This is a genomic window from Brachybacterium sp., from assembly GCF_036379615.1.
Classification (GTDB): domain Bacteria; phylum Actinomycetota; class Actinomycetes; order Actinomycetales; family Dermabacteraceae; genus Brachybacterium.
Genome location: NZ_DASVGJ010000040.1, coordinates 1 through 57,671, shown reverse-complemented (window position 1 = coordinate 57,671; position 57,671 = coordinate 1). Strand labels below are relative to the sequence as shown.

The window sequence follows — 57,671 nt, the reverse complement described above, 5'->3', positions numbered from 1 at the left end:
TCGCCGTCCACACCGCGGTTGACGAGCTCCTCGCGGAGAGCCTCGGTGATCGCGAACACCTGAGTGGCGCCTTTGGCAGCATCGGCTTCCATACGCGCGATGTACTTGTACATGTTGCTCTTTGCCCACTCGGGGTTCCTCGAGCCGCGCGTGACCTCCCACAGTCCACGCACCTCGTAGATCGAAGGAATGCCGAGCTTCCGGGCGGTCTTGACAGCAGTCAGACCGTTCCAGTGATTCGATGCTGCGTGGATGATCGCGGGCCGGTGCTCATTCGCAAGCTCCGTGAGCGCACCGGAGTACCGCTCCGTGTAGTGGAACAGCGGATTCTTCTTCTCGATGTCGCGGCCCTTGAGAAGGCGACGGTAGTCGACGTTGCCAACCACCTCGTGCATCGGGACATCAGGGAGGTCAGCCTTCCCCGGCATGTCATACGGGTACCCGAGGCGCGTGATCCCGTCTACGTCCCATCCGATGCGGTTTAGCTCTGAAAGCAGGCCATGGGTGCGGGTCGCATAGCCGGCCGAGTTATGCGGCAGCGAGTTGTGCAGCAGGTAGAACACGTGGTCCTGCTTCGCCTCGTACGCCGGAGTCTGACGCACTTTCGGGAACGGGAATCCCGTCTTGCCCAGCTGGTAGTTGCTGACCGCATTGCGCTGCACATCATTCTGGAGGCGCTTCGCCCAAGCATCGTCCGGCTTCAGCGCGCGATAGCGCTCCAGGTATTCGACCAGCTGCTTCTGCTTGCCCGCAGAGCGAGCGCGGCGAATCGCTCTGCGCAGGGCGTTGAGCGGAACGGCCTTGCTGTCGGCTTCCTTCAGCAGACCGACTGCGACTCCGCGATTACCGCGTGCAAGAGCAACAGTGATGTGTCCGCGGGTCAGATCGTTTTGGCCGAGGCCGAGGTTCGATCCTATTGCGGCGATCGCCTCTTCCGAGACGGATTTCTCCAGGTAGGACTGGTTGATCTGTACGATCGCACGGCTGACGGGATCCCCTGCAGCTCCGACGACGTCAAGAACAGGGGAGAGTCGGTGCGGAATCGCGTAATCGAGTGCCGCACGCTGCTCCGCCGGATGGGCTGCGATGTCTGCCGAGAGCCGGCCGAATGCCCACGTGCTCCGGTCTACGGGAAGATCGAGCTCACGTACGAGTTCGAGGTACAGCTCAAGCGCGTCGACCTGCGCACCGTTTTGGGCGAGAGACAGAGCGAGCACCTCTTCGGCCGTGCTGCCGCGCGAGATGCGAACGAGGAATCGCGCGTACTCGAGCAGTACTGCGGGAGCGAAACCCGCGGCAGCGACGGCTTCGCGGAAGCGGGGGAGCACTTTCTCTGCCTGAGTGGCGCCCTGGTTGAACTGGCGTAGGTCCGTAAGTATGGCTTCGACAGCGTCGGCATGCTCGCGCTGTGCTGCCTGGGAGCGGTCGTCGGAGGACCGACTGCCCCGGAACCACCCCCTCCCGGTTCCTGTGCTGCCCTGCGTCATCGCCAGAGCCCCTTGGTGTCGATGACGATCTTTTCCTGCAGCAGTTCGCGGTCGATCTCCTTGAAAGGATCGTGATCAACCATCAGCAGGACGATGTCGGCGCGATTCAGTGCGTCGTTCAGCTCAGCGAGCTCGACGTTCTTACGCTCGGCGAGCTCGCTGGGCAGCTCGTCGACGTTGGGCTCTACGACGAGCACGGTGCCGTCGGTGAGCTTCTCGGCAAGGGCGCCGGCGATGTTGCGGCTGGGCGACTCGCGCAGGTCGTCGATGTTGGCCTTGAACGCGATGCCCAGCGCCGCGATCGTCGGGTTCTTGAACTTGTCGGCCTTCTCGAGAACCTTCTGGATCACAAGTTCCGGCTTCGAATCGTTGACCTCGCGCGCGGTGCGGATCAGGTTCGAGAACTCGCGGTCCGCGGAGACGATGAACCACGGGTCCACTGCAATGCAGTGGCCGCCCACGCCGGGGCCGGGCTGCAGGATGTTCACACGCGGGTGATGGTTGGCGAGCTCGATCAGCTCCCAGACATCGATGCCCTGGCGATCCGCGATGATCGAGAGTTCATTCGCGAAGGCGATGTTGACGTCGCGGAAGGCGTTCTCGGTGAGCTTGGCCATCTCCGCGGTTTTCGCGTCCGTGAGCAGCAGCTCGCCCTTGCAGAAGCTCGCGTATAGGTCGCGGTTCAGCTCGGACGCCTCGGGGGTGGTGCCACCGATGATGCGGTCGTTCTCCACCATCTCGATCATGATCCGGCCGGGCAGTACGCGTTCCGGAGCGTGGGAGAAGTAGACGGAGTTCGGGAGGTTCGGCTCGTCGGTGAACTCGGGACGTGCATCGAGGATGACCTTCGCCATCTGCTCGGTCGCGCCGGGGGGAGCGGTGGACTCCAGCACGATCAGCTCGCCGCCCTTGAGCTTGGGAGCGATGCCGCGTGCCGCGGCCTCGATGTAGGAGAGGTCCGCGTCGTGGTCACCCTTGAACGGGGTGGGGACCGAGACGATGTAGGCATCGGCCTCGGGAGCCTCGAGCTGTGCGCTGAGCTTGCCCTGAGCTACCACGCCGGCCAGCACGGACTCGAGTCCGTCCTCGACGAAGGGAACCTTGCCTGCATTGATAGCGTCGACGCTCGACTGTTTGACGTCGACCCCGATCACGGTCTTTCCGGCCTGTGCAAGGACGGCTGCGGTGGGCAGGCCGATGTAGCCGAGGCCGATGACTCCGACCGTGTCGAGGGGGACGTTCGGACTCATCGATCGCTCCTGTGGGGTGGGGGAGGGGTAGGGATTCCTTGGCCAGAGTATCTGCTGGGGACTTGCTGGGCGCCGAGAGTGTCGCCAGTTGTCGTGCGCGTAACGTGACTATCAGGTAACAACTGGCTCGTCGGCGGAGAGGTCACCGGCCCGCGTCGGAGGGGTCACCTTGCGGCGCCGGCTCCAGCGTGAGGAGCGTGACCGATCCGGGATCGCTCGAGACCTCGAGCGAATGGTCGGTTTGCAGCGGAGCGCCGGCGAGATCACCGGAGATCTCTGCGGGCTCGGTCAGCCGGCTCTCGTGTGACTCGAGCGACTCGCCTGTGAGGGCAGTGCCGCCGGACAGTTCCCATGACTCGGGCGCGCTGCCCGGCAGACGTGTGGGGGCGCTGATCGTCACGGGCGCAGTCTCGGTGGTAGCGGGATCGCGCATGTCCACCAGGGTCAGAGCGAGGGAGCCGTCCTCGGCGAGGACGCCGTGGACCATCACCGTCCCGTCACCGCTGACACTGGGGGAGAGGACCTGCCCGTCCGGCATCCAGCCCAGCAGCATGAGGGCGAGGTAGCTGGTGCGGCCGGAGACGATCTCGCCGGGGTCCTCGAGCGGACCGGTGGCGCAGAGCGCGCTCATGGGTGCTCCGCCCTGGCAGGCGCGCAGCGTCGCGTGAAAGGCGGTGCGCTCCACGCCCAGCTCCATCAGTGTCATTACGTAATCGACGGTCCACAGCGCCTGGGCGTGGGTGCGCGAGGTGTCGTTGGTGCCGGGGCACGAGGTAGGTCCTGTCTCCTCCATCCACAAGGGGAGGTCGTGCTCCTCAGCGATCTCCGACCCCATCCCCACGATGTGGTGAGCGCGCTCGCGGATCTTCGGCGACGTGAGGTCCTCGATCGTCGGATTGGCGATCGATGAGTCAGGGCCCTCGCAGTCCCACAGCGGATACCAGTGCATCGTTAATGCTCGCTGATTCGGGATTTCCGACTCGGCGAACGCCCTCCACCACGATGCGTCATACGCGCCAGGGCCCGCGACCGGTAGGCCGGGCGCGGCCTCTTCGAGGGCGGCCGAGTACTCGTGCACGGCGTCTTGGTACGGCTCCGGCCCCCAGTCCTCACCCCTCACTGCGAGCTGTGGCTGGTTCGGGTGGTAGTAGCCGTTGGGCTCGTTGCCGATCGCGACGGCGATCAGTCGGTCGCCGAAGGCATCCTGGGCGTGGGCCGCCATGTCGGCGGCGCGAGACGCGTCGTTGTGCCCGAGATCGAGGACGAGAGTGACCTGGGCATCGACATCCTCCGCCACGGCGGCCACGCGTTCGAGATCCGCCGGGGTGACGGTGACCTCGGCCCAGTCGGGCGCGGGTTCGCTGGAGGAGGTCCACCACATGTGCCGGTCCACGCCGTTGCCGCCGAATCGCAGCACCGGTAGGTCCAGTTCCTGGAGTGTGAGGGTGAGGTTCGAGGTCTCGGAGTCCCAGATCGGGTTCGCGAGCTCCCGGGCGTCGAAGCTGAGGCCGATGGTGCCGCCGGTCTCGAGTGCGTCCTTCTCCAGCTCCAGGCTGACGCTCACCGGATCGCCGGTGGCGTCTGAGAGCGGCGTCAGCTCGAGCGGTCCAGGGTCAGGAACGTATCCGGGAAGCTGAGTCGACTCCCACGGTGGCGGCGGAGGCGGCGTGGTGGGTGTTGGACTGGCACTGCCCTCGGGATTCGCCGTGGGCTCTGTGCTCGGGACCAAGGGGCGCAGTGCCAGGGCGCCGATCACCAGGACCAGCACAACGGTCAAAGCAGCGGCTCCGAGCAGCAGCCAGCGACGTTGGGTCACGGGGTCGGTCTCCTCATCGGGGTGGTCACTTCTTCATGGCTCTCGGCCCAGGCAGTTCGGCGTCCGGGGTGGGGTTCCGAGCGGTCACACTTCGATGTGGGCGTCGTTGCGCCCGAACCAGGCCACATCCGCGCTCGCCAGCAGCTCCCGATCGCTCGCCGACCACGCGTGCCCGCCCGTCTCGCCGTGGCGCATCTGGGTGAAGTTGAAACGGTCAGCGGAGTAGATCCTTCTACCGGCCCCGACCGCGGCCTCCAGGAAGGCGGAGTCCTCCCCGCGGTTCACGTCCTCGAAGGGGTGGGCGCGGAACACCTCGCGCCCGCCCGTGATCGTCGGTCCCATCACCCGATCGGTGTAACGATGCTCCATCCACGGGAAGCGCAGCAGCGTCGCGTCTGTACCTGCCAGGTACATGTAATGGGCGTGCTTGCCGACCACGTCCGCCCCAGAGAACTGCCGGGCCCGCAGCAGATCGTGCAGGTAGAACTCGCCGTAGAGATCGTCGTCATCCATCTTGGCGCACACCGTGCCGTCAGCTCGCTCCACGGCGGCGTTCAAGCAGGCACCGAGGCTCCAACTGGTGGGCGCCTCGAGGACGACCACGTTCTCGATGCCGAGCTCCCGTGCCCGCTCGGCAGTCGCGGCCGGCGCTTCGAAGCCGTGGGTGATCAGCAGCAGCTGTCGCTCAGTGCCGGCCTGGCGCGCCACCTGATCCACGACGTGCTCCAGCTGCTGGGGGCGGTTTGTCGCCGCGAGCACGCTCACCGCGGGCAGGGCGCTCCCACCCACCGGGCCGGCGGAGCCGGCTTTGGCTTCGAGGTCGACCGATTCGAGAACCTGCCGGGCGCGGTGGGCGTAGGTGTGCTCATGCCAGATCCGGCGCTGGGCCAGATGCACGGTCCGATCCCGCAGCTCCGAAGAGCGCACCAGCGCCCGCACCACGTGTGCCGCATCCTCGCGGGACGTCACCTGCGGAACTTCCTCAGCGGTGAAGAACTCGCCGATCGCCGGCGACGGCGCCGAGACCACCGGGGTGCCGGACGCCGTGATCTCGAAGATCCTGCGCGCGCACATCGACGGGCTCGTCACCACGGAGTTGACGTTGAGGAACACCTTGTACGCCTTGTACGCGGTGAGCATCCGGTCGTAGGAGAGCGAACCCACCACCCGATCAGCCAGCTCGCCGGGGAACTGGTAGCGCTCGTCATCCCCCAGGAACCGCGAGAAGATCTCCAGGCCCTTCTCCATCCGGCCCGAGGCATCCAGCGCACCGCCAAGCAGCATGTCCATCTGCTCGCGCCGCTCGGGGAACTTGTGCGCGAAGTACATGCCCGCGAACGCCACGTCCCGCTCCTGATGCCCGTGCTTCGGGCGGATCGGGTTGTGCACCGCGGACTGCGCCGCGAAGGGCAGCACCTCCACACGGTTGTGCCCCAGCTCCTCGCGGTAGCGCGGGAGCAGCGTGATATCGGTGGTGAACACCTGATCGAAAAGCTTCGCCGTGTCGAGGAAGTCCTCGAAGTGGGGCGGATCCTCCTTGTTCCAGAACACTGAGGGGATGCCGTGCTCCCGGCAGTGCGCAACCAGCTCCCGCAACGGTTCGCTGGGCGCCTTCGAACCCGTCAGCTGGTACTGCCAGGCGTCCTTGTTCCCATGCCATGCCGACTCCACCAACAGCAGATCCACCGGGGTCTCCGCGAGCTGCTCACGCCAGGCCGAGGGCGTGACCGCCACCGTCTCGAACTCATAGGACCAGGCGAGCATCGAGAAGTCGTCCAGGATCACCGCCACCCGCAGCCCCGGGATGTGCGGTGCTCGCTCAGGAGTCTTCGTGGGTGGGAAGGAGAGCCGGCCCTCGCCGTCGAACGAGCCGATCCCGTCCCCGATGCCGAAGGACGCGGTGCGTCGTCGACGCTGCCAGGTGCGCAGCTGCGAGAAGCCGCCGGTGCGCAGATGCCACAGACCGGTGCGAAGGGTCTGCAGCGGGGAGGACGGGGACTGCACGGGCATCGGCACCTCCGAGAGCGGGTCAGGTCCCGGCCATCCTATGAGGGAGCGTCCCCGCACGAGCGGGCGGATCAGCGCCGTTGCGTTTCCCACCACAATCGGGTCGGGCCGCCGTGCTCAGGGGAGACGCTGAGTATTGTGTGCGGAACGTTCCGCTTCGACGGCGCCCGCTCATTGGCCGCTATCGGGCGAGACCCGCACCTTCCGGAGGACACCAGTGACCGCTCAGCCCGTCGACCCCGCGCACCCGGTGCGCGTGACCGTCTACGGCAGCTGTGTCGCGCGCGACACCATGGACCTCGCTGGCCCCGAGGAGCTCGAGGTCGTCGCTTACATCGCACGCCAGTCCCTGCTCTCCGCAGACCACGACGCCTCCCCGCGCTTCCCCGCTGACGTAGAGGTCGGTTCCGAGTTCCAGCGGCGGATGATGGTCGGGGACTTCGCAGGAAATCTCGAGGAGCGCCTCCGCGAGGTCGGCGAGGAGACCGACGTGCTGCTGTGGGACCTCGCCGACGAGCGCCACGGTGTGCACCTGTTCGAGGACGGCAGCATCGTCACCCGCAGCATCGACATCGTGCGCCAGCCCGAGGTGCTCTCGGTGGTCGAAGGTGCCCGCCACATCCCCTTCGGTGAGGACGAGCACTTCGACCTGTGGGCCTCACGGGCGGAGAGGCTGCGTGAGCTGCTCACGGAGCTGGAGCTCTTCGAGAAGACGATCGTGCTGCGTGTGCCGTGGGCGCTGGTCACCACCGACGGGAAATCCACCCCCTGGAGCATGGGCACCAACGCGCGGGAGGCTAACGCCACCTACCACCGCTACTACGAGCACCTGGCCGATCTCGGGTTCCGCATCCTCGAGCTCCAACCGCTGGGCGTTCTCGCCGATCCCGAGCATCGCTGGGGCCTCGCGCCCTTCCACTACACGCAGGACGTCTACGAGGAGATCGTGCAGCGGGTTCTCAACTCTCTGCGCAGCGACAGCACCGACCAGCTGATCTGAGCCCCCTTGCTCCCGAGGGCGATCCGGGCCGTTCCATTGCCGGCCACCAAGACGCCGCCCGCACCGCGGGCGAGGTGTGCGACGCCCTGGGGGCGGACTCGACGGATCCCGACCACATCGACCTCTACCGCCACCACCGGGTGCTCTCGCTCGAACTCGTCGAGGAGCTGCCCGAGGACCCGTGCGGGCAGACGGTGCGGATGAGCGCGAGCGTGCACAACGAGGGACCGGCGCCAGTGGTCGTGCACCGGTCGAACTCGTCGCTGGTCGGGGTGGGCGGCTGAGGCAGAGGGGTGCCGGTCGTATATCGACGGGGTGCCGCCTCCCGGCTCACTCGTCGGTGCTCACGCCCTCCGAGCGCTCTGCATCCTCGCCCATCTCGTCGATGTACGCGGCGAAGATCTCGGAGCGAAGCTCCTCGACGCGCTTCTTCAGCGTCCTGCGATCCTTCCGCGTGGCGCCCGGCGCCGTGAGCAGCTGAGCCGCCATCTCGCAGCTGTCCAGTCGCTTCGCCCAGGCCCTCGCCTGGCGTTCCTCGTCGGCATCGTCCGCTGACTGAGCGAGGTAGTCGACCTGCTCGCGCAGCACCGCGACCGTGGTGAGCACGCCGTCGGGCTTGTCATTGGAGGCCTTCTGCAGCTTCGCCGCCTGCTCCTTGACGCCTTCCCAGACCTCTGGGTGGGAGGACAGCCATCGTGCACCGGCCGCCAGCAGGGGGAGCGCCCACTTCGCGGCGTTCAGCGCGGCGCTGGACTTCGACGCCCTCGGCTCCAGCATCTTTCCGGCCATGAGGCAGCTCCTTCCGAGCACGGTCCATGGGTGGTTCGTGGACGGTGTCAGCACGATATCGGACCCGCGTGAGCGCGCAGCAGCGCCCCGGGTGGAGAATGCCTTGGCGTCGGCGCGATTCCTGCACGCGGCGGGAAAGTGGGACGTCAGAACGGGGAGGCGAGAGAACAGCGAACGAGGTGAACCTCGCCGGCATCTGGTTCGGACGGCAAACATCGCACGATTCCAAAGGTGCGAATCTGTCATTTCGTCAAAATCCTCCCGACACGGACAATCTGGACGACATATTCCGACGGCGGTCCGAAATCTGTTCTTTGTAGATACTCTCGGTGGGGACAATGATTTTCGAGCTATGGCAGCTCGTGACATCGACCGGGGGGTCCTTTATGTCCACGTCCACCACCACTCCGCAGCGCGGCCGGAAGATCCGTGCCCTTCTCGCCGGCGGGCTCGTGCTCGGCGTCGGTGCCGCCGTCACGCTCGCCGCGTGGACCGATGAGGAATGGGCGATCGGCAACTTCGGCGCCGGCACCTTCAACATCGAGGGCAGCATCAACGGCACCGACTTCACCGACCACGCCTCCGAGGCCGGCGCGGCTGTCCTCCCCTTCGAGATCGCCGCGGAGAACCTCAGCCCCGGCGACTCGGTCGCAGCGCCGTTCGTGGTGCGCACCGATGCGGCCACCACCTACGGCGCCACCGTCGAGCTGACCGCCGCGGCCGGGGAGGGCACCATCGCCCCGGACCTCACCTACGGGATCACCCAGGTGGGCGCGACGGGCGAATGCACCGAGGGCGCGACCGGCACCCCGATCGTCCCGGCCGGCACCGGTGTCGACGCGATCACCGGTGCGGCCCCGTTCACCCTCGAGGCCGGGGCAGCGGACACCGCCGGGGCTCCGGTCGTCCTCTGCTTCGAGGTCACTGCCGGCGACACCCTCCAGCAGGGTGACACCGGCTCCGCGACCTGGGAGTTCACAGCCACCTCCGTCGAGTGATCCGCCGACCGCGCACGAGCGCACCGCCGACGACCCCACCGCGCGATCCCGTGCGGCGACGTCGGCGGTGGCGGCAGGCCCGGGCTCTGCTCGCCGGAGGGATCGCCTTCGGCATCGGAGCCTCGGCCACCGTGGCGGCCTGGAACGATACCGAGACCGGCACCGGCGAGTTCCGTGCCGGCGAGTTCCAGCTCGAGGCCAATATCGACGGCACCTGGAACGCCACCCGGCAGATGACCTTCACCTCCGGGGCGATGTTCCCCGGCGCGGTCACCTACGCGCCGGTGCGACTGCGTACCACCCCGAACACCACCGTTCCCGGCGACATGACCGTCACCGGCACCGGCCGCACCAGCGGCAGCGGTGCCATCGCGGATCACCTCGAGTACCGCGCCGTGATCCAGCCGGTCACCGGCGCCACCCCTCCGACCTGCGGTGCTGGCGCGTTCACCACCTCCGCCCCCTACGCCTTCGGCAGCTCCAGCAGCTGGCAGGCGATGACCGCCGGTGTGGTCTCCCCGGTCGCGCGCCGGCTGGACGCGGCCCAGGGCAGCACACTTCAGTACTGCTTCGAGGTGCGCCTGCGCAGCAATGCCCCGAACTCTGCCCAGGGCACCCGGGCCGGCTACACCTGGACCTGGGACGCCACGTCCGTCACTCCGGGATGAGCCCCATGGACACCACCACGAGCACTGCCTCGAACGCCGCCACGGACTCGTCCCCGAGCCCTGCTCCCCGTCGTCGTACCCTGGCCGTCGTGGGCGATCACCTGCTCACAATGCTCGCCGTCGCGGGGGCGCTGTGCATCGCACTGGTGATACTCAGCTGGTTCTTCAGCATCTCGATCATGATGTTCCGCACCGGGTCCATGAGCCCGACGATCACCGCCGGCTCCATCGCCTTCGTGCGCGAGATCCCCGCGACCGAGATGGAGGAGGGGGACGTGGTCACCGTCGACCGCGGCGAGGGCGTGCTGCCGGTGACCCACCGGGTCGTGGACATCGACGAGGTGGACGAGGCCACGGGCGAGGTCACCTTCACGATGCGCGGCGATGCGAACGACGTCGACGACCCCGATCCCTACACCGCCACCGAGGTGAGACGGGTGATGGTCTCCGTGCCCGGCGCCGCGCGCGTGGTCCAGTGGTTCGGGGACCCGTACGTGCTCGGCGGGCTCACCCTCGGCGCCACGACCCTGGTGATCTGGGCGTTCTGGCCGCGCGAGCAGGAGTCCGACGAGTCCGAAGGCGCCTCCGTCGCGCACGCGGCCGGAATCCCGCTGCTCGCGATCCTGGTGCTGGCTGCTCCCGGCGTGGAGCATCCCGAGACCGCACTGATCACCGGTGAGCACCTGCGGATGCGGACCACCGGAGACCCCGCGCAGATGCGGAACCTCACCCCTGGTGAGGCGGTGACCTGGGAGGTCGGGGTCTGGGCCGAGGCGCCCGAGCCCGGGGAGATCCGCCTGGGGATCACCGGCCGCGGCGAGCTGGCCCGGATCGATGACGCCTTGCGCGTCTCCGTGCGCAGCTGCCCCGAACCATGGGCCGCGGACCGCTGCCCGAGCGGTGCCGTCGAGCTGCTCGGCGCGACCAGCCTGGACCGCATCGCGGAGGTCGAGCCCACCCATCTGCTCACCACTATGGACGCCGACGAGCAGCGGTGGCTCCGCATCGAGGTGGTCCTCGACAACGCCGGGGGCACGGTCCCCGCCGGCGCCGAGGGGGACGTGCTCGTGCAGGCCGTCGGCGCCGGCGAGGAGATTATGGCGAACCCCGATGCGCCGGGCGGTGACGGCCCGGGATCCGCCGACGGATCCCGGGGTGGTGAGGGGCCAAGCGGCGATCAGCAGGGCGGCGCGCCGAACGGTGGCGACCGAGGTGCCGGCGACCTGGCCCGCACCGGTGCCTCCGGGGTGGTGACCCTGCTGAGTGCCGGGCTCCTGGCCGTCGTGCTTGGCCTCGCTCTGCGGGGCACCCGGGGTCGAGGGGAGCGATGAGGACCATGACCCGTCAGGTCTCGAGGAGAACTAGTGCTCCACGATGGTGGGTGCGCCTGCGTGCGATGCTCGCCGCGGCCGTGGTCCTCGGGGTCACTGCGCCGACCAGCCTCGCCCTGTGGAGCGATCAGGAGCAGGGCAGCGGCTCGTTCAGCGCCATGGTGGTGCCCGCCCCGACCCTCACCCGCGCCTGTACGTACTACCCCGGAGTGCTGGGCGTCGGTTCCCAGGTGCGCATCTACTGGGCCCTTCCGGCGGGCTACACCCTCAACGACATCCAGGTCCGCGCCTCGACCAGCGGACTCGGATCAGTGCTCGCCCCGCTGACCGGATTCAGCGTAAGCGGCAACACACAGGTCCAAGGCGACGGCACCTACCGCACCGACGTCCCCACGAACCTGCTGGGCGGACTGCTCGGCCTCGGCACCGAGCTCGAGATCGCCTTGGTCCTCGCCCCTCAAGGGGTGGGCGGCTGGCAGTCCCGCCCCGCCTCCGTGGCGAGCAACGCCGGACTCATCGCCGGGCTCGGCGGGAACTGCCGGAACCTCAGCTGAGCGCGGCGCCTCGGCAGCGCACACGGGCGACGCCGAAGAAGGAACACCGAAGCGGCTGATCCCAGAACACCGGCAGGTGCCGACGCTCACGTCCGTCGTGCGTCGTGACACCGGTTGGGGAGCCTCTGTCGGAAAACTGGAAAACTTATTGACGCCGACGCGCCGGTATGTTCTCGCGGAAGCACTCCGAGGCGATGCGCGAAATCTACGTGTGACCCCAGGTGACGCCAGGATTCGTAAGTTACTGAGGGGTCAATCGGGCAATCGGGAAGATTGCCTAAAATCGCGTCGACGGTTCATAACTTTATGGATACGAACCCGATCTTTCGAGAGATTCCCTGTCCTAATTATCGGCTGCCTGAAACGCTGGTTGAGCCACTGCTGTGGCGCACGCCCCCCCCCCGCGCAGGCCCTTCCCCTCAGCACGCCCGTGCGGATCCTCTCACCCCTATAGATGGAGCGAATGTGGAACGTCTGCAGACACCACCGCCCTCGACGAGACGGCGCGGATCACCCTTACTCAAGGGTGTCGTAGCGTCGGTCGCGACGGCGAGCCTCACCCTTCTCGGCCTCCCCGCGGTGAGTGCCGCGGAGTCCGACCAGTCCGAAGCCCTCGGGCGCGTGATCAACACCGACGTGCTGGGTCTGGACCTGGCTGATGTCGGCATCAGCCAGTCCGGCTTCCCGAGTGATGCGGGCCCGAACAGCGATCCGCTGAACCTCGGCCTCATCGACAGCTCGGTGGGCCTCGACCTCGGCACCACCACCCTTCCGCTGATCGGCGACGAGAACAACGTCGGTCTGCTGCACCTCGGTGAGCTCGGCGCGGTGTCGAGCTACGCGTCCTCGCCGGACGCGCTGGCCTCGACGGCGAGTGCCGGCGCGGTGGGCGATGGTGGTGCCCTTGACCTCGACGGGATCCAGAACGGCACGTACGGCAGTGCCCGTGTCGATCTGACCACCCTCCTTTCGCAGGCGGGTGTGGACGGCCTGACGGACGAGATCGTCGACGAGCTCTCGCTCGAGCTCGGAGCCCTCGGCTCCACTGCGACCGAGGAAGCCGGAGACGTCTCCTCGGAGTACGTGCTTGCCGACGGGCAGCTCACGATCAGCTCGCCGCTGGTGGGCACTCTCTCCGGGGAGCTCGATACGGCGCTGACCGACGTGGGCACCGGGCTGAACGACGCCGTGGGCACCGACGGCGCACTCGGTTCGGTCGCCAACCTCGTTGACCTCGACGTGAACCTCGGCCTCGTTGGGGTCGAGGCCGGCGGCGGCACCATCGGCATCACCGGTCTCGATGCCGCGCTTGACGAAGCCAGCAACTCGCTGCTCACTGAGCCGCTCGTGGACGAGAACGAGCTCGTCTCGATCGACCTCACCGACGGAACGATCACCGTCGACCTCCAGAAGCTCGGCGGCGCCGACGGCCTCAACGGCCTGCCCGCCAACACCGAGCTGCTGGACTCGGCGACCATCGGCCTCATCACCGGGGCCGTCACCGAGGCTCTCGGCACCCTCTCCACCCGGGCTGGTGACGTGCTCGTGGAGGACGTCCTGAACACCGTCGGCCTCACCATCGAGCTGCCGGCCACCGTCTCCACCTTGGGACTTCCCGCCGCGAACGTCGACATCGTCGTGGAGACCACGATCGGTCAGCTCGCCGGCACCGCCGAGGGCGAGCCGACGATCGATGTCGAGGGCAACCTGCTCGGGATCATCCCGATCGGTACCCTGATCAGCGGGCTCACGACGCCCATTCAGAACCTGCTGATCACGCCCCTCCAGGGCGTCGTCGGCGGCGTGGTGGACACCGCGACCACGGGGCTGACGGAAGCGCTCGACGCGGTCGTCCAGCCCGTGCTCGACACGCTGTCCCCGATCCTGTCCGATGTGCTCACGCAGGTCGTCTCCGTGACGATCAACGAGCAGCCGTCCCCGGGCTACCTCGGTGACGAGTCCTTCACCGTCAACGCCCTGAGCCTCGAGCTGCTGCCGAACCTGGCGGCCGTGAACGTCGACCTCGCATCCTCCACGGTCCGCGCTGCGGACCAGGTCGAAGAGCCGACCCTCGCTGCTGATCCCGGCAGCGTTCAGGCTGGCGGCACCACCACCGTGACCGGTGAGAACTACCCGCCGAACACGGACATCGAGGTCCAGCTGACCGACGTCGACGGCGCTCCCGTCGGCGACCCCGTCGTCGTCACCTCCGACGACACCGGTGCGTTCACCACCGATCTCACCGTGCCCGAGGGCACCGTGGATGGCGACTACACCGTGGTCGGTACCGCGACGAGTGGAGAGACTGCGCAGGATGACCTTCTGGTCCTCCCGGAGAACACCGAGGTGAACACGGCTGAGAACACCGAGGTCAACACTGAGGTGAACACGGCTGAGAACACCGAGGTCAACACTGAGGTGAACACGGCTGACAACGAGGCTGAGAACACTGAGGTCAACACTGAGGTGAACACGGCTGAGAACACTGACGTCAACACTGAGGTGAACACGGCCGACAACGAGGCTGAGAACACTGAGGTCAACACCGAGGTGAACACGGCTGAGAACACTGACGTCAACACCGAGGTGAACACGGCTGACAATGAGTCTGAGAACACTGACGTCAACACTGAGGTGAACACGGCTGACAACTCGGCTGAGAACACTGACGTCAACACTGATGTGAACACGGCTGACAATGAGGCTGAGAACACTGACGTGAACACGGCCGACAACTCGGCTGAGAACACTGACGTCAACACTGAGGTGAACACGGCCGACAACACTGAGGTCAACGAGGCTGAGAACACCGAGGTCAACACCTCGGACAACACTGAGGTGAACGAGGCGGAGAACACCGCTGACAACACTGAGGTCAACTCGGCTGAGAACACTGAGGTGAACACGGCTGATAACGCGGCTGAGAACACTGAGGTGAACACGGCTGATAACGCGGCTGACAACACCGAGGTCAACGCGGCTGAGAACACCGCCGTCAACACCGGGGAGAACACGGCTGACAACACCGGCGACAACACGGCAGACAACACCGCCGTCGCGGAGATCACTCTGACTCCGACGTCCGCAGTTCAGGGCGTCGATGACGTTCTGGTACTCGGCAACGGGTACACCCCCGACGCAACGGCGACGGTCTACCTGAAGCCGGTCGATGGTGACGTGCTCGTTTCTGCTTCGTCGATCGAGGAACTCGTGACGACCCTTGCGGCCGTCGCGGTGCCGGGCGAGAACATCGGAACCACCGAGGTGGATGAGAACGGTGAGCTCGCCTTCCGCGTGAACTCGTCCGAGCTCGACCTCGGCGACTACATGGTCACCGTGATCGACGACGTCGACCCTGCACTCGGGGACTCCGAGCCCTTCACCGTGGTGCCCGCCGGGGGGTCTGCAGACAACACAGCAGACAACACCGAGGCGAACACGGAGGTCAACACTGAGGCGAATACCGAGGTGAACACGGCGGAGAACACCGAGGCCAACGCTGAGGTGAACACTGCTGAGAACACTGAGGTGAACACGGCGGAGAACACTGAGGCCAACGCTGAGGTGAACACTGCTGAGAACACTGAGGTGAACACGGCGGAGAACACCGAGGCCAACGCCGAGGTCAACACGGCCGAGAACACCGCGGACAACACCTCCGACAACGCGGCAGAGGAGCCCGTCCTCGCGGCGGATCCCTCCACCGTCGAGGACGGCGAGACCACCACGGTGACCGGTGAGGGCTTCCCGCCGAGCACCGAGGTGGACGTGCAGCTGGTGGACTCCGACGGCAACCCCGTCGGTGACCCGGTGACCGTCACGACCGACGAGGACGGCGCATTCACCACCGACCTCACCGTTCCCGAGGGCACCGATGCCGGTGACTACACGGTCGAGGCAGCTGCCGAGGGCGGGGAGACCGCCACGGCGGACCTCACCGTCACCAACGCCGACGACAACGGGGGAGACGCGACGACCGACCCGGCCGTCACCGTCGACCCCGGAACCGTCGCACCGGGCGATACCACCACCGTGACCGGCGAGGGTTTCCCGCCGAACACCGAGGTGGAGGTCGAGCTCGTGGATTCGGACGGCAATCCCGTGGGCGACCCGGTCACCGTGGTCACCGATGAGAACGGTGACTTCTCGGTGGAGGCCACCATCCTCGAGGGCACCCCGGCCGGCGAGTACACCGTCGTGGCCACCGCCGAGACCGGAGAGACCGCCTCTGCGGACCTCACCGTGACCGGCGGCGACGACGGCAACGGTGCGGACAACGCCGGTGACAACACTGCTGCCAACACCGGCGACAGTGCCGGTGACAACACCGGTGCCAACACCGGTGCCAACACCGGTGCCAACACCGGTGGCAGCGCCGGCGGCGGCGGATGGGTCAGCAACGGCTCCTCCGGCTCCACCGGGGGCAGCAGCTCCGGCTCGGGCGGCTACCTCGCCCAGACCGGCGCTGCAGGCACCGCGGCGATGGTGGGGCTCGCAGCCCTGCTGCTCATCGGCGGCGCCGCCGGAGTGATGATCTCCCGTCGCTCCATGTCCTGAGTGATCAGGGCCTTCCTCTGATGGCCGTCGGGCCGGCACCACGGTGTCGGCCCGGCGGCCATCGGCCCTGCTCGCTCCCGCTCCTCCTCTGCACCACCCCTCAGAACGGATTCCTCCCATGGCCCCGTCCCGCATCCGCCGACTGCCCGCCGTGGTCCTCGCGACCGTCGGCCTCCTCGCCGCCGGGCACATCGGTGCGACCCTCGTCTACACCGGCCCCGACACCCCCGTGAAGAGCGCCCTGCAGCCGGGACTGAACCGCTACTTCCTGGGTCCGCTGGACCAGGGCTGGAACCTCTTCGCCCCAGGCCCCTACTCGCAGGACGAGTACATGCTCGTCAGGGCCTGCATCAGCGACATCGACACCTGCGCGGGAGGCGACTCGGCCGGCGCCGAGTTCACGCCGTGGCGCAACGTGACCGCCGAGGAGCTCGAAGCTGCGGAGTACAACATCTTCGCCAACCGAGAGACCCGCCAATCCAAGGTGGTCCACGGCCGCCTCTGGCCCGTCGCCAATCGCCTGAGCGACGAGCAGCAGGCGATGGCCGCCGGCAACCACATCGACGGCGAGCCCGTCTTCGGAGTGGACCTCTACGCCCCCGAGGCGAGCGACACCTTCAGTCCCTCGCAGCTGAATGATCTGCGCACCTACCAGCGGCTCGAGGACACCGCCGTCGGCCTGGCCACCCTGTTGCTGCAGGAGGAGCACGGTGACGCGGTCACCCTGGTCGAGGTGAGGATGCTGCGCGAAGCCGTCCCCTCCTTCGAGCAGCGGCACGACCCGCCGCCGGAGCGCTCGCAGCAGTGGACCACCATCGGCTGGCGCCCCGCCGCCGAGTTCGACGACGACGTGAAGGCGGCCTGGTCATGAACACCGATGCCCCCATCCGCTCCTGGGTGAAGGCGCAGCGGACCCTGCCCGGCCGGACTCTGGATCGCGTGGTCACCTGGTTCATCGCCGACCGCCACTCCGACTACGGCATCGCCGTCATGCGCATCGCCTCCGGCAGCTTCCTGCTGGGCTGGCTGCTGCTGAACCTGCCCGTCGCCTCACGCATCTGGGGCCCCGACTCGCAGTACTGGCAGCCCTACCGCGAGATCCTCGGCTACAACGCCCCGTTCAACGCCCTCCAGCAGGCAGGGCCCGGCCTGTTCTGGCTCTGGTACGTCATCACGATCGCCCTGGTGGTCGCATTCACCCTCGGCTGGCGCACCCGCTTCGTCACGCCGCTGCTGTTCATCGCGTACACCACGCTGAACGGGCAGAACACGCCGATCTCCGACGGCGGCAACTACTTCATCCGGATCATGCTGATCTACCTGATCCTGATGGACGTCTCGCGACGCTGGTCGCTGGATGCCCGGCGCCGCGCCCGCGCCGAGAAGCCCGAGACCCAGACCGGCTCCGTGCTGCACAACATCGGCCTGTGCCTGGTGATCGCCCAGATCTGCATCGTGTACCTCGAAGCCGGGCTGTACAAGGTCCAAGGCAGTCTGTGGCAGAACGGCACAGCGGTCTACTACCCGCTCCAGTCCGTCGCCTACGGTCCGTTCCCGCAGCTCGCGGACCTTCTCACCTACTTCGCGCTGCCCGTCGTGATCGCGACCTACGTGACCGTGCTCGCCCAGATCGCGTTCCCGTTCCTGCTGTTCCACCGCATCACGCGGCGCATCGGCCTGATCCTCCTGCTCGGCATGCACGTCAGCATCGCCGTGATCATGGGGCTGCCGTTCTTCTCCGGGATCATGGCCTCTGCCGATGCCGTACTCGTCTCCGGCGCGACCTGGATCGCGATCGTCGCCTGGCTTCGCACGGCACTGACCGAGAACCGTGTGGCGCGCGGCGTCACCAGAAGATTCCGTGCGGCGCGGCATGGGACGGATGGCACCGATCGAGCGCAGAACGCCGAGAACACCGAAGGAACGATGGAACACGATGAGGTTCCCGTGAGAGCCTGAGCGGCACCGGAACCCCGTGTCAGGATCGTCGGAACCTCCTGGCAGATTCGTCCCGGCAGGCTCTCATCGTCGATCTATACCCTGTCGCTGGTGGTACGGGATCGACAAGGGGAGAGACGAATGGCGACCGCACTGGTGATCGAGGACGACGATGACATCCGTCGGTTGCTCGAGGTGGTGCTCACGCAGGCCGGATACTCCGTCGCCGCGACGGACACCGGGACGAGCGGGCTCGAGCTCCTCGACGCGCAGGTGCCCGATCTGCTGCTGGTGGACGTCGGGCTGCCCGACATCGAGGGGTACGAGGTGGTGCGTCGAGCGCGCGACCGCGTCGAGGGGCACATCGTCATGCTCAGCGCCAGGTCGCAGGAGGCGGACGTCCAGCTCGGGATTGAGGCCGGTGCGGACGAGTACCTCACCAAGCCCTTCCGGCCCCGTCAGCTGCGCGAGCGGCTGATGGAGATCGTGACGCGTACGGTCAGGCGCGAGGGACGGTGACCATCCGGAGCTCGGTGAGCGCCGTGTCGACCTGGTGCGGGGTCTGCAGCAGCGAGCGACGCACCGAGACCTCCTGGCGCAGCAGGCCCACCGTGTCCTGACCGATCGCGGTGACCACTGGCAGCTGAGCACGGCATGCTTCGAGATCTCCGCGCGCCAGCGCCAGCTCGAGGTCCGCAGCGGCCTGCTCGAGCCGTGCCGCGCCCACCATCGCCGAAGAGACCCGCACACTGCCGATCGCATCGCGGACGGCGGTCCTCTCCTCGGCGGCGATCGCCCGTTCCAGGCGCGAAGAGCGGGTGGGCCACATGACCGCCCACGCGGCCACGAAGTCGATACCCAGGTCCGAGCGGCCTTCAAGGTCGGCGGTCAGCTCCTCGAGCTGCTCCAGACGCATCAGCGGAAGCGCCTCCAGCGCCGCAGGCAGCGGCACCGGGATCAGGTGACGCCCGTCGGCGTTGCGGCGGGTCTTCGCCCACGCGGTGCGGCCGGTGACCGCGCGCCACGTGGCGCGCAGGTAGTACACGTAGGTGAGGTAGACGTACACCAGGTTCGCGAGCCCCAGCCCCACCGCGCCGAACAGGGAGACCTCGCCACCGGTGGCCCTCCGATAGACGAGCCCCCACGCCGCATAGGGCAGCACCAGGAAGAACAGTCCTGCCAGCACGAGTGTGAGCCAGGTCGAGGCGGACCAGAACCCACTGCGTTCCTCGAGCGCACCGAGGATCAGCAGCAGTGGGACCAGCACCAGGTTCAGCATCACCACCAGCGGCTGCAGCATGAAGTAGTGGATCTCCACCAGGCCGGCGGTGCGGAGATGGCCGCTGCGTCGCAACCCTGGCAGGGCGGAGGCGCACTCCATGTTGCCTTGGGCCCACCGGGTGCGCTGGGTGATCAACCGACGGGTGAAGGGCAGTGCCTCCTGGGACACGTGAGCCTCGCGCGTGTAGTGGTTGCGCATGCCCTGCCCGAGGATGTTCAGTCCCAGTTCGTAGTCCTCGCAGAGCTTCTTCCCCCACGGCCTGTCGTGCTCCTCAGCGAGCGTGTCCAAGACGGAGAGGCGGGTGAACTGGCCGTTGCCCCCCATGCCGACGGTGCCTGTGCGCACGCGCAGAACCTGCATGGCCGAATTCGTGGTGCGGAACTCGAGATCCTGCATGCGCACCAGGAGCCGCCCGATGGCGTTGCGCAGCTTTCCTTCGCCGGGGCGAGGGCGGCGGTCGCCGCGGTTCTTCATCCACACCTCGAGCTGCACGGCACCGATCCGCCGGTCGCCGAAGGACTCGGGGCCGGCGAGAATCGTGAGCGCGTTGTCGGAGAGGAATCCGTCGGCGTCCAGCACCCCGACCACCGTGCCGTGCCGCTCCTCCGCGTCGCCGCCCACGTGGTCGGAGACGATCCGGTAGGCGGCGTTGAGCGCATCGCCCTTGCCGGTCCGGGCATCCGGAGCGACACGCGCGATCAGGTGCACCCGATCGTCGAAGACCATCAGATCCTGCACCACCGAGGCGGTCGAGTCCTCGCTCGCGTCGTCGATCACCCATACGTGCATGCCGGGGAAGGAGGTGCGTGCTGCCGAGACCGTCTCAGCGATCACGCTCTCCTCGTCTCGGCAGGGGACCAGGACATGCCACTGCAGCGCGTCAGGATCCCCGGTGGAATCCCGCGGATGGCGCAGCGCATGGAGGAAGGACATCAGGAGCAGGGAGACGTAGGTCAGCGCGCACGCGGCAACGATCGTCAGCAGCAGCACGGCGATGTCGCGCCACAGCGCCTCTCCGAGGCCGCCGAAGACACCGGACAGCCCGAAGACGACGACTGCCAGCAGGGCGTAGAGGACGGCGAGGCACACCGTCACAGCAGTTCTCATCGACGAGCTCGCTTCCCCTGGTGCCGATCCAGAGAGATCCTAGCGAGCAGCCCCCTGACGCAGGCGGCGATCGGCTTCGGGAGACCAGGATCTCAGCTCTCTGCTCCGTCCGCTCCGTCTGCGCCGTCTGCGCCGTCCGCTCCGTCGAGCGAGAAGCGAATCGTGAACGTCGAGCCCGAGCCCTGGGTCGAACGAACGCTGATCTGCCCGCCGTGCGCCACCACGATCCGGCGTGTCAGCGCCAGACCGATACCGTGTCCCTCGATCGCGCTGTCGCGGGCGGTGGAGGTGCGGTAGTACTCGGTGAACAGATTCGTCTGCTCCTGCGCGCTCATCCCGATCCCGGAATCCACGACGCGCAGCTCGAGGTGAGTCGCGCCGACCTCGGTCGCCACCAGCACCCGTCCGCCGCGCGGGGTGTATTTCACAGCGTTGGAGAGCAGGTTGTCCACCGCCTGCTGCAGCCGTGAGCGGTCCAGCGGCACCTCGGGGGTCTCGACGATCTCGGTCTCCAGTGCGACTCCCACCTTGTCGGCGCGCAGCGTGAAGGACGCCACGGATTGCTGCGCGATCTCGGAGAGTCGATGCGGGCGCAGTTGCAACCTTTGGGTCCCGGAGCGGGTCACCTGGTCTGCCAGAAGGTCTTCCACGATGTGCAGCAGCTGCTCGGCATTGCGATGGGCGACCTCGAGGTAGGAGGCTGTCGTGGGTGAGATCTCCTCGTCGTCCCGAGCCAGTTCAAGGTAGCCGATCACGGAGGTCAGAGGCGTGCGCAGCTCGTGCGAGACAGCCGCGACGAACCGTTCCTGCGAACGGACGGACTCGATGTACGTGGTGACGTCCGAGAACACGATGACGGCACCGGCGTGTTCGCCGCGGTGGTCGAGGATCTGCCGCGCCGACGTCGAGATCGTGGAATGGCGCCCGGGCGGGCCGAGGTCCATGACGTAGTTGCTGAAGGTCTCACCGAGCACGGCGCGCCGCACCGGGCGCTGGCCCGCCGGGATCGTGGTGGAGGTCCCCGGATAGCGCAGCAGCAGCTGGGACTCCTCAGGATCGACGATGTGACCCGGGGAGGCGAGGGCGTGCACCCGGCGCTGGGCCCGGTTCATCAGCGCATCGTTCCCCTCACGGTCCACCACCACGATCCCCACGTCCACGCTGTCGATGATGCTCGTCAACAGCTGCTCGGAGGTGGCCGCGGCGTCCAGCAGCGAATCCTTCTCCGCGATCGCCTCGGCCAGGCGGCGGTTCTGGCCGTCCATCACCTTCAGACCGCCGACGACCAGTAACCCGATCTGCAGCACAGTGAAGGGCAGGAGCAGGGCGTACGCCAGGGTCAGAGAGTCGATATGCGATGCGCGGAGCATGACAGGGCCGGTGATCAGCGCTGTGACGGAGAGGGTCGAGATCCACACCCCGGGCAGGCGCAGACGGGCGGCCATCCACAGGCTCGGGATGAATGCCAGCAGGGAGACCGCCACGGCAGTGTCCCGCATGAGGTCACGCACCAATGCGACCGCGACGATGTCCAACGTCGGCACCACCACCGCCCACCCGATCCGCAGCTCTTCCCAACGGATCACGAGTGCGAGCACCGTGGCGACCGCCAGGACCCCGAGCGCGAGCAGGTACGGCGCTGTGAGTACCAGTTCGAGGCGGGAGATCGCGATCAGTAGCGTCAGAGCCACCACGGATCCGGCGAAGTAGAGCTGTTTCGCGTCGGTTCCACCGTGGGGCGACACGACACGGCCGAGCCGCTGAGTCAGGGAGAGCAGGGCATCCACGAGGTTCCTCCGAGTGGTGGCACGGTGGCGGGCGGCGGCCCCCGTCGACGGAGCTCTTACCGTACCCGCGCGCCCCCTACCGCCGCACCCAATGACATGGCAGGCTTGACCCCTGTATTCCCACGTTGCAATGCCGGGCCGTGCGCCCGCCCCCACACCACCGGAGCTGTGAGAGATGACCCTGCGCCCCACCCAGCACGACGGCACCCACCCCCGCCCCACCCTGATGCGCGAGGACTGGGAGAGCCTGGACGGGCCCTGGTCCTTCGCCCATGACGATGCGGACCGCGGCCGGGCCGAGCGCTGGTACGCACCGGCTCTCGAGGCCGCCGCCGAGCGGGACGTCTTCGACCGCACGATCACCGTGCCCTTCGTGCCCGAGTCAGAGGCCTCCGGGATCCACGAGCCGGGCTTCCATCCCGTGGTCTGGTACCGCCGCGAGATCACCGCGACCGCGCGCCCCGGTCACCGGGTGCTGCTGCACCTCGGCGCCGTGGACCACGAGGCGCACGTGTGGGTGGACGGCCGGCTCGCGGGCCACCACGTGGGCGGGCAGACTGCCTTCACGTGCGACCTCACCGACCTGCTGGACGACGGGGACCAGCACGTCGTGGTGGTGCGCGCCTTCGACGACCCGCATGATCCCGAGCTTCCGCGCGGCAAGCAGGACTGGCGCGAGCAGCCCCACGGCATCTGGTACGAGCGCTCCACCGGGATCTGGCGCAGCGTGTGGCTCGAGCACGTCCCCGACCAGCATGTGGCCGGCTTCCACTGGGAGTTCGACATGCCGCGGGCTCGCGTCGAGGTCTCGCTGCGCCTCGCCCGCCGCCCCGCGCCCGGCACCACGGTGCGCGTCGCGCTCAGCGCAGGGGACGAGGCGCTGGGCACGGTGGAGATCGCCGCGCACGACACCCGCGTCCAGGGCGTGGTCGATGTCCCCGCGGTGCGCAACACCCAGGACCGCGACCGCCTGCTGTGGAGCCCTGAGCACCCCCACCTGGTCGACGTCTCCCTGCAGGTGCTCGAGGGCGGCGAGGTGCGCGATATCGCCGCTAGCTACCTGGGGCTGCGCACCACCGGCATCGACCGCGGGCACTTCCTGCTCAACGGTGAGCCCTACTTCGTGCGCTCCGTGCTCGAGCAGGGCTACTGGCCCACCTCCCACCTCACCGCCCCCACCCTGGAGGCGTACCGGGAGGAGGTCGAGCTGATCAAGGAGCTCGGCTTCACCGCCGCCCGCCTGCACCAGAAGGTCGAGGACCCCCGCTTCCTGTTCTGGGCCGACAAGCTGGGCCTGCTGATCTGGGGCGAGACCGCCAACGCCTACGCCTTCAGCCCGCGGGCCGCCGCAGCGCTGACCTCGGAGTGGACCGAGATCATCGAGCAGTGCCGCCCGCACCCCAGCGTGGTCACCTGGGTGCCGATGAACGAGTCCTGGGGCGTGCGGGACCTCGCCGACTCCGCCCCGCAGAAGGACCTCACCATCGCCCTCACGGCGCTGACCCGTGCACTGGACCCCACCCGGCCCGTGATCTCCAACGACGGCTACGAGCTCACCGGCGGGGACATCCTCGCCCTGCACGACTACACGACCGACGCCGACCAGCTCGCCGCCCATTACGCCGACGAGGACGCCACCGAGGCCACCATCGCCGGCCGCGGCCCGCAGCGACGCCGCCCCGTCGACGACGCCGCCCAGCACCTGCACCCGGACGCCCCGGTGATGGTCACCGAGTTCGGCGGCATCGCCTACGCCGCCGAGGGCACCTGGGGCTACGCCACCGTCTCCTCCGCGGAGGAGTTCGAGACGAAGGTGGGCGGCCTGTTCGCGGCGCTGAACTCCTCGCCGGTGCTGGCCGGGCACTGCTACACCCAGCTCACCGACACCCTCCAGGAGGCCAACGGCCTGGCCACCGCGGACCGTCGGCCGAAGCTCGACGCCGCGGTGATCCGGGCCCTGGTCACGGGGCTGGACCAGGCATGACGTCCGAGGCGGGCGGAGCCTCACGTGCCCCGGGCGCCCACGCGGCGCCCCCGAGCGACGCCCTGCCCGAGCCGAGCGACGCCCTGCCCGAGCCGAGCGTCGCCTCGCCCGAGCCGAGCGTCGCCTCGCCCGAGCCGAGCGGCGCCCCGTCCGAGCCGAGCGGCGCCTTGCCCGAGAGCAACAAAGTGGGGCGAATGGACCCCTCATTCCCCCATGTTCGTGACGCCGGCCCGCGCGAGCGTGACGACGCCTCGCGCGAGGGCAACAAAGTGGGGCGAATGGGCCCCTCATTCCCCCATGTTCGTGACGCTGGCCGACGGGAGAGCGACGCTGGCCGGCGGGAGGGTGACGCTGGCCCGCGCAAGAGTGACACTGGCGCGCGGGAGGGCGACGCCGGCGCGCGGGAGGGCGGCTCCGGGCCGTTCCGCGCGACCGCGACGCAGCTCCCGCTGGGCCAGATCCGTCCCCGCGGCTGGCTCGAGCGGCAGCTGCGCCTGCACGCCGAGGGGATCACCGGTCGCCTGCCGGAGGTGTGGGCGGACGTCGGCCCGGACAGCGGCTGGCTGGGCGGGGACGGCGAGAGCTGGGAGCGCGGCCCCTACTACCTCGACGGACTGGTGCCGCTCGCCCACGTGCTCGGCGACGAGCAGCTGATCGCGCAGGCCAGCCCGTGGATCGAGTGGATGCTCGCCTCGCAGGACGAGACCGGCACCTTCGGCCCCGCCGGGGACCAGGACTGGTGGCCGCGCATGGTCGCCGCGAAGGTGCTGATCCAGCACGCGGAGGCCACCGGCGACCAGCGCGTCGCCCCGTTCCTGCTGCGCTGGTGCGGCCACCTGAGCGAGCACCTGCCGCAGCGCCCGCTGAGCGGCTGGGGGCAGGTGCGCGGCGCGGACCTCGCCCTCGCCGTCGTGTGGGTGCACGAGCGCACGGGGGAGGACTGGCTCGCAGACCTCGCCGCGCTGGTGCTCGAGCAGACCTTCGACTGGGCTGAGTACCTCACCACCGAGCTGGTCACCGGCCCCGCCCGCGTGTTCGAGCACCGCACCCACGGTGTGAACGTCGCCATGGGGCTGAAGACCAGCGCCGTCGCCTCCCTGCTCCGAGACGCCGCGCCCACGGGCTCGGCGCGGGCCGAAGGGTCCTCCGCCGAAGGCTCCTCCGCCGCTCCCCCCTCCGCCGGGACTGCCCACGCCGGAACCTCGCGCCACGGCGGGCCGGACCACCACCGCGAGGTCACCGAGGCGTCCTTCGCGGCGCTCGAGAGCTGGCACGGCCAGGCGAACGGATGGTTCGCGGCCGACGAATGGCTGGGCGGGCGAGAGGCCGTCGCGGGCATCGAGACCTGCCTGGTGGTCGAGATGATGCACACCCAGGAGGTGCTGGCGCGGCTCTTCGGCGACGGGCTGCAGGGGGACCGGCTCGAGTCGCTCGCGCTGAACCTGCTGCCGGCCTCCTCCGATCCCCGGATGCTCGCCCACCAGTACCACCAGCAGGGCACCCAGCTCGAAGCCTCGGTCGCCCACCGGAACTGGTCCTGCTCGAGCGACGGCGCGAACGTGTTCGGCCTCGCACCGCATTTCGGCTGCTGCACGGCGAATCTCCACCAGGGCTGGCCCAAGTTCGCCGCGTCGCTGTGGGCGCGGGACGCCGACGGGGGACTGCGCGCGGTCGCCTACGCCCCCGCCGTCGTGGACACGACGGTCCCCGGCGGGCGTCTCGCGGCCGCCACGGAGAACGAGGCCGCCACGGAGGACGAGGCCGCCACGGAGGACGAGGCCGTCACGGAGGGCGCGGCCACGGCAGTCGCGCCGGACCCGATCGCGGTGCGGATCGAGGTCGAGACCGACTACCCCTTCGAGGACACCGTGCGCCTGACCGTGCACGCGGAGAGTCCCGCCCGCTTCCCGCTGCGGCTGCGCCTGCCGCAGTGGTGCGAGCAGCCCTCCCTCACCCTCGACGGTGAGGAGATCGAGGTGCACGACCGCGGCGACGGGCATCTCGAGCTCGAGAGGGACTGGTCCGGCACCACCTCCCTCGCTCTGACCCTGCCGATGCGGGCACGGATCGTGCGCCGCGAACGCCAGGCCGCGGCCGTGCACCTGGGGCCGCTGGTGATGGTCGCGAGCCCCGGCGAGACCTGGCAGCAGGTGCCGGATGCCCCCGGGCTCGGCGAGTGGGAGATCCGCCCGCGCACCTCCTGGAACTGGGCGCTCGCCGAGATCGAGGACGCCCCCGACTGGACGGTGCGGCGCGGCGAGGTGCCCGAGGCGCCCTTCGCCCTGGGCAGTGCGACGGTGCTGCGGGCCGTCGGCTGCGAGGTCCCGCACTGGCGGCGCGACGGGGCCTCTGCGGCGCCGCCTTCGCCGAGCCCCGTCATGGACCACGGTCCCGTCCACGACATCGACCTGGTGCCCTACGGCACGGCCCGGCTGCGCGTGATGGAGTTCCCGGTCGCCCTGGGTCGGAAGGGGTGAGGGAGCTGCTCCTCACGACGCCGTGAACAGCTCCTCGTTCGCCGGCACCCCGGTCACGGCCTGCCCGTCCTCGTCCCGGTAGTGCCAGGTGAAGGGCAGGCCGCGGGCGGTGACGATGTCGGGCCCGTCCATCAGCTGGAAGTGGACGTGCGGGTCCGAGGAGTTGCCCGAGTTGCCGCACTCCGCCAGCAGGTCCCCCGCGGAGACCTGGTCGCCCGGCGACACCCGGAGCGAGCCGCGCCGCAGATGCGCGAGCACGGCCACCACGTCGCCGTCGCCATGCACGGCCCCGCCCTCGGCCGAGCTTCCCTCTGCCGCGCTCCCGTCGGCCGCGACGGGGCCTGTCGCGCGCAGCAGCACATGGTTGCCCAGCAGGTGCCGGGGCAGGCCCAGGCTGCGCACGAAGCCCTCGAGGATCAGGTACCCGAGCCCCAGCGGGGAGAGCCGGGTGAGGTGGTCGCGGGCGGTGCCGCGCGCGGCGAGCACGACCCCGTCGAACGGTGCGAGCACGGGCTGCCCGAAGGAGGGGAAGTCCGTGGGGCGACGCATCGGCCGCGACCACGGGTCCAGCGCGCGCGGGGCGGCCCCGACCGGCTCGTACGTGATGTCCAGCGCGTAGGTCTGCGCGAGCGAGTGCGTGTGCGAGGGGACCTTCGAGGCGGGGGAGTTCAGCCCGCGCCAGCGCCCGCGCACCGGTGCCGCGACCGGAATCGTCGTGCGCTCCTCGCGCGGCTTCTGGCGCAGGCCGCGCAGCAGCTGCCCCAGCAGGCCGATCAGCAGCAGGGCCACGCCGAGGAAGTAGACCGTCCCGAGGCCCTGATCGAGCTGGACGGCCAGGATGATGAGCACAGCGCCTGCGGCGACGGCGGGCCCGGCCAGAGTGAGCAGGAGGCGCGTCATGCGTCTCTTCCGTCGGGGGCTCCACCGTCTCCGGGGGGTGCGGGAGCGATGGCCGTCGAGCCGGCGCGGTTGCCCCGCAGGAACTGCTCCGTCGCCTGGTCGGTGAGCTCATCGATCCGAGCGATGTCGACCATGTCGCCGTTGATCAGCGTGGCGATTCCCTGCATCGTCGCGAACAGCACGATGCTCACCTGCTCGACGTCCCCCGGTGCCACCTCCCCGGAACCCTGCCCCTGCACCATCACCTCGTGCAGCAGGCCGAAGGCGGGGATCGCCGCCTCGCGCACCTCCACCGCGCTCTCGCGGTGCTTGGTCGTGAACATCAGCTCCAGCAGGGCGGCGTTGTCGGTCGCGAAGCGCACGTAGCTGCTCGCCATGACGCGCAGACGCGAGGGGAAGCCTGCGTCGGCCTCCTCGAGCGCTGCCCGCAGCGCCTGGTGCAGGCGGCCGAAGCCGGTGATCGCCAGGGCGTCCAGCAGCGCCTGTCGGTCTGCGAAGTGCCGGCGCGGCGCCCCATGGCTCACCCCGATCTGCCGCGCGAGCTCGCGCAGGGAGAGGTCCTCCTGGCCTCGCTCACGCAGGGTGGCCTCGGCGGCGTTGAGCAGCTCGTCACGGAGGTTGCCGTGGTGATAGGGACGCTCGACCTTCTCAGCCGGCGTCCCTGCGTGAGTCCCGGACATGATCTCAGCCTACCCATGTAGGCGTTGACAACACAGTAGGCGGTGTCTACATTGTGTGCCATGGCCACATTCACTCTGCAGAGCGTCCCCGATCTCACCGGCACCACCGCCATCGTCACCGGCGCCAACACGGGCCTCGGCCGCGTCACGGCCCGCGCACTGGCCGCGCAGGGAGCGCGCGTCCTGCTGGCCGTGCGCAGCACCGACAAGGGGCAGCGGGCCGCCGCCACCATGACCGGGGACGTCGAGGTGCGACGCCTCGATCTCGCCGACCTCACCTCGGTCCGCTCCTTCGCCGCGGGCGTCCAGGAGCCCGTGGACCTGCTCGTGAACAACGCCGGCCTGATGGTGCCCCCTCTGGGCCACACCGCGGACGGCTTCGAGCTGCAGTTCGGCACCAACCACCTCGGCCACTTCGCGCTCACCAACCTCCTGCTCCCGCGCCTGCGGGGACGGGTCGTGACCGTCTCCTCCCATGCCCACCGCGCAGGTCGCATCGACCTCGAGGACCCCCACTGGGAGCATCGCCCCTATCGGCCGTTCGGCGCCTACGGGCAATCCAAGCTGGCGAACCTCCTGTTCGCCGGGGAGCTGCAGCGCCGCCTCGCCGCCGCCGGGTCCGAGGTGCTCTCGATGTCCGCCCATCCGGGGCTTGCGACGACCGATCTGCTGCGCACCACGGACCTGCGGTGGTTCAGCGTCTTCACGGAACGCGTGGCGCTGCGTATGTTCGCCCAGGACGACGTCGGCGGCGCGCTGCCCACCCTCCATGCCGCCGTCGGCGACCTCCCCGGCAACAGCTACATCGGTCCGCGCGGTCGGCTGCGGGCCCAGCGGGACTCCGGCCCGGTGGGTCGCTCGCGCCGTGCCTCCGACGTCGAGACGGCCCGACGCCTGTGGTCCCTCTCCGAGGAGCTGACCGGCGTGGCCTTCCCGTTCCCCGCCCGTGCCGCCGGGGCGACGGCGCACTGACCCGGCCCGTCCGCGCTCAGCTCGCCCGGAACCGTGCCTTGTAGGCCTCGAAGTCCCACGGCTCCTGCTCGTGGTCGCCGTCCAGGAACGCTGTCGCGGCCTTGCGCCCCTTGCGATACAGCAGCTCCCGATCCTCGTCGGTGAGGTCGAACTGGGTGGGCTTGACCGCGGCGGTGTCGATGAAGATCGTGCGCGCCACCGAGTCGGAGGCGTCGATGTGCATCCGGTCGTAGAAGCCGGTGACCGTGTCCACCACCGCCTTCCCGAAGCTCAGCGGACCACGGATCCGGTTGCGCACCCCGAAATCCGCCTCGGGCTTGGCGGAGAGCTTGATGCCGAAGGTGGGCCAGCGCGGCACCTCGCCCTCGGGGCGGTCGAACACCGAGACCGGGAAGTTCGACAGCAGCCCGCCGTCGACCAGCACCGCCGGCCTCCCCTGCGCGTTCTTCCACCGCACCGGGCGGAAGAACCCCGGGATCGAGGTCGAGGCCCGCACCGTGTCCACCACCCGCAGCTGCTCGGGCGTGGTGCCGAAGGAGTCCGCATCGGTGGGCAGGTGCCGCAGCCGGCCCGAGGTGAGATCCGAGGCGGTGACCACCAGGCGGAAGCCGCGAGCGCCGTCGGGCTGAAGCTCCGGATCGGGATCCCGGTGGAGCAGGTCTGCGAAGGTGCCGGTGCGATCCGGTGCCCCATGCTCGGCCAGCTGCTGCTCGAGCCAGTTCTTGAGGAACGTGCCGCGATGGATCCCGTTGTGCAGCAGGATCGCGATCCCCTTGCCCAGCATCCACCGCGTCCACCACGGCCCGTCCTCGAAGAGCCGGTAGTCCGTCTCCCGCAGGATCTGCACGATCGTCGTGGCGGGGATTCCAGCGGTCGCGAGCGCGCCGGCGATCGACCCGGCCGAGGACCCCGCCACCCGGTTGACCGTGTAGCCCCGTTCTTCGAGCACCTCGAGCGCGCCGGCCAGGGCGATGCCCTTCACGCCGCCGCCCTCCATCACCAGGTCCATCCGCCGAATGTCTCCGTCGGCGTCATCGTGGGCGGCGGGAGCGGAGTGCGGGGACGTCATGCGGCCAGCGTAGGGGAGGGGCCCGACGCCGACGGGCTCGTCCGCGTACTCGCCCGCGGCCTCGGCGGGGGCATCAGCAGCGAGCGTCGGCGGGGGAGCGGCGGCGACGAGCGATGACGACGCACATCGGCGGGGAGCATCGGTGGGGAATGGGAGATCCTCGCGGGCGGGGGTTAGTCTTCCGGGCACCCGAAGCACCGATCTCTCGGGGCACTGACCACCCGAGCGAGGACGATCCGCCATGACCGCAGCAGCGCCAGGTTCCGGCGGGCGTCGCCGGAGCGCCGTTCCGCGCACACACGTGCCCACCAGCGCGCGCACCAGCGTGCGCACCCGTGTGCGGGGAGTGCTCCGCAGGCTCGCCGTCAGCCCGCCCGCTCGAGCACTCGCCCGTGAGCTCGAGAGCAGAACGGCCGTGCGCGACGCGCTCGAGACGCACGGTCATGGCGCCCGCCTGCGTCGTCTCGCCGTAGACCCGCTGCCGCCCGGTCACCGCTACGCCCAGCTCACCCTCGAGAACCCGGCGGCGCACGACGGCGCCGACGTGCACCTGATCGAGCACGGAGAGGTCGTCTACGGCGCCCGGATCGAGGCTCCGCCCGCAGGAGCGGCGCTGGAGATCCGGAACATCGTCGTCTCCTCGTCGGACCCCACGGACGTCACCATCGACCTCCCCGCTCCGTACCGTCTGGACCTCAGCCCCCTCCCCTTCACCACACCGGAGCAGGACGCCTACGACCGCAAGTACGGGGTGCGGCGCCGCGACGGACTGTTCAGCTCGGTGCGCGGCAACACCACGAACCCCTCGCGACTGCTGGTCACCTTCCCCGGCTTCCCGCCCGCGAACTCACGCGTCTCCTACGCAGTCAGCTACCTCAAGGCCCTCACCGAGGAGGACCTCGCCGACACCCTGATGGTCTGCGTCCAGGACCGCTACGCCGTGGCCGGGACGTACATGGTCCGCGACGACGCCGGCCGCCCCCTCGTCGGCCGACTCACCGCCGCGGTCACCGCTCTGCGGCAGCGCTACGGGATCGCCGAGGAGGACGTGCTGCTGTTCGGCGCCTCCAAGGGCGCCTCGATCGCGGCGATGACCGCCCACGATCTGCCCGGGGCTCACCTGGTGCTGGTCGCCCCGCAGATGGACCTGCCCTACTACTGCGCCAAGCCCGTGCTGCGCGGCGGACTGTTCCGCGACCGGGCCCTGTGGGAGATCGAGCAGCCCGGCGCGCTGCTGCGGCGCTACCTCGCCGGAGGGCGGCGCATCGACTACTTCTACTCGGACTCCGACGAGTCCAGCAACGCCTCGCTCATCGAATACGCCGGCGATGCGGAGGGTCTGACCAAGCACCGCATCGGCGGCGCCCACGCCGACGTCGCCAAGCGATCGCTGCCCACCGTGCTCTCCTTGCTGCGCGGCTTCGCCAGCGGGGCGGGCGACAGTGCGGCCGACGGAGCGAACGCGCAGGACGCGCCCGGCGAGACAGCGTCACCAGGGCCGCCGCTGGTGTGCACCGAGCTGACCACCACCCGTCACGGCGCGCTGCTCACGCACCGTGTGCAGCTGGCGGACGATTCCGTGCCCGGGACCGCGAACGTCTACCTCGAGGGCCGGCTGGGCCGCACCCGCTTCCGCCAGCTGCTCTCGACCGGCACGGACCCCGCAGCCCGGTATACCTCGGAGAACCAGCGGGTGGACCCGGCGCTGCATCCGGCGAGCTTCACCCACGTCGTCGCGATCGACGGCTCCGGACGGCGACGCGTCGGGGAGCTGCCCGCCGCGCAGAGCGCAGAGAGCCCGGACGATGCTGCGGAGGTGGTCACCTCCCGCCATCCACAGGGCGCACCCGAGCCGCTGACCTGCCATGCCGTCGACCCGCGCGACTACGCGCTGCTGGGGAGGGAGGGTGCTGCTTCGCTGCGGGTCCGCTACCTGGGGGAGCTCCTGGACCCGCACGGCGACACCGCCGAGCTGCGCCTGGTGGCGAGCCTCGAGGATGAGCGCGGTGGCCCGTCGGCCGCACCCGACCTGCGGGCCCGCCTCACGATGGCCGCGCTCACGGGCTGGCACGACCTGCCCGTGCTCGCCCGCCGGGTGGCGGTCGCCGCCGAGGTGGAGCAGCTGCACGTGCTCGTCGCCGACCCTCACCTCCCCGAGGAGCAGCTCCGCGAGCTCGCAGGACTGGAGTGGCCGGCAGTGACCCTCGAGCGCATTCCCCGCTGACGCTCGGGATCCCGCCCCAGGCACGGGGCGGAAGAGGATGATGGCCCCACCGGATCGATCCTCGACAAGGAGCGCCCCATGTCCAGCACCGCACGTTCCGCCAGCACCACCAGCCCGGCCAGCACTGCCAGCTCTGACCGCGCCGCCAGCACCGTCGGCCCGGTCAATACTGCCAGCTCTGCCAGCGCCGCCGCTGTCCCGCCCGCCGTCGAGCCCGTGATCGTGGCCGGGGCTCGCACTCCCTTCACGCGCCTGCTCTCGCAGCAGGCGTCGCTGAGCGCCGTGGACCTCGGCGCCCACGCGATCCGTCACGCCCTGTCCCGCTCCGGCGTCGATGCCGCCGCGATCGACACCGTGATCATGGGGCAGGTGGTCCAGGCCGGTCAGGGGCAGAACCCGGCCCGGCAGTCCGCTCTCGCCGCGGGTCTGGGCTGGGACGTCCCGGCCGTGACGCTGAACAAGGTGTGCCTCTCGGGACTCACCGCGGTGATCGATGCCGCTCGCCTGATCCGCACAGGGGAGGCAACCGCCGTGATCGCCGGCGGGCAGGAGTCGATGAGCAACGGCCCGCACCTGCTGCCCGGCTCCCGCACCGGCACCAAGTACGGGCCCGCGACCCTGCTCGACTCCGTCGCGCACGACGGACTCACCGACGCCCTCAGCCAGGAATCCATGGGTGACCTCACCGAACGCGGCAACACCGAGCTCGGGATCGATCGCCGCGCCCAGGACGAGGTCGCCGCCGCCTCCCACCAGCGCGCCGCCGCCGCGACCGAGGCCGGGATCCACGCCGAGGAGATCGCGCCGATCGAGATCCCTCGGCGCACGGGGGAGGCCCTGCTCGTTGACCGCGACGAAGGGGTCCGCCCGGACACCACCGCCGAGACCCTGGCTCGCCTGCGCCCCGCCTTCGCGACGGACGGCACCATCACCGCCGGCAACTCCTCGCCGCTCTCCGACGGCGCCGCCGCCCTCGTGATCACCTCCCGCGCCTATGCCGAGGAGCACGGCCTCACGATCCTCGCCGCGATCGGAGCGCCCGGTCAGGTGGCTGGTCCGCGGGACTCCTCCCTGCACTCCCAGCCCTCCGCCGCTCTGCAGGCGGCGCTGCAGCGGGCCGGCTGGCAGGCGGGGGACCTGGACCTGATCGAGATCAACGAGGCCTTCGGCGCCGTGGTGGCCCAGTCGCTCACCGATCTGGAGTTTCCACTGGAGCGGACCAACATCCACGGCGGCGCGATCGCCCTCGGTCACCCCATCGGTGCCTCCGGTGCACGCCTGGCCCTGACGGCGGCGCTCGAGCTGGCCCGCCGCGGCGGCGGCCGGGCCGGGGTGAGCCTCTGCGGAGGCGGCGGCCAGGGCGAGGCCCTGCTGCTCAGCGCCTGAGCCCGCGGCCGGGGCCGTGCGGACGGTGAGGGACGACCCCGTCCTGCGGTCCCGCCGGCCTGCCCTGCGGTCCCGCCGGCCTGCCCTGCGGTCCCGTCGGCCTGTCCCGCGGTGCCGTCGGCTTGTCCTGCGGGCCCGTCGGCCGGCGCACACGATGACGCGCTGAGGACCTATGCGAGTGCATCGCATAGGTCCTCAGCGCGAAATGGCCGTCGGCTCCGGCCCGGGCCGCGGGTCGGCGGCGGGCAGAGAGTCGCCGGCCCGGGACGCGGGGCGCGGCCCGAGCCGCCGCGGGCCCGTGGGGTGCCGGCTGCGTCAGAGAGTGCGGGCCAGCGGGTCGAAGTCCGCGGGGACCGCGGGGATCTCGGAGACGGAAGAGTTCAGGGTGACGAACTCTCCGCTGGCGGCGGATTCCTCGGCCGAGAGCATGATGTCCAGGACGTGGTAGCCCACCTCGCCGGTGGCGATGTGCGGGCGACCCTCGTGGATCGAGCGGACCATGTCCAGCAGGCCCAGGCCGCGACCGGTGGTCGGGCCCTCCTGCGGGACCTCGATCCACTCCTGCTCCGGCGGGCGCTCGCCGAAGGACTCGAAGGGGCGCACGTACGCGATGCGGCCCTCGAACATGTTCGGATCGGGCACCACCAGCGAGCCCTCGGTGCCGTGGATCTCGACGATGCCCTGGCGGGCCAGCGGCGAGTCGAAGCTCAGCAGTGAGGTGCCGGTCTGGCCGCCCTCGAACTGGGTGAGCACGGAGATCGTGGAGGGCACCTCGACCGGGAACGTGGTCCCGGCCTGGTCGCCCACCTGGATCGTGCGCTCCTCGAGGGCCTTCAGGCCGATCGCGGCGACCTTCTCGACGGTGCCGAACAGGCTCACCAGGGTGGTGAAGTAGTACGGGCCCATGTCCAGCAGCGGTCCCGCACCCTTGGCGAACAGGAAGCCGGGGTTGGGGTGGAACACCTCGGGGCCCTGCCACTGCATGGAGGTCTGCGCGAACAGCGGGCGGCCGATGAGGCCGTCGAGGATCGCGCGCTTGGCGGTCTGCACGCCGGCGCCGAGCACCGTGTCCGGCGCGCAGCCCACGCGCAGTCCGGCCTCGTCGGCCTGCTTCAGCAGCGCGGCGGTGGACTCGCGGTCCAGGCCCAGCGGCTTCTCGGTCCACACATGCTTGCCCGCGGCGATCGCAGCGGAGGAGATCTCGGCGTGCGTGGCCGGCAGGGTCAGGTTCACCACGACCTGCACGCCCGGGTGGTCCAGCACGTCCTGGGCGCTGCCGGAGGCGGGCACGCCGTGCTTCTCCGCCTGGGCGGCGGCGCGGTCGGCGTCGATGTCGCCGAGTATCAGCACCTCGACGTCCGGGAAGGAGTTCAGGTTCTCGAGGTAGGTGTCCGAGATGACGCCGACGCCGATGAAGCCGACGCCCACGGGGCCGGTGAAGGGCTTGGGGGTGTTGCTCATGCGGCGAGCCCTCCGTCGATCAGGAAGCGGTAGCTGTTCTCGATGTCCTCGAACACCTCGCCGGGGGCGTTGTCGTACTCGATGACGGCGTACTTGACGCCGGTCGCCGCCTTCATGGCCTCGATGGTGGGGACCTCGCCCTCACCGGCGTGGCGCTGGTCCAGGCTCGAGGAGCTGAACTTCGGGGCGTCCGGCGCAAAGGGGTTGGTCTCGGGCTTGATGCCGTCCTTGACGTGGATCGCGACGAGCCGGTCGCCGAGCTCCTTGACCAGGGCGACGACGTCCTGGCCGCCCACGAGCGCCCAGTAGAGGTCCAGCTCGATCGCGACCGAGGGGTCCACGAGCGAGAGGAAGCGCTGGTAGGCGCTCTGTCCGTCGAAGTCCGCGAGGAACTCCTGGGCGTGGTTGTGGTAGCCGACGGTGAGGCCGAACTCCTTGGCCTTCTCCGAGGCGGCGTTGAGGCGCTCGGCGATGTCCTTCACGCCGTCCTCGGTGATCCAGCGCTCGGTGGGGACCATCGGGTCGATGACGGTCTTCATGCCGATCTCGGCCGCGGCCTCGAAGACGACCTCGTTGGCCGGGGTCGGGATGGAGCCGTCCGGGGTCCACAGCTCGTCCGAGAGCAGCGGGGCGTGACCGGTGGGGGAGGCCAGGCCGCTCGCATCGAGCGCGGCGCGGATCTCCTTCGGGCGGCACACGAAGTCGAAGGCCTCGACGTTCTTCAGGCCGATCTTCGCGAGCTTGTCCAGGGAGCCGTTCATGTCGGCGGAGAACTCCGCGGCCAGCGTGTACAGCTGGACGGAGGCGAGAGGCAGTGCCACGTCGAACCTGCTTTCGTACGTCGTTGTCAGAGAGTGGGTCGCACCGCACGAGTGATGCGTGGCGTCAGCGTAACAAAAAACCCACCAGTCGGAGGTTTTTTCTCCGATCGGTCTCGACGGGTGGGTACATTGGCATCATGAGCACCGAGGAGAGCGCCGCCGACAGCGCCGAAGCGAGCGCCGCCCGCGGCATCGGTCGCGCCGGCTCCTACTCCAAGGGAATCGCCCGCCGGCAGGAGATCCTCGACCGTGCCATCGAGGTGTTCCGCGAGCGCGGGGCCGACGGCACGTCGCTGCGCCGCATCGCCCAGGCCATCGGGGTCTCCCATGGCGCGCTGCTGCACTACTTCTCCTCCCGGGAGGAGCTGCTGGTCGCGGTCTATGCGCACGCCGAGCATCGGCGCGACCTCGACAAGGGTGACCGCGGCGACGTGCGCGCGGTCGACGTGATGGCCGATGCGGCGCTGTCGAACCTCGAGGTCCCGGGCCTGGTCCAGCTCTACTCGACGCTCGTGGCGACCTCGCTCGAGGTCGAGGCGGGGCCCGCCAAGGAGTTCTTCACGGGCCGCTTCGAGCGGGTGCGCGACAGCCTCGAGCAGCGGCTGCGCACAGATCAGGAGGCGGGACTCGTACGGGGAGACGTCGATCCCGCCCGCACCGCCGCTCTGATCGTCGCCGCCAGCGACGGTCTGCAGATCCAGTGGCTGCTCGACCCCACGATCGAGCTGCAGCAGACCCTCGAGACGTTCGCGGTGCTGCTCGCGCCGTGACCTCTGCGTTCATCCCGGGGCCCGACGTCCGCCGTCGGGCGAGGGTGTGCTCGTGCGCAGCCAGTGCGCGGTAAGGACGCCTGTTCAGGCGATCAGGAGATCGCTGCTTCGAGCTCCTCGACAAGGCGGGCACCGGCCTCGGCTGGCGTGATGGTTCCGAAGAGCATGTCCTCGCCCGCGCGGTTGATGATGTTCATCAGCTCTCCCGCGCCGGGCGGGGTGAGTTCGGGGGCCGGGCCGAGCTCGCCCTCGATCGATTCGAGGTACTCGACGACGCGCAGGTTGATGTCGTCGAGATCGGGGGTGATCGCCTCACGCACCTCAAGGTTCGGGGGGACGCCACGCTCGACGGAGAGTATCGTGCCGGCGTCGGTGGAGTTCGACAGGAAGTCCACGAAGTCCAGTGCGGCTTCTGGGTCTGCTGCGTTCGCGGAGATCGACCAGTACATCGAGGCCTTGTACCAGAGGCCGACGTCGGCCGCGGAACCGGTCAGCGATGGCGGGCGCAGGATCTCGATGCCTGTGGAGACCGCGTCATGGTGGGCGACGGCTTGGTTGGACAGTGCAACGGTCATCGCGGCCCGGCCGGTGTTGAACCGTGACTGGTCGAAGCCTGCGGCGCCATCCTCGATGGCCAGCGATGCCTCCGGACCCGCCCCGGAGTCCTGGATCGTCTGCACGAACTCGTAGTACTCGGTGGCCGCCGCCGCGTCGAACGCCAGGCCGCCGCCTTCGTAGCGGTCCAGGCCCAGCTGCCTCAAGTACACGTGGAACGTGGTCTCGTTGAGCCCGATCTGATTCACGCCATAGGTGCCGCCATCGGTCGCCGAGGTGATCCGAGCCGCGATGTCGAGAAGTTCGTCCCAGGTCCACGTCGTGTCATCCGGCAGGTCGATCCCAGCGGCCTCGAAGACGGCGGGGTTCGCGATCACCGAGAAGGCGTTGATCCCGGCGTTGATGCCGACCAGCTGCCCGTCGCCCAGCTCGCCGACAGGCACGGTTCCCTCCGCGAAGCTGGAGGTGTCGAAACCTGCCGCGCCGAGGTCCAGCAGCTGGCCGCGCGTGCCGAATTCCGCCATGTACTTCTCGTCCATCTGGATGATGTCGGGGGCGTCCCCGCCGGCGGTCTGGGTGGCGAGCTTGTCCCAGTAGCCGCTCCACTCGCCGGGCTCTGTCGAGATCGCCGGCGCCTCCTCGCGCGTGGTGTAGTCGTCCACCACCTGCTGGGTGAGCTCATGGCGGGTGGAGTTGCCCCACCAGGTGAAGCGCAGAGAAGGCGACCCGTCTCCGCCTCCGTTGCCACCGGAGGCGTTCGGGCCGCAGGAGGCCAGGGCGGTGGCAGCGGGCAGGGCGAGGCCTGCGGCGAGGATCTGGCGTCTGTCAAGCATTCGATCTGCTCCAATGCGATGGGCTCGAAGGGAACTGCGGAGTGCGAGTGCTGCGGGTGCTGTGCAGATCCGGCGCGGGGCCACGGGCAGCTCTCCCTCGTCGGAGATCCTGCGGAGCCCGGGCCGTGCCGCCTCGATGCGTCATACAGGACCTGGGTCGGCTGCCACCTATAGAGTGATCGATCACTCTCATAAAAAGCTAGTTCTCTCCTCCGGTGCTGTCAAGGATTCCGGGCGGACGGGGGTGGTATTCGGCTACCACCGTGACTGCCTCGAGCTACGGTCGACCCCGAGATCAGAGCGAGCGGAGAAGACCCGCAAGACGATTGCCCTCACCGCTGAGAGCCGTGAGGTGCAAGCCGTCGGCGAGCCCCCGCGGCGTTGGCCGGCTTCACATCCTGCGTGGCGCCGGGACCGCCCGCATCGGCGGGGAGATCGCGGTGTCGAAAGCGCGGCTCGCCATCGCGCGTTCGCTGCGTGTGATGAGGTCCAGGACGTCGAGCGAGACGTAGGCCCGTTGGGCGCGTCCGATGGAGATCGTCTCCAGGACTCCGTACTCGGTGAGCTGGGCCAGAGCGGACTGGGCGGCGGTGGTGGTCACTCCGTGCATGCGCGTCACTGTTGTGGTGGTCAGCACCGGGGTGCCCGGCAGGGAGTCCAGGATCGTCCACAGCGCTGAGTCGCGGCGGGTCGCTCTCACCTTTCCCTCCCGTTGACGGGCGTCGGAGATCATGGCCTGCCATTCCGCCCGCAGCGTGACGAGGCGCGTCTCCAGCTCCGTCGCCTGCTCGGCGGCAACGCGCACCGCGTTCGAGAAGGTGAGCACCCATGATTCGATCGCGGCAGAGTGCTGCGGCGAGTCTGCGGGGCCCTCCACCCGGAAGGAATCGAGGCCGTCGATGTATTCCTGCTGACGTGTCGCGAGCACGAGGCTGACCGGAAGGATCGCCTCCGCGGTGAGTCCGCGGCGAGTGAGAACGGTGTGGATCACTGCACGCCCCACACGCCCGTTGCCATCGGGGAAAGGGTGGATGGTCTCGAACTGGGCGTGAGCGAGCGCAGCTTGGATGATCGGGGAGTGGACGGCGCCGGACATGTACTGGACCAGGTCCTGAAGGAGAGCGGGCACTTCCTCCGGGGGCGGGGGCACGTGTGCGGCATCGAGGGGGTGATACCGCGATCCGCCGATCCAGTTCTGCGTGGTGCGCACGCCCCGCAGCTCGGGCGGGTCCGGGATGAGCGACGACTGCAGGGCCACCAGATCGTTCACGGTGACCGTGTCGTTCTCGGCCATGGCGTCCGAGGCGTCACGCACGATCGTCATGTTCCGGGCCACCTGCTGAGCGGTCTCGGAGAGGCCGCGGACGTCTTCGTCGAGAGCCAGTTCTGCGAGGGCGACATTCCTCGGGCTCGGAGCGATCCCTTCGATGTATGAGGAGGCGATGGCCTCGGAGCGCAGCAGGAAGCGCGAGACGAGCCCGAGGTCCCGGTGTGCTCCGCGGTTCAGGGCGCGCACTGCGCGCTCGGCGGCGGCCACCTGCGCATCGACCTCGGGTCCGATCGCCAGATGCATGCCGGTCAGGACACTCGGCGTGAAGGTGCGGAACTCTCCGGAGCGTCGATCAGCGCGGGGGATGCCGGAATCGTACGGGTTCTCCCAGTGCTGCGCGGCGAAGTGGCCCATGGATAGCCCCTAAGGTTGGCTCGGTGCCGTCAGGATCCAAGAATAGGTCTTAAAGTTGGACGCCGACCCGAGGACGCCCACCTTACGGCCTATCCCGGCGCCACCGCTCGCCATCGGGGAGACTGCTCCCGGGTCCCGGCGCGGCCCCACCGGCGCGCGCCCCGAGAGGCCCGTGAAACCGAGAGAAGGCTGAGTCCCACGAATCTGCAGGCCCCGCGTCGCTTCGGCCCCCTGCGCGACAAGCACTCCCGCCCGTACCTCCTCACCGCCGGGCTCTCGATGATGGGCGACAACATCGAGCACGTCATCACCTACTGGGTGCTGTGGGAGCTGTTCGCCTCGCCCTGGCTGGTGGGCTTCCAGGTGATCAGCCATTGGCTGCCGTTCCTGCTGTTCTCCGTGCTGTTCGGGGGCCTGGCGGAGAAGTACGACTGCCGGCGCATCATCCAGATCGCCCAGCTGCTGTTCGCCTTCGTGTCCCTGAGCTGGGGGCTGCTGTTCCTCACCGGGACGCTGGAGATGTGGAGCGCGTGCGTGCTGCTGGTGCTGCACGGAATAGCCGGTGCGCTGTGGGGCCCGGCCGAGCAGCTGATGCTCCACGACTTCGCCGACCCCGCTGAGCTGCCCAGCGCCGTGCGATTGAATGCGACCTTCAAGAGTCTGGGGGTCCTGGCCGGCCCCGTGGTCGGCTCGGTGCTGATGCTGGTGCTGGGGCCGACGTTCGGGATCCTCGCGAACATCCTGTTCTACCTGCCGATGACCCTGCTGATGCTGCGCACCCCCTTCACCGGGCACGTGCGCAGCGGCCACGTGCACACCGAGCGGATCTCGATCCTGGACACCCCGCGCGTGCTGCGCACCGTTGCCGACGACAAGGTGCTGGTGGGCATGATCGCGCTGGCCGGACTGATCGCGGTGTGCGTGGGCGCCTCCCTCCAGGTGGCGATGCCGAACTTCGCCGACGTGCTCGGTGCGGGGGACGAGGGCGGGATCGGCTACGGCGCGCTGCTGTTCGCCAACGGAGTCGGGGGAGTCGTGGGCGGCTTCCTGCTGGAGGCGACCGGCTTCCTCAAGGTCGACGTGCGCGGCGCGGTGATCGCAGCGGTGATGTTCGGGCTCACCTCGCTGATCGTCGCCACCACCACGCACTATGCCGTCGCGCTGATCGCGCTCGTGATCGGCGGGGTCGCGAACCTCGCCGCCACCGCGATCGGTCAGGCGCTGGTGCAGCTGCGCGCCCCGGCGGAGCAGCGCGGACGCGTGGTCGGGGTGTACTCGATGATCGGCAGCGGCATGCGCACCGGCAACGGCATCACCCTCGCCTGGCTCGGGGCCCTGCTCGGGGTGAGCGGCGCGGTCGCCGTGGGCGGGGCGGCGCTGATCGTCGGCGCCCTGCTGATCGCGGCGCTGATCGCCCTGCAGGCCCGGCAGGGGCGGGTTGCGTGAGCGGCGTGCGTCCGGGGCGTGCGCCGGTCAGCGCTTCTGCTTCTCCGGGGCGGGTGCGTGACGCCTTGCGAGGAAGGGCGTGGTGAGCGCGCCGCGCAAGGCGTAGAGATCCTCGAGGATCGCGTCCCGCTCTGCATCCGAGGTCTCCGCATCGAAGAACGAGACCCCGAGTGCGAGCGGCGACTCGTGGCCGTGGATCGGAGGGATGGAGACGGCGAACCCTCTCGTCCCCGGCAGGACCGCCCCCTCATCATCCGCCGGCCGTGAGCTCTGCGAGCATCGCCTCCGTCTCCGCGGCGCTCGGCGCGGTGGCCGGTCCGCGCCGGGTCACCGCGAGCGCCGCGGCGACGCCGGCCCGACGGACCGCAGGGTGCAGGTCCTCCCCGGCCGCGAGCCGCGCGCACAGCACGCCCGTGTGGGCATCACCCGCACCGTTGGTGTCGACGGCGCGGACCAGTGGAGCCGGCACGTCCACCACGTCCCTGCCGGGGGTGGCCAGGAACGCCCCGCGTGCGCCGGCGCGCAGCACGACGGTCCGTCCCGTGGTCGCCGTCAGGAGCGCGGCGAGCGCGGACGGGTCCTCGATCACGGCGACGTCGAGGGAGGCGTCGAGGCGCGGGAGCAGAAGGCGTGCCTCGCGCTCGTTCGAGCTCCAGATGTCGCAGCGGTCCAGGAGCGCTCGCACCGCCTCGAGGTCGGCGTCGCCGACCACGGGCGACGGGTCGACGACGACGGTGCAGGCGGCGGGAATGGTCGGCAGCCACGTGAGCAGCGCTTCCCGGTTCGCGGTGTGCGCCAGGGAGTAGCCGGAGACGCAGACGACGTCCCCGTCCCGGGCGTCGGCGGCATCCAACTGTGCGAGTGTGCTGTGGGCCTCGGCGCCGCTGGTGGAGATGAAGGTGCGTTCAGTCGAGTCGTCCACGAGGGCGATGCTGAACCCGGTGTCCCGGTCGGGATCGGGCGGGCTGAGGAGCTCCACTCCCTCTGCGGTCAGTGCGGCGCGGACGAGGTCGCCGAACGGTCCGGTGCCGTGACTGCCGGTGTGCGCGACGGCGGCTCCGTCGCGTGCGGCCGCGACCATGACGTTCACCCCGCCTCCGGCCAGGAGCTCGTGCGCCCTGGCGAAGACGTCGCCTCCCGGTTCCGGGATCGCGGGGATCCGCATCACGAGGTCCACCACGCCCTGGCCCGTGTGCAGGACTCGTCCGGGCCGGCGCTCGGCGACCGGGTTCATCGGGACGTCTCCACGCTGCGCAGTCCCAGCAATGCGTAGAGGGCTCCGCCGAGGGCGGCGGAGAGCACCCAGGCCATGCCATTGGCACCGATCCAGGTGTCGTGGAACGGCCCGGTGTACCAGGGCGTCTGCCCCGGGGAGACCTGCATGAACAGGGCCGCCACCGCGATCGCCACCAGCCAGGGGCCCATCGCCTCCCAGCGGCAGCCGCCGCGGTAGTGGTAGGTGCCGGCAGGGGAGAGGTCCAGCAGAGCCTCCGGGTCGTAGCTGCGGCGGCGGAGCATGTCGACCAGGAAGATGCCGACCCAGGCGGAGATCGGCACGGCCAGCAGTGAGATGAAGGTGATGAACGGGCCGTAGAAACCATCGGCCACCAGGAGGAAGAGCAGCGATGCGGTGGTGGTGATGACCACGTCCACGATCACCGCGTACGCCCGGGGGACGCGGAGTCCGAGGGTCAGGGTGGTCAGCCCCGCGGAGTACACCGAGAGGTGGTTGGACAGCAGCAGGCCGACGAACGAGACCGCGAGGTAGGCGACGGCGACCCCGTGAGGGAGCGTGTCGCGGATGGCGTCCAGCGGGTTCGCCGAGGTGGCGATGGACGCGTCGGACGCCCCCAGCAGCGAGCCCATCGAGATCATGATGACCAGTGGGATGCCTGCGCCGGCGGCGGCGGAGGCGACGAGGGAGAGGGCTCCCACTCGCGGCGCCTGGTAGCGGGCCATGTCAGCCCCGGAGTTCGCCCAGCCGATGCCGGTGCCCGCGGCGATCGTCCCGATCCCGGTGAGCACCGCAGCGGTGCTCCCGTGGGGCATCTCGGAGACCTGCTGCCAGTCGATGTTCACCACGAGGAACGCGAGGATCAGCAGGTTCACGGCACCGAAGATCCAGGTGGACCACTTCTGGACCACGAGGATGATCGCGTGGCCCATCCCGGAGACGGCGACGGTGAACGCGACGAAGAGAGCGACGCCGAGGACGGCGACCAGCGGGGCGGACTTCGCGTCCCCGCCGGTGCCGATGAGCAGCGAGCCGATGGTGACGACCGCCAGGGCTGCGGTGGAGGTGTTGACCGTCTCCCAGCCCAGGCGCGACAGCAGCGCCACGAGCGTCGGGCCCGCGTTCCCTCGGGTGCCGAAGACCGCCCGGGAGAGGGTCAGGCTCGGTGCGCCACCGCGGCGCCCGGCGATCGAGATCAGACCGACGATCGCGAACGAGCCGACCGCACCGATCACGGCGACGACGATCGACTGCCACACGGACAGTCCCAGGGCGATCAGACTCACGCCGAGCGGCAGTCCGAGCACCGAGATGTTCGCGGCGAACCACACCCAGAAGAGCTGGAGCGGATTGCCGGTGCGCTCGCTGACGGGGACGGGTTCGATGCCCCGCTGTTCGACAGCGGCCAGCGGGCGGTCGGTCATGCTGTGGGAGTCGGTCACAGGTGCTCGGGTGGACATCGGTGTCACCTCTCAGTGGGGAGCGTCAGGGGTGGGGAGCGTCAGGGGCGAGTGGCTCCGGCGCGCACGGCGAGGAGCTGCCGGGCGACGGGAGCGAGGTCGAGGCGGTTGACCTCGAGGACCTGCTGGACAGCGGTGGACGGGAAGGCCTCCGGTCCGTGGAGCGCGCCGAGCATCGCACCTGCCATGGCGGCCACCGTGTCGGTGTCCCCGCCGAGCGACGCCGCCAGGCACAGCGTCGCGAAGGGGTCCGATCGGCCGAGGTCGACCAGCAGGAGAGCTGCCACGACCGACTCCTGGGATTGCACCGAGGTGCCGACCACGTCGTAGAGGAACGCGTCCCTCTCCCGCGGCGCCATCGCCCGCAGCGGTGCGCGGAAGGCGGTGAAGCGGTCCGGGATGGAGGCCCCGGCGACCCAGTTCCCCAGGTGCGCTCCCTGCGCGGCGGCGGAGACCGCGGAGTCGAGTGCCTGGTCGGTGTCCGCGCCGTCCACGGCGGCGGAAACGGTCGCGGCGACGGCGGCGGCGCCTGAGATGCCGAGTCCTGTCCGATGGGTGACCTCGCTCGCGGTCACCACGGCCTCCAGGAGCCCGGTGCCTGGAGCGTGGGCGATGCCGACGGGGGCGATCCGCATCGCGGCGCCATTGGTGGTGCCGAATCGTCCGGTCTCCTCGACCGGTACCCCCGCCTGCAGTTTCTCGAGCGCGACCTTGGTGGAAGGTCCGAGGAGGTCGCGGGAGCCTCTGCGGATCATGTCCTGCTCCCAGGCGATGAGGGCCTCGGCGAAACGATGTGGATCCACCTGCCCGTCACCGGCGATGACGAGCTCGGCGAGCAGGAGGGCCTGTTCGGTGTCGTCGGTGATCGAGCCGGCGGGCATGCCCGGGGCGATCGGCTGGTCGTCGGGGCCGTCCAGCAGCCCCTCGATCCGACCGAAGCGGTCTCGGATCCGGGCGCGGGGGAGCGACTGCGTCGGCATGCCCAGGGCGTCGCCGAGTGCCAGGCCCGTGAGGGCGCCGATCGCCGCCTCCTCCTGCGAGGGGCGGGGGCGGTGCAGATGGGGCATCAGGAGTCTCCGAAGGTGAGGGAGAGGGTGAAGTGCTCGGGGTCCAGGAGGGAGACCACGTGCTCGACGAAACGGGCGTCGGCGGTGAACGACGTGCGCGCCGTGCGCAGGAATGCCGTGCCGGGGGAACGATGGAGCACGCGCGCCTCCCGCTCGTCGAGCGGGTGCACGTCGGCGTGCTGGGTGCCGCGGGCGGGCACGAGACCCGCCAGCTGAAGGGTCGCGGACAGCGAGCCGTCCACGAGCCCGTCCGTGGGGAGCGACCGGAGCTCGCCATCCCGCGGGACCGTGGCGCACTCGAAGGAGATCGGCCGCGCCTCTCCCGATCCCGTGCGCAGGCGGCGCACGCGGCGGACGCAGATGCCCTCGTCGAGCCGGACCGTCTCGGGCAGGAGCGGGATCGCGTCCCGACGCACGGGCTCGATGCCCAGCAGTCGGGTGTCGATGTCTCCGCCGGCGGAGGCGAGCGCCTGAGCCCAGCCGTGCTGCGGGTCCAGCTGCTGGCCGTCGAAGATCACGAACGAACCACGCCCGGTCTCCGTCGCGATCAGGCTCCGGTGCTGGAGCTCGCTGAGCGCCTGGCGGATGGTGCCGCGGGAGACGCCGAACTCCTCGGCGAGCCTGAGCTCGCCGTCGAGCTTCTGGCCCGGTTCGTAGTCGCCGTCCCGGATGCGCCGGGAGAGGGTCTCGACGATCACCTGTCGCTTGCCGCGCACTGCCTGTATTGACATGTACATACATGTACACCATGCGGTGCGCGGGCACCAGTCGTGTTCGCGGAGCGGTGGGCGGGGCGCTGGCGGCGCGGACAGATGTCGATGCCCGCGTGATGGCCGCAGAGGGCGATCGAGTCGGTCACTCGCCCCTGCCGTGCACCGGCCTGGCGTTCTCCGGGGCTCTCCGACCTCGTGGACCCAATGGCCGCTGACTGCGCTGGTGGTGGCGCTGGCCAGTTCGATGCGTGAGAGGGCGAACCACCTCATCGCGTCACGCAGTCGGCACCACGCGACCAGGTACCACCGGCCGCTCGTGGAGGCGAACAGCACGGGCTCGACGTCTCGGGTGGTCGTGATGCCGTCTCGCGACGTATAGCGGAGGCGGATCACCCGCTGCGCGACCATGGCCTCCTCCAGTGCTGACCTGACGGCGCGAGAGGAGGTGGGAGGGGCATCGACCCAGACACGATGGGCCAGCTCGTAGGCCTGCGCTCGGGTCCGGGGGTCGAGGACGTCCATGATCTTCCGGACCCCTGCCGCCGCCAGATCCGCGAAGGGGGCGTCAGGTGCGGCGGACACGGCCGCCATGAGGGCCACGGCCTGCGACGGGGACAGGGTGACGGGCGGCAGCGACCCGCCGCTGGCCAGACCGTACCCGCCGCCCGGGCCCGGACGGGACCAGATCGGCGCGCCGCTGTTCTCCAGCGCGGCGAGGTCCCGTTTGACCGTCCGCACCGACACCTCGAACTCCCGTGCCAGCCGGTCAGCGGAGACGCCCCGCGAGCCGCTGCGACGCAGCATCTCGGTGAGGGCATGCAGGCGTTCTGTGCGCCTCACGGCTCACGCCTCGGCAGACTCATGCCAAAAATAGTGACACCCCCTTGTCCCTCCGTGCCGGGAGGGTGGTCGCATGACGACTGCTGCGAGCACCCCGACCATCGTTCTCATCGCCGGCTCCTGGCTGGGAGCGTGGGCATGGGACGAAACCATCGAACACCTCGACGCCGCCCACTGCCGGACAGTCGCGATGACTCTGCCCGGTCTCGACGGCGGCGACACCGACCGCACGGCGAGGACTCTCGAGGACCAGGCGGCAGCGATCCGAGACGTCATCGCTCAGCGAGGCGATCAGCCTGCGATCCTTGTCGCGCACAGCGGTGCCAACGCCCCCGTCAGCCTCATCCTCGACCGGTATCCGGAGCTCGTCGCCCGAGTGGTGTGGGTCGATTCCGGCCCTGTGGCGGACGGCGCCGTGCTCGCCCCTGACTTCCCGGCCGAGCGCGAAGAGCTCCCTCTGCCATCGTTCGATGCCCTCGGAGAGCAGTCGAGCCTCGACGGCCTGAGCGTCGAGGCCCTCGAGCGTTTTCGGACGAGAGCCGTCCCGGAGCCCGCCACAGTGCTTCGCCACCCCGTCGAGCTCGTGGACGAGTCCCGCCACAGCATCCCGACGACCCTGGTGTGCTGCTCGATCTCGGGCGAACAGGTGATGGAGCTGGCCCGGGCAGGTCACCCCATGTTCGCCGAGGTCGCCAAGCTCGACACTATAGACATCATCGACCTTCCCACGGGGCACTGGCCCATGTGGAGCCGACCCCGCGACCTCGCCGAGGTGATCCGGTCAGCGGCGTCGCAGATCAGCTGAACCTCACTCGCAGCGGAAGGGCCCGACGCCGTCGTCGATCCGGATCCGGTGCCCGTGGGAGGCTCAGTCCTCGCGGCGGCGGTGATGCCAGAGCAGGCCCGCACCACCGGTCAGCGCGAGCGTCGCCAGGGCCGCGGGAGCGGTGATCTCCGTGCCGGTCTCGGCGAGCTCGTCGACACCGCCATCGGAGGTGCCGGTGCCGTTCTCGGAGTCGCCCCCCTCGGTGCTGTTGCCGTCGGAGTCGTCCTCGCCGGCGCCGCCGGCCTCGGCGGGGGAGGTGCCCACTTCGCCTCCGGAGACGCCGTGCGCGAACAGCTGGGTCATCAGCACGGCGAGCGCGGCCGTGTCCTGCTGGTCGGCGCTGTGCTCGGGCGTCGCCGCCGGGAAGTCGTTGGTCGCGGGGCCGGGCTCGGCCGGCCTGCCCGGGTTCTGCCCCGAGGCGTTCTGATCCTCGCCGGCCGACGGCGCCGGGCCGTCCTGGTCCTGTTCCTGGTCGCCCTGACCCTGGCCGTCCTGGCCGGAGCTGTCCTGGCCACCCTGGTCATCTCCCTGGTCATCGTCAGCACCCGGGAAGGGAGTGGTGGGCAGCTGCTCGTCCGGGTCGGAGTCGTCGTCGCCGGAACCATCGCCGGTGTCGTCACCAGTGTCACCGCTGGAGTCGTCGCCGGTCCCCGTATCGTCGCCGGTGCCGTCGTCGCCAGCATCGGTGCCGTCGTCGTCGCCGCCCTCGGAGCCGTCGTCCGTGCCGCCGTCGTCACTGCCGCCGCCGTCGCCCGGCGTCTCTTCCGGCGGATCGGACTCTTCCGGCGGGTCGGACTCCTCGGGAGGATCAGTCTCTTCGGGAGGATCCGTCTCTTCGGGAGGATCCGTCTCTTCCGGAGGGTCGGTCTCCTCAGGAGGATCCGTCTCTTCCGGCGGGTCCATCGGTTCCGCCGGCACCACAGTGAATGCGACGTCGGCCTGCGTTCCGCCCTCATCGATCTGTGCCCGGTACTCACCCTCGGCATCCACCGGGAAGCTCCACGCGACGGAGCCGTCCGACCCGGTCTGCTGGATCGGTTCAGGGACCGGCTGCGAGCCGTTCGGCGCGATCACGCTGATGGTCGCGTTCTGGCGCGGATCGAAGCACGTCCCGGTGACCGTGACTCCGTCGCCGACCTCCACGGTCTGTGCGCTCACGGACGCGCTCGCGGCCTTCCCCTCGCACTCCTCGCCCGCGGCGAGGGCCGGCGCCGGTGCCATCATCACGGCGGCGGGCCCGAGTGTGCATGCGGCTGCCAGCAGCAGGCCGGCCCCCAGATGACTGGCGGCGCGGCGGCGACGGACGGACATCAGAATTCCCCCTGCGACAGATTTGACCAGTCATACTGTATGAGCAATCGCCGCCCATTTGCCCGTGGGGAGTTCATACCGGGGCAAATTTTTCATGAACACCCGCTCGGTGGTGACTCGAAGGAGCCCGGCATGGCACAGGACGACGTCTCGACGAGTGCACCCGCCGTCTCCGCGGTGCAGGAGCCCGCTCAGCGCGAGGGCCAGCAGGGCCGCCGCAGCGCAGCGGCCACCCTCACCGAGGAGCAGGCGCAGGAGATCGCGCGCGAGGCCGCAGACATCGTCGAGGAGATCGCCACTGTCGTCGAGGGCAAGGACGAAGTGGCCCGGATCGCAGTGCTGGTGCTGCTGGCCGGCGGGCACCTGCTCATCGAGGACATCCCGGGCGTCGGCAAGACGATGCTCGCCAAGTCGCTTGCGGCCTCGCTCGGCGCGGAGCGCCACCGCATCCAGTTCACCCCGGACCTGCTGCCCGGCGATGTCACCGGCGCGAGCGTGTTCAACCAGGCCAGCAGCGAGTTCGAGTTCCGGCCCGGGGCGGTGTTCACCCAGATCCTGCTGGCCGACGAGATCAACCGCGCCTCCCCGAAGACGCAGTCCGCGCTGCTCGAGGCGATGGAGGAGCGGCAGGTCAGCGTCGACGGCACCACCTACGCCCTCGCCGAGCCGTTCATGGTGGTCGCCACCGCCAACCCCGTCGAGATGGAGGGCACCTACCGCCTGCCCGAGGCGCAGCGGGACCGCTTCCTCGCCCAGACCACGATGGGGTACCCGGTGCCCGCGGCGGAGGCGCGCATGCTCGCCGCCCAGACCGGGCCGGTGCCGGAGGGCGACCATGACGTGATCGACGCGGTCCGCACCCGCACCAGCCCCGAGCGGATCGCCGCCCATGTGGATGCGGTGCGCCGCGTCTACGCCTCCCCGGTGATCCTGGACTACGTGGTGCGCCTGGCCGAGGCCACCCGCGCCCACCCGCAGGTCACGCTCGGCGCCTCCCCGCGCGCGGCCGTGCACCTGGTGCGGGCCGCGAAGGCGAACGCCGCGCTGGCCGGCCGTCCCTTCCTCTCCCCGCAGGACATCGCCGACGTGATCTTCCCGGTGTGGCGCCATCGCCTGCACCTGACCCCGCAGGCCCTCTCCCGCGGGGCGAGCGCCGGCGACCTCGTCGATCAGGTGCTGCGCAGCACCCCGCAGGCGTGAGCACGAGCCCGAGCAGCCCTCGCCCGGGCACGATCCTGCGCCCCACCGGCCGCGGCGTCGTCGTCGCCGGGCTGTGCCTGGTGATGTGGGTGCTGGGCGACCTGACCCGCGTCGTCCCCGCGCGGCAGATCGCCGCCGCGCTGCTGATCATGCTGATCCTGGGCGGGATCGGGATCGCGGTCAGCAGTGTGGGCCTGCGGCCGAGGCGGCGCCTGATGGATGATGCGGTGCCCGTCGGCGGCACGGCCCGCGTGCTGCTCGAGATGGAGAGCGAGCCCTGGATCACGGTGCTGCCGCTGGGGCGAGGGATCGTGCGCGAGCACCTGCCCGAGGCGCTCGGGGGCCAGGGCGACCTGCCACTGACACCCCGGATGCCGCACATGCTGCGGGTGGGCCGACGCGGCCGGCACGACCTGGGCCCGTACTCGCTGATCGTCCGCGACCTGCTGGGCCTGTTCCACCTGCGCCGCACCGTCGCCGACGGGCTGTACCTCACCGGGCTGCCGGTGGTCGGCGAGATGGATCCCGCCGCCGAGCGCGCCACCGGCATCACCCGCGAGGGCGCTCTGCACGCCGCGCCCGCCCCCGGGGTCGGGGAGATCGGCCCCATCGCCCGGCCCTACGCCAGTGGGGACGACATCCGCCGCATCCACTGGCGCGCGAGCGCCCGCACCGGCCAGCTGATGACCCGCGAGGACGAGCCCGCCGCCGGGCAGAGCGCCGTGATCGTGCTCGACACCAGCAGGCGGAGGAACCTCACGGGCGAGGTCGAGGACGCGCTGGTCTCCCACGCCGCCACGGTGCTCGACGCCCTGGGCCGCAGCGGCTGGGAGGTGCGGATCGTCGACGCCAGCGGGGACGAGATCACCCGCACCGGTCGCCGCCGCGGGGTCCCCGGCCCGTCACCGCTGGGCAGCGAGGCCGACGCCGTCGAGCTGCGCGCCTCCCTGCTCGCCCTGGCCGACGTGGACTTCGACGACGACGCCTGCGGCGGGATCGGCCGCGACCACGCCGCCGGGCACACCGCCCTCGCGATCGCCCTCGGGCCCGACGACGGCGACCCCTTCTCCGGCCTCGAGCTGGACCGCTTCGCCGGCCGCGCCGCCCACCGCACCGCGATCGCGCTGCGGCCTGCGCTGGAGGGGGAGATGGCGGGCAGCGGCAGCCCGACGGGCGAGAGACCAGGGGGCGCGAGGCCGGGGGGCGAGAAGGCTGCGGGAGGGAAACCGTTGGGCGGGAGAACGGCGGGCGCGAATCCGGTGGGTGCGGAGACCGCAGGCGCCGCGCGGCCCCCGGCCCGCCGCATCGGCCCGGCCGACGGCGACGGCTTCGGCCGCGCCCACGAGCAGCACGCGCGGGAACTGGCAGAGGTCCGTGACCGGCACAGCCCCACCCGCTCCCGCCACGGCACCTGGACCCTGGTGCGCGGCACCGCCGCGGACACCCTCACCGACCTGCTCACGACGGCCGAGGAGGAGACACCCCGATGACCACGCTCGTCGGCCGCCCCGCGCTCGAGGGCGCCCACCTCGTCGGCCGTGCCGCGCTGCTGCTGCTCGCGCTGCTGCTGGCCTCCGCGCCCGTCTCCCAGCTGCTGGCCGGCTCGTCCTGGCTGACGCTGACCGTCGTCGCCGCCGCTCCCGTGATCCTCGGCGGGGTGGTGCTGCGCTCCGTGATGCGCCGGCAGATGCTCGTCCCCATCGCCCAGGCCGGGCTGCTGGTGGTGCTGGTGCTCGTGGTCGAGACCGTGCTGGGCCTGGCACGATGGCAGGAGGGCCCGCTCGCGGTCGCGACCAGCCAGATCGGGATCATCACCCGGGGGGTGAACGAGCTGGCCTCCGGCATCGCCCCGCTGACCCTCGGCGGCCCCGGCACGGTGCTGGTGGTGGCGCTGATCGGGCTGATGACGCTGCTGCTGGACATGATGTTCCTGGACCTGGGCTGGCACACGCCCACCGCACTGCTGCTGCTCGGCGCGGTGCTGATCCCCGCCCTGCAGCAGCCGGCCGGCGGAGAGTGGTGGCACCTCGCCGGGCCGGTGCTCGCCGGAGCGATGATCTTCGCGACCCGCACGATCCACGCGGATCCGCAGTATCTGCGCGGTGACCGCAGGCCGCAGGCGGGGCCGCGCGCCCAGCCGGGCCGCTCCCTCGCCGCGGTGGGGCTGTGCCTCGCCCTGGTCGCGGGGGCCTCGCCGCTGCTCGCCTCCGCCCTGCCGGAGGTGGCCCCGGCCCGGATCGCCCTGAACATCGACGTGCTCAAGAACTGGCAGGACCCGGACGCCCCCGCGCTCGGCCCGGTGATGATCGACGACGACGTCTCCGTGCGCCGCTCCCTGCTCCAGCAGGAGGACACCGAGGTGCTGCGCTACACCTCCACCGCCGAGGAGCCCTCCTACCTGCGCCTGCGCGCCCTGAACAGCTTCACCGGCGAGACCTACCGCGGCACCGCCGAGGGCGAGGATCCGGTGATGGGCCTGGATGCTTTCAGCGACGCCCGCGATGACGGCGTCGCCGTGGACGGCGGTACCGACGACTTCGTCGACACGGACATCCGGATCATGGACTTCGCCGGAGACCGACTCCCGATGCCGGACAACGTCCGCTCCGTCCAGGGCGAGGACGCGAGCCTGAACCGGGCGCTCACCCTCCAGCCCTCCAACGGGGAGGTCGCCGTCGGCCGGGTCCGCTCCGGGCTGCTGGGTCAGGAGTATAGCGTCGCCTCCGAACCGCGCACCTCCACCCCCGAGCAGCTGCGCACCGTGAACCCGGGTGTGTTCGAGCAGCCCTTCTCCGCCGGTTACACCTCCCGCGACGAGGTGCCGGACAGCGCGTCCACGCTCGCCGAGGAGATCGCCGCCGATGCCGGCGCGGAGAACGGCTATGACACCGCCGTCGCCTACCAGGACTACTTCCGCACCTCCTTCGCCTACTCCCTGACGGTCAACAGCCCGCCCGGGGAGGATCCGCTGGAGTCCTTCCTCGAGGACCGCATCGGCTACTGCGAGCAGTTCGCCGCCGCGTTCGCGCTGATGATGACCTCTCAGGGGTATCCCTCGCGCGTGGTCATCGGATTCACCCCCGGCGAGCAGGACGGCGAGGAGTGGACCGTCAGCGCGAAGAACGCCCACGCCTGGCCGGAGGTGTGGTTCGGCCCCACGCACGGCTGGGTCCGCTTCGAGCCGACGCCCGCCGCCGCCGCGAACGGCGTGACCCCGCCCGCGATGACCGAGCAGTCCGACGAGCCCGACGCCCCCTCGCCCACCCCCGAGACCCCGGAGGAGCAGGAGCCCACCGAGGAGCCGAGCAGCGCGGAGGACACCGCGGAGGCGCAGACCACCGAGGACACCGCCGCCGCCGAGGACTCCGACGACGGCGGCACCGGCCCCTCCGAGGCGACGGTGCAGCGGATCCAATGGGGGCTGGTGAGCGTGATGGCGCTCGGCGCCCTGCTCGCCGCCGCGGCCACCGCGACCGTGATCCTGATCCGTCGACGGCGCGTGCGCGCCCGTGACGAGCGCTGGGAGGCGCTGCTGGTGGGCGGAGGCGCTGCGGGTGCTGGGGCTGGTGCTGGAGCTGGGGCTGGCGGCGGGGCCTCCGCTGCCGGGCCCGGGGCCGCGGGCGCCGCCACCGGGCTGGAGGCCGAGCGGATGCATCGCCGGGCGGGGGCGCTGGCCTGGTCCGAGCTCATGCGGGAGCTCTCGGTGCGCGAGACCGCGATCCGCTGGCTCGGCATCACCGGGGCCTGGGGCAGACCGCCCACCAGGATCGCACTGGACCCCACCCTGCCCCCGCAGCAGGCGCTCGCGAAGCTGCTGGACAGCATCGACGCCGGGACCCTCGACGTCACGCCCGAGCACCGCGCCGCCGCAGCCCACGTGGCCGCGGCCTACACCACCGCCCGCTACGCCGCCCCGCTGCCCGACCCGGAGGTGGAGGACGAGGGCGGAGGGGAGAGCCGGGAGGCGCCGGGCCCCACAGCCGTCGGCGAGGCGTCGGACGGCGATTCCGTGCACCAGGGGAAGCCCCAGCACCCGCTGCGCCGTGACGCGGATCAGCTCATCGAGCTCATCCGCACCGCGCGCTGAGCTCCGGGCGACCGTTGCACAGTTGGCGTTGTGAGGCTGCGGAACGCCAACTGCGCAACGGTCGAACGGGCGTGACCCCCACTGCGCGATGCGACAGCGAACGCAGCAGGCCGGGCGATGGTGGCGCCGCGCCAGGCCGCCCCGAGCGATCGCACCTACTCCTCGAGCACGTACTCGTCCGCCTCGAGCGCGTCGAGGGCCAACCGGGCGGCGCCGAGGGGGACCACGTCCTCCCCGAGGGTGGACAGCGCGACCGCCGGGACGTTGATGCACATCGATTCCAGATGCCGGCGCACGGCGTCGAGGAACGCCCGCCCGCCGACGGTGAGCTCACCGGCGACCACCACCAGCTCGGGGTCCAGCACCGAGACCAGCACCGAGGCGGCGCGGGCCGTGTGGTGGGCGAGGTGGTCGGTGAGACGTGCCGCCTCCTGCTCTCCCTCGGCCGCGGCGCGGAAGACGTCCTCGGCGGTGCGGCCGGCGTCCTCGAGCACCGCCGCCGCATTCCACGTCTGATCCTGCAGCAGCCGGCCCAGCTCCGCGGCGGCTCCTGACCTGCCGTGATGGGCGCGTCCGCCCAGCACGATGCCCTGCCCGCTGGGCCGGCCCGAGAGGATCAGGGCGACGTCATCGGCGTAGCGGGCGGCGCCCTGCCATTTCTCGCCGAGCGCCGCGAGGGTGCCGTCGTTCCCGGCGACCGCCGAGCAGTCGAACCAGCTGCCGACCGTCCCTGCCAGGTCGAGGCCGGTCCAGCCGGGGATCTGGCTCGAACGGCGCACCCGACCGGAGGGGTCCACCACGCCGGTCGTCGCCGCACCGACGGACCAGACGGGACCGGCCGGGGCCGCGACCCGTCGGGCGAGCTCCCGTGCCGCCGCCAGGCGCTCCGGCGCGGGCAACCCCGGGGGGAGGGCGAGGCGTTCGCGGGCGATCACGACGCCGTCCAGATCTGTGGAGAGCGCGAGGACCGCCGCCCGGGAGAAGTGCAGGCCGAGCGCAGCCCCGGCGGTCGCGTGGAAGCTGTAACGCCGCGCGGGGCGGCCGGATCCGCCCGTGGTCGGCGCATGTGACTGGACCAGCTGACGGGAGGTCAGCTCCTCGAGGACCGCGGTGAGGGTCTGGCGGGAGAGCCCGGTCAGCTTCGCCATCTCGGACAGGGTGAGCTCCGGGTGCGCACGGAGCGTGGCCAGGACCGTCCGTCGGTTCCAGCGCCGCACGAGGGTGGTGTCGGCGCCGGAGAGACCGGGACCGGGGTCACTGGGGGTCATGCGGTGCCTCTCCGTGAACGTGCGGGGTCGAGCGGGCGGGCCGGGCAGGCGGGAACGGGCGGACCCGCGCCGGGCTCCGCCCGCCGCGGTCGCCTCGCCGTTCCCTGTCCATGACCTCGAAGGGTACTGGCCGTCGGGCGGCGCCGGGAGCGCGGGGGAGGCCGTGGGGCGAGCGAGGGAGCGCGTCCCGTCGCCCGCCCCACGGCCCGGCCTCACTTCCGGCGATCGTGCGCCGTCTGGTGCGCGGCCAGGTAGTCCGGCAGCCCGATCTGCTCGAACGTGGCGACGTGGTCGTCCCACTCGTCGAGGGAGCGCTCGCCGGTGACGAATGCCGCCAGGGACTCATCGGCGTACTTCGCGATGTCGTTGCCGATCGTGGTGATCCGCTGCGACTCCTCCGCGGAGAAGGTGAAGGCGGGCCACACCTCCTCCAGCGCGTAGGGCTCGACCACCTTCGCCCCCTCGGTGGACTGCTCCGAGGTCTCCACCCCGCGGAACCAGGTGTCGGTGGCCCAGCCGGGGTACCAGCCGCCCAGGTAGAGGACGTGCTCCTTGAGCCCCTCGTCGACCGAGCCGGACTCGGTGATCTCCGGGAGCAGCTCGAGCTTCCCGTCGACCTCGTGGTAGCTCTTCCCCTCGACGCCCAGGAAGAACAGACGCGCCCCCTCCTCGCTGAACCAGAAGTCCATCCAGCGGGCGAGCTCGATCGGGTGCTCGCAGTTGTCGGTCATCACGAAGTTGCCGATCGAGGAGAGCTCCGAGCGGACCGCATGCCAGGCCGGCTCGTCCCCGGAGCTGCGCACCAGGGGCGCGAGCGCCACATAGTTCTCGCCCTCCTCCCCGAAGAACCCGGCAGGGGCCTGCGTGGCGCAGGAGCCGAGCGTGCCCTCGGTGCCGGCGGAGGTGAAGGCGGCGAAGTCGGTGGCGAAGATGTCCTGCTGGAGCAGGTCGTCGGCGTAGAGGCCGTGGAGGTACTCGAGCATGTCCCGGTAGCCGTCGCTGGCCGGGTAGTAGCGCACCGCGCCCGTCTCGGGGTCGAGGTCCACTGCGGCACCGGCATCGGTGCCCTTGTTCGCGATCCCGAAGGTCCCGTAGAGGCACGAGAAGATGCTGCCGATGCCCTGGCCGCCCAGCGGGATCGCGCCGTCGCGCGAGCCCTTGACCTCCTCGAGGTAGGCCCGGTACTCGTCGAGCGTCTCGGGGGCGGACATCCCGGCCGCATCCAGCCAGTCCTTGCGAGCCCAGAACTTGGTCTGGTAGCGCAGGCCGAGCGCCTTCGGGTCATAGATCCCCGGCAGCGAATAGATGTTGCCGTCCGGGAAGGTCAGCCCCGTGCGCAGGGCCGGGTACTCCTCCATCCGGGCGGTGAGGTTCGGCATGTACTCGTCGATCAGCTGGTTCAGGGCCACGAACACGCCCTGCTCGCCGTACTTGGCGATGTCACCGCCGGGCACACCGGTGCGGTAGAAGGCCTCGGGGTAGTCGCCGCTGGTGAGCAGGAGGTTGCGACGCTCGGCGACGGCCTCCTCCCCGACCAGGCCCCAGTCCACCTCGATGTTGGTGATCGACTGGGTCTCCTGCACCGAGGAGATCTGGTTCCACTCCTCGGCGGAGGTGTTGGCCCGCCTCGACATCAGCGAGATCGTGATCGGCTCGTCGACGATCGGCATGCCCTCGGGGTTGAGGTTGTCGTCGGGGTTCTCGATCTTCTCGGCGGTGTCCGAGCTCTCCCCGCCGCCACCGCAGGCGGCCAGGGCCGCGGTGGAGGCCAGGACGGCGGAGGAGGCGAGAGCGGTGCGTCGGGTGAACGGGGAGATGGTCATGATGTCCTC

41 protein-coding genes and 2 pseudogenes (1 of these 43 running past the window's edge) are annotated in these 57,671 nt (G+C 70.2%); 21 read left to right on the top strand and 22 right to left on the bottom strand.

Annotated features, from left to right (window positions below):
• The 4 genes from VF289_RS07685 to VF289_RS07670 all read right to left on the bottom strand — a co-directional run.
• Nucleotides 1-1,487 carry the 5' portion of a glycosyltransferase gene (locus tag VF289_RS07685; protein WP_330882733.1) on the bottom strand. 652 nt of this gene lie to the left of the window's left edge, so only the first 1,487 of its 2,139 coding nucleotides appear in the window; the start codon lies at nucleotides 1,485-1,487; its stop codon lies off the left edge, out of view.
• The gene (gene wecC, locus VF289_RS07680) at nucleotides 1,484-2,737 is read right to left on the bottom strand and encodes a UDP-N-acetyl-D-mannosamine dehydrogenase (RefSeq protein WP_330882731.1); all 1,254 of its coding nucleotides are present in this window, start codon (nucleotides 2,735-2,737) and stop codon (nucleotides 1,484-1,486) included. Before wecC ends, VF289_RS07685 begins: the two co-directional genes overlap by 4 nt.
• Before the next feature lie 142 nt (nucleotides 2,738-2,879).
• Nucleotides 2,880-4,553, bottom strand: a complete 1,674-nt coding sequence (locus VF289_RS07675; protein ID WP_330882729.1) for a hypothetical protein — start codon at nucleotides 4,551-4,553, stop codon at nucleotides 2,880-2,882.
• Between the two features lie 84 nt (nucleotides 4,554-4,637).
• A complete protein-coding gene (locus VF289_RS07670) occupies nucleotides 4,638-6,563 on the bottom strand; it encodes a glycosyltransferase family protein (RefSeq protein ID WP_330882727.1) in 1,926 nt (641 codons plus the stop codon).
• A 214-nt stretch (nucleotides 6,564-6,777) separates the two neighbouring features.
• On the opposite strand from VF289_RS07670, the gene VF289_RS07665 reads away from it, so the two are divergent.
• Complete coding sequence (locus VF289_RS07665) at nucleotides 6,778-7,560, top strand: DUF6270 domain-containing protein (protein ID WP_330882725.1); 783 nt, start codon at nucleotides 6,778-6,780, stop codon at nucleotides 7,558-7,560.
• A gap of 74 nt (nucleotides 7,561-7,634) precedes the next feature.
• Nucleotides 7,635-7,844 (top strand): hypothetical protein, encoded by a 210-nt coding sequence (locus VF289_RS07660; protein WP_330882723.1) that lies wholly within the window; start codon nucleotides 7,635-7,637, stop codon nucleotides 7,842-7,844.
• A gap of 46 nt (nucleotides 7,845-7,890) precedes the next feature.
• Here the strand turns inward: VF289_RS07660 and VF289_RS07655 are convergent, their stop codons facing one another.
• A complete protein-coding gene (locus tag VF289_RS07655) occupies nucleotides 7,891-8,349 on the bottom strand; it encodes a hypothetical protein (protein WP_330882721.1) in 459 nt (152 codons plus the stop codon).
• Nucleotides 8,350-8,735: 386 nt separating this feature from the next.
• On the opposite strand from VF289_RS07655, the gene VF289_RS07650 reads away from it, so the two are divergent.
• The 8 genes from VF289_RS07650 to VF289_RS07615 all read left to right on the top strand — a co-directional run bounded on the left by VF289_RS07650 (nucleotide 8,736) and on the right by VF289_RS07615 (nucleotide 18,914).
• Nucleotides 8,736-9,347 (top strand): SipW-dependent-type signal peptide-containing protein, encoded by a 612-nt coding sequence (locus VF289_RS07650; RefSeq protein WP_330882719.1) that lies wholly within the window; start codon nucleotides 8,736-8,738, stop codon nucleotides 9,345-9,347.
• Entirely contained in the window at nucleotides 9,344-10,015 is a 672-nt protein-coding gene (locus tag VF289_RS07645; RefSeq protein ID WP_330882717.1) for a SipW-dependent-type signal peptide-containing protein, read from the top strand. The genes VF289_RS07650 and VF289_RS07645 overlap by 4 nt, the downstream gene beginning before the upstream one ends.
• 5 nt (nucleotides 10,016-10,020) lie before the next feature.
• Nucleotides 10,021-11,346 carry a signal peptidase I gene (locus tag VF289_RS07640; RefSeq protein ID WP_330882715.1) on the top strand — a complete coding sequence of 442 codons (1,326 nt, stop codon included), beginning with the start codon at nucleotides 10,021-10,023 and terminating at the stop codon, nucleotides 11,344-11,346.
• 5 nt (nucleotides 11,347-11,351) lie between these two features.
• Complete coding sequence (locus tag VF289_RS07635; protein ID WP_330882713.1) at nucleotides 11,352-11,900, top strand: SipW-dependent-type signal peptide-containing protein; 549 nt, start codon at nucleotides 11,352-11,354, stop codon at nucleotides 11,898-11,900.
• Nucleotides 11,901-12,206: 306 nt separating this feature from the next.
• The gene (locus VF289_RS07630; protein ID WP_330882711.1) at nucleotides 12,207-16,457 is read left to right on the top strand and encodes a choice-of-anchor G family protein; all 4,251 of its coding nucleotides are present in this window, start codon (nucleotides 12,207-12,209) and stop codon (nucleotides 16,455-16,457) included.
• A 118-nt stretch (nucleotides 16,458-16,575) separates the two neighbouring features.
• On the top strand, nucleotides 16,576-17,328 hold the full coding sequence (locus VF289_RS07625; RefSeq protein ID WP_330882709.1) for a DUF5819 family protein: 753 nt from the start codon (nucleotides 16,576-16,578) through the stop codon (nucleotides 17,326-17,328).
• On the top strand, nucleotides 17,325-18,416 hold the full coding sequence (locus VF289_RS07620) for an HTTM domain-containing protein (RefSeq protein ID WP_330882707.1): 1,092 nt from the start codon (nucleotides 17,325-17,327) through the stop codon (nucleotides 18,414-18,416). Before VF289_RS07625 ends, VF289_RS07620 begins: the two co-directional genes overlap by 4 nt.
• A 120-nt stretch (nucleotides 18,417-18,536) precedes the next feature.
• Entirely contained in the window at nucleotides 18,537-18,914 is a 378-nt protein-coding gene (locus tag VF289_RS07615; RefSeq protein WP_330882705.1) for a response regulator, read from the top strand.
• Here the strand turns inward: VF289_RS07615 and VF289_RS07610 are convergent.
• Together VF289_RS07610 and VF289_RS07605 are read right to left on the bottom strand one after the other, a co-directional pair.
• The gene (locus VF289_RS07610) at nucleotides 18,895-20,784 is read right to left on the bottom strand and encodes a glycosyltransferase (protein ID WP_330882703.1); all 1,890 of its coding nucleotides are present in this window, start codon (nucleotides 20,782-20,784) and stop codon (nucleotides 18,895-18,897) included. The two genes, VF289_RS07615 and VF289_RS07610, sit on opposite strands and share 20 nt — an antisense overlap.
• Before the next feature lie 92 nt (nucleotides 20,785-20,876).
• Entirely contained in the window at nucleotides 20,877-22,475 is a 1,599-nt protein-coding gene (locus tag VF289_RS07605) for a sensor histidine kinase (protein WP_330882701.1), read from the bottom strand.
• A 271-nt stretch (nucleotides 22,476-22,746) separates the two neighbouring features.
• Between VF289_RS07605 and VF289_RS07600 the strand changes: the two genes are divergently transcribed.
• Nucleotides 22,747-24,555: a glycoside hydrolase family 2 protein gene (locus VF289_RS07600; protein WP_330882699.1), complete on the top strand. Its 1,809-nt coding sequence runs from the start codon at nucleotides 22,747-22,749 to the stop codon at nucleotides 24,553-24,555.
• Nucleotides 24,552-27,032: a hypothetical protein gene (locus VF289_RS07595; RefSeq protein WP_330882698.1), complete on the top strand. Its 2,481-nt coding sequence runs from the start codon at nucleotides 24,552-24,554 to the stop codon at nucleotides 27,030-27,032. Before VF289_RS07600 ends, VF289_RS07595 begins: the two co-directional genes overlap by 4 nt.
• A 12-nt stretch (nucleotides 27,033-27,044) precedes the next feature.
• Here the strand turns inward: VF289_RS07595 and VF289_RS07590 are convergent, their stop codons facing one another.
• Nucleotides 27,045-27,932 (bottom strand): M23 family metallopeptidase, encoded by an 888-nt coding sequence (locus VF289_RS07590; protein ID WP_330882696.1) that lies wholly within the window; start codon nucleotides 27,930-27,932, stop codon nucleotides 27,045-27,047.
• Nucleotides 27,929-28,612 (bottom strand): TetR/AcrR family transcriptional regulator, encoded by a 684-nt coding sequence (locus tag VF289_RS07585; protein WP_330882694.1) that lies wholly within the window; start codon nucleotides 28,610-28,612, stop codon nucleotides 27,929-27,931. The genes VF289_RS07590 and VF289_RS07585 overlap by 4 nt, the downstream gene beginning before the upstream one ends.
• A gap of 60 nt (nucleotides 28,613-28,672) precedes the next feature.
• Between VF289_RS07585 and VF289_RS07580 the strand changes: the two genes are divergently transcribed.
• On the top strand, nucleotides 28,673-29,584 hold the full coding sequence (locus VF289_RS07580) for an oxidoreductase (protein ID WP_330882693.1): 912 nt from the start codon (nucleotides 28,673-28,675) through the stop codon (nucleotides 29,582-29,584).
• Between the two features lie 16 nt (nucleotides 29,585-29,600).
• Here the strand turns inward: VF289_RS07580 and VF289_RS07575 are convergent, their stop codons facing one another.
• Entirely contained in the window at nucleotides 29,601-30,653 is a 1,053-nt protein-coding gene (locus VF289_RS07575; protein WP_330882691.1) for a patatin-like phospholipase family protein, read from the bottom strand.
• Between the two features lie 301 nt (nucleotides 30,654-30,954).
• On the opposite strand from VF289_RS07575, the gene VF289_RS07570 reads away from it, so the two are divergent.
• A complete protein-coding gene (locus tag VF289_RS07570; protein ID WP_330882689.1) occupies nucleotides 30,955-32,877 on the top strand; it encodes a hypothetical protein in 1,923 nt (640 codons plus the stop codon).
• A 78-nt stretch (nucleotides 32,878-32,955) separates the two neighbouring features.
• Complete coding sequence (locus tag VF289_RS07565; protein ID WP_330882688.1) at nucleotides 32,956-34,263, top strand: acetyl-CoA C-acyltransferase; 1,308 nt, start codon at nucleotides 32,956-32,958, stop codon at nucleotides 34,261-34,263.
• Between the two features lie 315 nt (nucleotides 34,264-34,578).
• Here the strand turns inward: VF289_RS07565 and VF289_RS07560 are convergent, their stop codons facing one another.
• The gene (locus tag VF289_RS07560) at nucleotides 34,579-35,724 is read right to left on the bottom strand and encodes a Gfo/Idh/MocA family oxidoreductase (protein ID WP_330882686.1); all 1,146 of its coding nucleotides are present in this window, start codon (nucleotides 35,722-35,724) and stop codon (nucleotides 34,579-34,581) included.
• On the bottom strand, nucleotides 35,721-36,545 hold the full coding sequence (locus VF289_RS07555; RefSeq protein WP_330882684.1) for a sugar phosphate isomerase/epimerase: 825 nt from the start codon (nucleotides 36,543-36,545) through the stop codon (nucleotides 35,721-35,723). Before VF289_RS07555 ends, VF289_RS07560 begins: the two co-directional genes overlap by 4 nt.
• Before the next feature lie 137 nt (nucleotides 36,546-36,682).
• Between VF289_RS07555 and VF289_RS07550 the strand changes: the two genes are divergently transcribed.
• Entirely contained in the window at nucleotides 36,683-37,315 is a 633-nt protein-coding gene (locus VF289_RS07550) for a helix-turn-helix domain-containing protein (RefSeq protein WP_330882682.1), read from the top strand.
• A 92-nt stretch (nucleotides 37,316-37,407) separates the two neighbouring features.
• On the opposite strand, the gene VF289_RS07545 is transcribed toward VF289_RS07550, so the two are convergent.
• Together VF289_RS07545 and VF289_RS07540 are read right to left on the bottom strand one after the other, a co-directional pair.
• Nucleotides 37,408-38,703, bottom strand: a complete 1,296-nt coding sequence (locus VF289_RS07545) for an ABC transporter substrate-binding protein (RefSeq protein ID WP_330882680.1) — start codon at nucleotides 38,701-38,703, stop codon at nucleotides 37,408-37,410.
• A gap of 391 nt (nucleotides 38,704-39,094) precedes the next feature.
• Entirely contained in the window at nucleotides 39,095-40,387 is a 1,293-nt protein-coding gene (locus VF289_RS07540; RefSeq protein ID WP_330882678.1) for a Fic family protein, read from the bottom strand.
• Nucleotides 40,388-40,576: 189 nt separating this feature from the next.
• Here VF289_RS07540 and VF289_RS07535 point away from each other — a divergent pair, with 189 nt between their 5' ends.
• Nucleotides 40,577-41,833, top strand: a complete 1,257-nt coding sequence (locus VF289_RS07535; RefSeq protein WP_330882810.1) for an MFS transporter — start codon at nucleotides 40,577-40,579, stop codon at nucleotides 41,831-41,833.
• A gap of 250 nt (nucleotides 41,834-42,083) precedes the next feature.
• Here the strand turns inward: VF289_RS07535 and VF289_RS07530 are convergent, their stop codons facing one another.
• The 5 genes and pseudogenes from VF289_RS07530 to VF289_RS07510 form a co-directional block, all read right to left on the bottom strand.
• A complete protein-coding gene (locus tag VF289_RS07530; RefSeq protein ID WP_330882676.1) occupies nucleotides 42,084-43,067 on the bottom strand; it encodes a PfkB family carbohydrate kinase in 984 nt (327 codons plus the stop codon).
• On the bottom strand, nucleotides 43,064-44,527 hold the full coding sequence (locus VF289_RS07525) for a purine-cytosine permease family protein (protein ID WP_330882675.1): 1,464 nt from the start codon (nucleotides 44,525-44,527) through the stop codon (nucleotides 43,064-43,066). The genes VF289_RS07530 and VF289_RS07525 overlap by 4 nt, the downstream gene beginning before the upstream one ends.
• Before the next feature lie 41 nt (nucleotides 44,528-44,568).
• A complete protein-coding gene (locus VF289_RS07520; protein ID WP_330882673.1) occupies nucleotides 44,569-45,594 on the bottom strand; it encodes an ADP-ribosylglycohydrolase family protein in 1,026 nt (341 codons plus the stop codon).
• Nucleotides 45,594-46,283: pseudogene (locus VF289_RS07515) on the bottom strand (GntR family transcriptional regulator); the annotation flags it as partial. The pseudogene VF289_RS07515 and the gene VF289_RS07520, both read right to left, overlap by 1 nt.
• Nucleotides 46,284-46,449: 166 nt before the next feature.
• Nucleotides 46,450-47,111: pseudogene (locus tag VF289_RS07510) on the bottom strand (helix-turn-helix transcriptional regulator).
• A 109-nt stretch (nucleotides 47,112-47,220) separates the two neighbouring features.
• Here VF289_RS07510 and VF289_RS07505 point away from each other — a divergent pair.
• Nucleotides 47,221-47,952 carry an alpha/beta hydrolase gene (locus tag VF289_RS07505; RefSeq protein WP_330882671.1) on the top strand — a complete coding sequence of 244 codons (732 nt, stop codon included), beginning with the start codon at nucleotides 47,221-47,223 and terminating at the stop codon, nucleotides 47,950-47,952.
• A 63-nt stretch (nucleotides 47,953-48,015) separates the two neighbouring features.
• Here VF289_RS07505 and VF289_RS07500 read toward each other — a convergent pair whose 3' ends face one another.
• Complete coding sequence (locus VF289_RS07500) at nucleotides 48,016-49,284, bottom strand: hypothetical protein (RefSeq protein WP_330882669.1); 1,269 nt, start codon at nucleotides 49,282-49,284, stop codon at nucleotides 48,016-48,018.
• 132 nt (nucleotides 49,285-49,416) lie between these two features.
• Between VF289_RS07500 and VF289_RS07495 the strand changes: the two genes are divergently transcribed.
• From VF289_RS07495 to VF289_RS07485, 3 genes are read left to right on the top strand one after another with little or no spacing between them, the layout of a single operon-like run.
• Nucleotides 49,417-50,484, top strand: coding sequence for a MoxR family ATPase (locus VF289_RS07495; RefSeq protein ID WP_330882667.1), 1,068 nt, complete (start codon nucleotides 49,417-49,419; stop codon nucleotides 50,482-50,484).
• Nucleotides 50,481-51,974, top strand: a complete 1,494-nt coding sequence (locus VF289_RS07490) for a DUF58 domain-containing protein (RefSeq protein ID WP_330882666.1) — start codon at nucleotides 50,481-50,483, stop codon at nucleotides 51,972-51,974. The genes VF289_RS07495 and VF289_RS07490 overlap by 4 nt, the downstream gene beginning before the upstream one ends.
• Entirely contained in the window at nucleotides 51,971-54,571 is a 2,601-nt protein-coding gene (locus tag VF289_RS07485) for a DUF3488 and transglutaminase-like domain-containing protein (protein WP_330882664.1), read from the top strand. The genes VF289_RS07490 and VF289_RS07485 overlap by 4 nt, the downstream gene beginning before the upstream one ends.
• Before the next feature lie 155 nt (nucleotides 54,572-54,726).
• Here VF289_RS07485 and VF289_RS07480 read toward each other — a convergent pair whose 3' ends face one another.
• Both VF289_RS07480 and VF289_RS07475 read right to left on the bottom strand, forming a co-directional pair.
• A complete protein-coding gene (locus VF289_RS07480; RefSeq protein ID WP_330882662.1) occupies nucleotides 54,727-55,839 on the bottom strand; it encodes an ROK family transcriptional regulator in 1,113 nt (370 codons plus the stop codon).
• 212 nt (nucleotides 55,840-56,051) lie between these two features.
• A partial coding sequence (locus VF289_RS07475) for an extracellular solute-binding protein (protein ID WP_330882660.1) occupies nucleotides 56,052-57,671 on the bottom strand: 1,620 nt, incomplete at its 5' end.

Bases quoted from the DNA above. Each gene is read 5' to 3' on its own strand.
- wecC (WP_330882731.1), bottom strand. From the start codon at position 2,737: ATGAGTCCGAACGTCCCCCTCGACACGGTCGGAGTCATCGGCCTCGGC.
- VF289_RS07670 (WP_330882727.1), bottom strand. From the start codon at position 6,563: ATGCCCGTGCAGTCCCCGTCCTCCCCGCTGCAGACCCTTCGCACCGGT.
- VF289_RS07655 (WP_330882721.1), bottom strand. From the start codon at position 8,349: ATGGCCGGAAAGATGCTGGAGCCGAGGGCGTCGAAGTCCAGCGCCGCG.
- VF289_RS07650 (WP_330882719.1), top strand. From the start codon at position 8,736: ATGTCCACGTCCACCACCACTCCGCAGCGCGGCCGGAAGATCCGTGCC.
- VF289_RS07640 (WP_330882715.1), top strand. From the start codon at position 10,021: ATGGACACCACCACGAGCACTGCCTCGAACGCCGCCACGGACTCGTCC.
- VF289_RS07635 (WP_330882713.1), top strand. From the start codon at position 11,352: ATGACCCGTCAGGTCTCGAGGAGAACTAGTGCTCCACGATGGTGGGTG.
- VF289_RS07630 (WP_330882711.1), top strand. From the start codon at position 12,207: ATGGATACGAACCCGATCTTTCGAGAGATTCCCTGTCCTAATTATCGG.
- VF289_RS07625 (WP_330882709.1), top strand. From the start codon at position 16,576: ATGGCCCCGTCCCGCATCCGCCGACTGCCCGCCGTGGTCCTCGCGACC.
- VF289_RS07620 (WP_330882707.1), top strand. From the start codon at position 17,325: ATGAACACCGATGCCCCCATCCGCTCCTGGGTGAAGGCGCAGCGGACC.
- VF289_RS07615 (WP_330882705.1), top strand. From the start codon at position 18,537: ATGGCGACCGCACTGGTGATCGAGGACGACGATGACATCCGTCGGTTG.
- VF289_RS07610 (WP_330882703.1), bottom strand. From the start codon at position 20,784: ATGAGAACTGCTGTGACGGTGTGCCTCGCCGTCCTCTACGCCCTGCTG.
- VF289_RS07600 (WP_330882699.1), top strand. From the start codon at position 22,747: ATGACCCTGCGCCCCACCCAGCACGACGGCACCCACCCCCGCCCCACC.
- VF289_RS07595 (WP_330882698.1), top strand. From the start codon at position 24,552: ATGACGTCCGAGGCGGGCGGAGCCTCACGTGCCCCGGGCGCCCACGCG.
- VF289_RS07590 (WP_330882696.1), bottom strand. From the start codon at position 27,932: ATGACGCGCCTCCTGCTCACTCTGGCCGGGCCCGCCGTCGCCGCAGGC.
- VF289_RS07585 (WP_330882694.1), bottom strand. From the start codon at position 28,612: ATGTCCGGGACTCACGCAGGGACGCCGGCTGAGAAGGTCGAGCGTCCC.
- VF289_RS07580 (WP_330882693.1), top strand. From the start codon at position 28,673: ATGGCCACATTCACTCTGCAGAGCGTCCCCGATCTCACCGGCACCACC.
- VF289_RS07575 (WP_330882691.1), bottom strand. From the start codon at position 30,653: ATGACGTCCCCGCACTCCGCTCCCGCCGCCCACGATGACGCCGACGGA.
- VF289_RS07565 (WP_330882688.1), top strand. From the start codon at position 32,956: ATGTCCAGCACCGCACGTTCCGCCAGCACCACCAGCCCGGCCAGCACT.
- VF289_RS07560 (WP_330882686.1), bottom strand. From the start codon at position 35,724: ATGAGCAACACCCCCAAGCCCTTCACCGGCCCCGTGGGCGTCGGCTTC.
- VF289_RS07550 (WP_330882682.1), top strand. From the start codon at position 36,683: ATGAGCACCGAGGAGAGCGCCGCCGACAGCGCCGAAGCGAGCGCCGCC.
- VF289_RS07545 (WP_330882680.1), bottom strand. From the start codon at position 38,703: ATGCTTGACAGACGCCAGATCCTCGCCGCAGGCCTCGCCCTGCCCGCT.
- VF289_RS07540 (WP_330882678.1), bottom strand. From the start codon at position 40,387: ATGGGCCACTTCGCCGCGCAGCACTGGGAGAACCCGTACGATTCCGGC.
- VF289_RS07530 (WP_330882676.1), bottom strand. From the start codon at position 43,067: ATGAACCCGGTCGCCGAGCGCCGGCCCGGACGAGTCCTGCACACGGGC.
- VF289_RS07525 (WP_330882675.1), bottom strand. From the start codon at position 44,527: ATGTCCACCCGAGCACCTGTGACCGACTCCCACAGCATGACCGACCGC.
- VF289_RS07520 (WP_330882673.1), bottom strand. From the start codon at position 45,594: ATGCCCCATCTGCACCGCCCCCGCCCCTCGCAGGAGGAGGCGGCGATC.
- VF289_RS07505 (WP_330882671.1), top strand. From the start codon at position 47,221: ATGACGACTGCTGCGAGCACCCCGACCATCGTTCTCATCGCCGGCTCC.
- VF289_RS07500 (WP_330882669.1), bottom strand. From the start codon at position 49,284: ATGTCCGTCCGTCGCCGCCGCGCCGCCAGTCATCTGGGGGCCGGCCTG.
- VF289_RS07495 (WP_330882667.1), top strand. From the start codon at position 49,417: ATGGCACAGGACGACGTCTCGACGAGTGCACCCGCCGTCTCCGCGGTG.
- VF289_RS07485 (WP_330882664.1), top strand. From the start codon at position 51,971: ATGACCACGCTCGTCGGCCGCCCCGCGCTCGAGGGCGCCCACCTCGTC.
- VF289_RS07480 (WP_330882662.1), bottom strand. From the start codon at position 55,839: ATGACCCCCAGTGACCCCGGTCCCGGTCTCTCCGGCGCCGACACCACC.